At 49.7% G+C, this 57,671-nt stretch carries 48 protein-coding genes, 2 pseudogenes and 1 riboswitch (2 of these 51 running past the window's edge); of the genes and pseudogenes, 19 read left to right on the forward strand and 31 right to left on the reverse strand.

Annotated features, from left to right (window positions below):
* Positions 1–525: the 5' portion of a cysteine synthase A gene (gene cysK / locus K7X24_RS10675; protein ID WP_103861315.1), read on the reverse strand. 444 nt of this gene lie to the left of the window's left edge; 525 of the gene's 969 nt are visible here — the first part of the coding sequence; its start codon is at positions 523–525; the stop codon falls past the left edge of the window.
* A gap of 162 nt (positions 526–687) precedes the next feature.
* Positions 688–1,515, reverse strand: coding sequence for a sulfate transporter CysZ (cysZ, locus tag K7X24_RS10680; RefSeq protein ID WP_224554810.1), 828 nt, complete (start codon positions 1,513–1,515; stop codon positions 688–690).
* A gap of 224 nt (positions 1,516–1,739) precedes the next feature.
* On the opposite strand from cysZ, the gene zipA reads away from it, so the two are divergent.
* Both zipA and yjeH read left to right on the forward strand, forming a co-directional pair.
* The gene (gene zipA, locus K7X24_RS10685; RefSeq protein ID WP_224554812.1) at positions 1,740–2,756 is read left to right on the forward strand and encodes a cell division protein ZipA; all 1,017 of its coding nucleotides are present in this window, start codon (positions 1,740–1,742) and stop codon (positions 2,754–2,756) included.
* 129 nt (positions 2,757–2,885) lie between these two features.
* Positions 2,886–4,139: an L-methionine/branched-chain amino acid transporter gene (gene yjeH, locus K7X24_RS10690; RefSeq protein ID WP_224554814.1), complete on the forward strand. Its 1,254-nt coding sequence runs from the start codon at positions 2,886–2,888 to the stop codon at positions 4,137–4,139.
* A 128-nt stretch (positions 4,140–4,267) separates the two neighbouring features.
* On the opposite strand, the gene K7X24_RS10695 is transcribed toward yjeH, so the two are convergent.
* The 6 genes from K7X24_RS10695 to K7X24_RS10720 all read right to left on the reverse strand — a co-directional run bounded on the left by K7X24_RS10695 (position 4,268) and on the right by K7X24_RS10720 (position 10,070).
* Complete coding sequence (locus tag K7X24_RS10695; RefSeq protein WP_224554816.1) at positions 4,268–5,521, reverse strand: ATP-grasp domain-containing protein; 1,254 nt, start codon at positions 5,519–5,521, stop codon at positions 4,268–4,270.
* A 10-nt stretch (positions 5,522–5,531) separates the two neighbouring features.
* Positions 5,532–6,314, reverse strand: coding sequence for a flavin reductase family protein (locus tag K7X24_RS10700; RefSeq protein ID WP_224554818.1), 783 nt, complete (start codon positions 6,312–6,314; stop codon positions 5,532–5,534).
* A gap of 280 nt (positions 6,315–6,594) precedes the next feature.
* Positions 6,595–7,500, reverse strand: a complete 906-nt coding sequence (locus K7X24_RS10705) for a diiron oxygenase (RefSeq protein ID WP_224554820.1) — start codon at positions 7,498–7,500, stop codon at positions 6,595–6,597.
* A 26-nt stretch (positions 7,501–7,526) separates the two neighbouring features.
* A complete protein-coding gene (locus tag K7X24_RS10710) occupies positions 7,527–8,711 on the reverse strand; it encodes an MFS transporter (RefSeq protein ID WP_224554822.1) in 1,185 nt (394 codons plus the stop codon).
* Positions 8,712–8,713: 2 nt separating this feature from the next.
* Positions 8,714–9,277, reverse strand: coding sequence for an RBBP9/YdeN family alpha/beta hydrolase (locus tag K7X24_RS10715; RefSeq protein ID WP_224554824.1), 564 nt, complete (start codon positions 9,275–9,277; stop codon positions 8,714–8,716).
* Positions 9,278–9,284: 7 nt separating this feature from the next.
* On the reverse strand, positions 9,285–10,070 hold the full coding sequence (locus K7X24_RS10720; protein WP_224554826.1) for an arylamine N-acetyltransferase family protein: 786 nt from the start codon (positions 10,068–10,070) through the stop codon (positions 9,285–9,287).
* 342 nt (positions 10,071–10,412) lie between these two features.
* Here K7X24_RS10720 and K7X24_RS10725 point away from each other — a divergent pair.
* A pseudogene (locus tag K7X24_RS10725) lies at positions 10,413–11,061 on the forward strand (transposase); the annotation flags it as partial.
* A 151-nt stretch (positions 11,062–11,212) separates the two neighbouring features.
* On the opposite strand, the gene ubiK reads toward K7X24_RS10725, so the two are convergent.
* Positions 11,213–11,503: a ubiquinone biosynthesis accessory factor UbiK gene (gene ubiK / locus K7X24_RS10730; protein WP_039472052.1), complete on the reverse strand. Its 291-nt coding sequence runs from the start codon at positions 11,501–11,503 to the stop codon at positions 11,213–11,215.
* Positions 11,504–11,704: 201 nt separating this feature from the next.
* A riboswitch (FMN riboswitch) is annotated at positions 11,705–11,894 on the forward strand.
* Between the two features lie 127 nt (positions 11,895–12,021).
* On the opposite strand from ubiK, the gene ribB reads away from it, so the two are divergent.
* Positions 12,022–12,675: a 3,4-dihydroxy-2-butanone-4-phosphate synthase gene (gene ribB, locus K7X24_RS10735; RefSeq protein ID WP_224554828.1), complete on the forward strand. Its 654-nt coding sequence runs from the start codon at positions 12,022–12,024 to the stop codon at positions 12,673–12,675.
* A gap of 88 nt (positions 12,676–12,763) precedes the next feature.
* Here ribB and tehB read toward each other — a convergent pair whose 3' ends face one another.
* The 3 genes from tehB to norV form a co-directional block, all read right to left on the reverse strand.
* Positions 12,764–13,624, reverse strand: a complete 861-nt coding sequence (gene tehB, locus K7X24_RS10740; protein WP_224554830.1) for an SAM-dependent methyltransferase TehB — start codon at positions 13,622–13,624, stop codon at positions 12,764–12,766.
* A gap of 282 nt (positions 13,625–13,906) precedes the next feature.
* On the reverse strand, positions 13,907–15,058 hold the full coding sequence (norW, locus tag K7X24_RS10745) for an NADH:flavorubredoxin reductase NorW (protein ID WP_224554832.1): 1,152 nt from the start codon (positions 15,056–15,058) through the stop codon (positions 13,907–13,909).
* A gap of 7 nt (positions 15,059–15,065) precedes the next feature.
* Positions 15,066–16,595 (reverse strand): anaerobic nitric oxide reductase flavorubredoxin, encoded by a 1,530-nt coding sequence (norV, locus tag K7X24_RS10750; protein WP_224554835.1) that lies wholly within the window; start codon positions 16,593–16,595, stop codon positions 15,066–15,068.
* Positions 16,596–16,760: 165 nt separating this feature from the next.
* Here norV and norR point away from each other — a divergent pair, with 165 nt between their 5' ends.
* The gene (norR, locus tag K7X24_RS10755; RefSeq protein ID WP_224554837.1) at positions 16,761–18,299 is read left to right on the forward strand and encodes a nitric oxide reductase transcriptional regulator NorR; all 1,539 of its coding nucleotides are present in this window, start codon (positions 16,761–16,763) and stop codon (positions 18,297–18,299) included.
* Between the two features lie 215 nt (positions 18,300–18,514).
* Here the strand turns inward: norR and fumA are convergent, their stop codons facing one another.
* Together fumA and K7X24_RS10765 are read right to left on the reverse strand one after the other, a co-directional pair.
* The gene (fumA, locus tag K7X24_RS10760; protein WP_103861307.1) at positions 18,515–20,158 is read right to left on the reverse strand and encodes a class I fumarate hydratase FumA; all 1,644 of its coding nucleotides are present in this window, start codon (positions 20,156–20,158) and stop codon (positions 18,515–18,517) included.
* A gap of 495 nt (positions 20,159–20,653) precedes the next feature.
* Positions 20,654–21,532 (reverse strand): LysR family transcriptional regulator, encoded by an 879-nt coding sequence (locus tag K7X24_RS10765; protein WP_224554839.1) that lies wholly within the window; start codon positions 21,530–21,532, stop codon positions 20,654–20,656.
* Between the two features lie 193 nt (positions 21,533–21,725).
* Here K7X24_RS10765 and K7X24_RS10770 point away from each other — a divergent pair, with 193 nt between their 5' ends.
* Positions 21,726–22,196, forward strand: a complete 471-nt coding sequence (locus tag K7X24_RS10770) for a multidrug/biocide efflux PACE transporter (protein ID WP_224554841.1) — start codon at positions 21,726–21,728, stop codon at positions 22,194–22,196.
* A gap of 202 nt (positions 22,197–22,398) precedes the next feature.
* Here K7X24_RS10770 and K7X24_RS10775 read toward each other — a convergent pair whose 3' ends face one another.
* Positions 22,399–23,391 carry an EamA family transporter gene (locus tag K7X24_RS10775; RefSeq protein ID WP_224554843.1) on the reverse strand — a complete coding sequence of 331 codons (993 nt, stop codon included), beginning with the start codon at positions 23,389–23,391 and terminating at the stop codon, positions 22,399–22,401.
* A 69-nt stretch (positions 23,392–23,460) separates the two neighbouring features.
* Here K7X24_RS10775 and K7X24_RS10780 point away from each other — a divergent pair, with 69 nt between their 5' ends.
* Both K7X24_RS10780 and alkB read left to right on the forward strand, forming a co-directional pair.
* The gene (locus K7X24_RS10780) at positions 23,461–23,916 is read left to right on the forward strand and encodes an Lrp/AsnC family transcriptional regulator (protein WP_039484962.1); all 456 of its coding nucleotides are present in this window, start codon (positions 23,461–23,463) and stop codon (positions 23,914–23,916) included.
* A 135-nt stretch (positions 23,917–24,051) separates the two neighbouring features.
* Positions 24,052–24,708 (forward strand): DNA oxidative demethylase AlkB, encoded by a 657-nt coding sequence (alkB, locus tag K7X24_RS10785; protein WP_224554845.1) that lies wholly within the window; start codon positions 24,052–24,054, stop codon positions 24,706–24,708.
* Between the two features lie 172 nt (positions 24,709–24,880).
* Here the strand turns inward: alkB and K7X24_RS10790 are convergent, their stop codons facing one another.
* The 6 genes from K7X24_RS10790 to K7X24_RS10815 all read right to left on the reverse strand — a co-directional run bounded on the left by K7X24_RS10790 (position 24,881) and on the right by K7X24_RS10815 (position 31,403).
* Positions 24,881–26,410, reverse strand: coding sequence for an FAD-dependent oxidoreductase (locus K7X24_RS10790; protein ID WP_224554847.1), 1,530 nt, complete (start codon positions 26,408–26,410; stop codon positions 24,881–24,883).
* Positions 26,411–26,451: 41 nt separating this feature from the next.
* Positions 26,452–26,799, reverse strand: a complete 348-nt coding sequence (locus K7X24_RS10795; protein WP_224554849.1) for an FMN-binding protein — start codon at positions 26,797–26,799, stop codon at positions 26,452–26,454.
* A 65-nt stretch (positions 26,800–26,864) separates the two neighbouring features.
* Positions 26,865–28,241 (reverse strand): MFS transporter, encoded by a 1,377-nt coding sequence (locus K7X24_RS10800; RefSeq protein ID WP_224554851.1) that lies wholly within the window; start codon positions 28,239–28,241, stop codon positions 26,865–26,867.
* A complete protein-coding gene (gene nrfD, locus K7X24_RS10805; protein ID WP_224554853.1) occupies positions 28,242–29,204 on the reverse strand; it encodes a cytochrome c nitrite reductase subunit NrfD in 963 nt (320 codons plus the stop codon). It lies immediately after the preceding gene.
* Complete coding sequence (locus K7X24_RS10810; RefSeq protein ID WP_103861297.1) at positions 29,197–29,895, reverse strand: 4Fe-4S dicluster domain-containing protein; 699 nt, start codon at positions 29,893–29,895, stop codon at positions 29,197–29,199. The genes nrfD and K7X24_RS10810 overlap by 8 nt, the downstream gene beginning before the upstream one ends.
* A gap of 542 nt (positions 29,896–30,437) precedes the next feature.
* Positions 30,438–31,403, reverse strand: coding sequence for an alpha/beta hydrolase (locus K7X24_RS10815; protein WP_224554855.1), 966 nt, complete (start codon positions 31,401–31,403; stop codon positions 30,438–30,440).
* 542 nt (positions 31,404–31,945) lie between these two features.
* Between K7X24_RS10815 and K7X24_RS10820 the strand changes: the two genes are divergently transcribed.
* Positions 31,946–32,848: a LysR family transcriptional regulator gene (locus K7X24_RS10820; protein ID WP_224554856.1), complete on the forward strand. Its 903-nt coding sequence runs from the start codon at positions 31,946–31,948 to the stop codon at positions 32,846–32,848.
* Between the two features lie 157 nt (positions 32,849–33,005).
* Here the strand turns inward: K7X24_RS10820 and K7X24_RS10825 are convergent, their stop codons facing one another.
* Positions 33,006–33,266, reverse strand: a complete 261-nt coding sequence (locus K7X24_RS10825) for a bacteriocin immunity protein (protein ID WP_103160955.1) — start codon at positions 33,264–33,266, stop codon at positions 33,006–33,008.
* Positions 33,267–33,275: 9 nt separating this feature from the next.
* Entirely contained in the window at positions 33,276–34,985 is a 1,710-nt protein-coding gene (locus K7X24_RS10830; protein WP_224554858.1) for an S-type pyocin domain-containing protein, read from the reverse strand.
* Between the two features lie 317 nt (positions 34,986–35,302).
* On the opposite strand from K7X24_RS10830, the gene manD reads away from it, so the two are divergent.
* The 8 genes and pseudogenes from manD (at position 35,303) to K7X24_RS10870 (ending at position 44,608) form a co-directional block, all read left to right on the forward strand.
* Entirely contained in the window at positions 35,303–36,517 is a 1,215-nt protein-coding gene (gene manD / locus K7X24_RS10835; protein ID WP_039283781.1) for a D-mannonate dehydratase ManD, read from the forward strand.
* A 29-nt stretch (positions 36,518–36,546) separates the two neighbouring features.
* Positions 36,547–37,569, forward strand: a complete 1,023-nt coding sequence (locus K7X24_RS10840; protein WP_039507683.1) for a Zn-dependent oxidoreductase — start codon at positions 36,547–36,549, stop codon at positions 37,567–37,569.
* Positions 37,570–37,768: 199 nt separating this feature from the next.
* Complete coding sequence (locus K7X24_RS10845) at positions 37,769–39,139, forward strand: MFS transporter (protein WP_010309555.1); 1,371 nt, start codon at positions 37,769–37,771, stop codon at positions 39,137–39,139.
* 274 nt (positions 39,140–39,413) lie between these two features.
* Positions 39,414–40,880, forward strand: coding sequence for a mannitol dehydrogenase family protein (locus tag K7X24_RS10850; RefSeq protein ID WP_224554859.1), 1,467 nt, complete (start codon positions 39,414–39,416; stop codon positions 40,878–40,880).
* Positions 40,881–41,077: 197 nt separating this feature from the next.
* A complete protein-coding gene (locus tag K7X24_RS10855; RefSeq protein ID WP_010309278.1) occupies positions 41,078–41,764 on the forward strand; it encodes a GntR family transcriptional regulator in 687 nt (228 codons plus the stop codon).
* 378 nt (positions 41,765–42,142) lie between these two features.
* Entirely contained in the window at positions 42,143–42,934 is a 792-nt protein-coding gene (locus tag K7X24_RS10860; protein ID WP_224554862.1) for a hypothetical protein, read from the forward strand.
* A gap of 90 nt (positions 42,935–43,024) precedes the next feature.
* Positions 43,025–43,710 (forward strand): annotated as a pseudogene (locus K7X24_RS10865) (IS1 family transposase).
* A 97-nt stretch (positions 43,711–43,807) separates the two neighbouring features.
* Entirely contained in the window at positions 43,808–44,608 is an 801-nt protein-coding gene (locus K7X24_RS10870; RefSeq protein ID WP_224554863.1) for a hypothetical protein, read from the forward strand.
* 200 nt (positions 44,609–44,808) lie between these two features.
* Here the strand turns inward: K7X24_RS10870 and K7X24_RS10875 are convergent, their stop codons facing one another.
* From K7X24_RS10875 to K7X24_RS10900, 6 genes are all read right to left on the reverse strand, one after another.
* Entirely contained in the window at positions 44,809–46,113 is a 1,305-nt protein-coding gene (locus K7X24_RS10875) for a phospholipase D-like domain-containing protein (RefSeq protein ID WP_198997271.1), read from the reverse strand.
* A complete protein-coding gene (locus K7X24_RS10880) occupies positions 46,106–46,789 on the reverse strand; it encodes a MotA/TolQ/ExbB proton channel family protein (RefSeq protein ID WP_224554865.1) in 684 nt (227 codons plus the stop codon). The genes K7X24_RS10875 and K7X24_RS10880 overlap by 8 nt, the downstream gene beginning before the upstream one ends.
* Before the next feature lie 85 nt (positions 46,790–46,874).
* A complete protein-coding gene (locus K7X24_RS10885) occupies positions 46,875–49,115 on the reverse strand; it encodes a TonB-dependent receptor family protein (RefSeq protein ID WP_224554867.1) in 2,241 nt (746 codons plus the stop codon).
* A gap of 89 nt (positions 49,116–49,204) precedes the next feature.
* Positions 49,205–49,945 carry an energy transducer TonB gene (locus K7X24_RS10890; RefSeq protein ID WP_224554868.1) on the reverse strand — a complete coding sequence of 247 codons (741 nt, stop codon included), beginning with the start codon at positions 49,943–49,945 and terminating at the stop codon, positions 49,205–49,207.
* A 1-nt stretch (position 49,946) separates the two neighbouring features.
* Entirely contained in the window at positions 49,947–50,351 is a 405-nt protein-coding gene (locus K7X24_RS10895) for an ExbD/TolR family protein (RefSeq protein ID WP_224554871.1), read from the reverse strand.
* A gap of 309 nt (positions 50,352–50,660) precedes the next feature.
* A complete protein-coding gene (locus tag K7X24_RS10900) occupies positions 50,661–51,854 on the reverse strand; it encodes a multidrug efflux MFS transporter (RefSeq protein ID WP_103861286.1) in 1,194 nt (397 codons plus the stop codon).
* 399 nt (positions 51,855–52,253) lie between these two features.
* On the opposite strand from K7X24_RS10900, the gene azuC reads away from it, so the two are divergent.
* Positions 52,254–52,331, forward strand: a complete 78-nt coding sequence (gene azuC, locus K7X24_RS22180; RefSeq protein WP_014914323.1) for a stress response protein AzuC — start codon at positions 52,254–52,256, stop codon at positions 52,329–52,331.
* 124 nt (positions 52,332–52,455) lie between these two features.
* Here azuC and K7X24_RS10910 read toward each other — a convergent pair whose 3' ends face one another.
* A complete protein-coding gene (locus tag K7X24_RS10910) occupies positions 52,456–54,321 on the reverse strand; it encodes an Svx/AvrXca family virulence/avirulence protein (RefSeq protein ID WP_224554872.1) in 1,866 nt (621 codons plus the stop codon).
* Between the two features lie 622 nt (positions 54,322–54,943).
* On the opposite strand from K7X24_RS10910, the gene K7X24_RS10915 reads away from it, so the two are divergent.
* Positions 54,944–56,473 carry a methyl-accepting chemotaxis protein gene (locus tag K7X24_RS10915; RefSeq protein WP_198997266.1) on the forward strand — a complete coding sequence of 510 codons (1,530 nt, stop codon included), beginning with the start codon at positions 54,944–54,946 and terminating at the stop codon, positions 56,471–56,473.
* A gap of 68 nt (positions 56,474–56,541) precedes the next feature.
* On the opposite strand, the gene K7X24_RS10920 is transcribed toward K7X24_RS10915, so the two are convergent.
* Positions 56,542–57,671 carry the 3' portion of a cytosine permease gene (locus K7X24_RS10920; protein WP_224554876.1) on the reverse strand. It continues 160 nt past the right edge of the window, so the window shows 1,130 of its 1,290 coding nt (coding positions 161–1,290); the start codon falls outside the window, past its right edge — the gene reads right to left on this strand; the stop codon is at positions 56,542–56,544.

Here is a 57,671-nt window from a genome sequence, read left to right on the forward strand (position 1 = left end):
GCCAGAGATAAAGACATCAACCTGACCGTCGGTATCTTCCCAAATTTCAGGGCCGGTGGTTTTCTCGTGAATTTCTGGGTTAGCGGGGTTGCTGAACTGTTGTAGCAGCAGATAACGCTGCGGATCGCTGGCTACAATCTCTTCTGCTTTGGCGATGGCACCTTTCATGCCTTTCGCGCCTTCGGTCAGCACCAGGTTCGCACCCAGCGCTTTCAGCAGCTTGCGGCGCTCGATGCTCATGGTTTCTGGCATGGTGAGCGTGAGTTTGTAGCCGCGAGCTGCGGCGACATAGGCCAAGGCAATCCCTGTGTTTCCGCTGGTAGGTTCAACCAACTCAATGCCTGGTTTTAGAACGCCGCGTTTTTCTGCATCCCAAATCAGGTTGGAGCCGATACGGCATTTTACGCTGAAGCTGGGGTTGCGGGATTCCACTTTAGCCAGAATGCGTCCGTTGCCGATACGGTTCAGGCGAACCAGCGGCGTATGGCCGATTGTGAAAGAATTGTCTTCGTAGATCTTGCTCATAGCCTGTCCTTATAACTGTATGAAATTTTTGCGAACGTAGAGAGAATACCCGTTCACACTTTTCAGTGAAGTAAAGAATTGCTATATCGTTATGTTCTTAAGAAATATCTTTTCATTACAATAGAAAGCGCCGGCTGTTATCAGCCCGTGCTTGCGGTCTTTTTATGGCGCTTTTTTCGGCAGGGTTGCTGACAGATCGCGATAACGATCCACCCACAGCTGCGTTGCACCACATACCGCGACGGGCATGATGACCAGATTCAAAAAAGGCACCAGCGTAAACAGGCTGACCAACGCGCCAAACTGCATATTGGCGACTTTATGGCGGCGTAATGCCTGACGCATCGTGGCAAATCCCACTTTGTGGTTATCAAAAGGATAATCGCAATATTGAATCGCCAGCATCCACGCGCTGAACAGGAACCACAGTACCGGAGCGACAGTTTGTCCAATACCTGGAATGAAATAGAGAAGCAGTAGCACAATCGTGCGTGGCAGGTAATACGCCAGTTTTTGGACTTCACGTTTCATAATGCGCGGGACGTCTTTAGCGATGCCGAGTATACCGCTGTCCGGCAACGTTTGGCCGGTGAGTTTTGCTTCCAATTGCTCCGCCAACAAGCCGTTAAACGGTGCGGCGATAAAATTGGCTATCGTGCTAAATAGGTAGCTGAATACCAGCAAAATGGAGAGCACGGCAAGTGGCCAAATGAGGTAGCTGAGCCATTGCAGCCAGCTCGGAATGTGGCTCATGATCTGCGGAATCCAGTCATTCAACTGGGTAAAAAGCCACCAGAAAGCCCCGCCCATCAGTACGATGTTCATCAGTAAGGGCAGAATAACGAAACGTCGGATGCCCGGCAGTGAGATCAGGCGCCATCCAGCAAGAAAATAGTGTATGCCGCTGCGAACTTGGTCTGCGGTATTGCCGTAAGACGATTTTTCGGAAGATGATGGTTTTTCTGAAGACGATTTTTTTTCTGAAGACATAGTACCGATAGACTCAGTCATTTGTTTGTTGAGGCATCATATCGGGATGATCTTATGCTGACTAGCCCGCATTTGGATGAAAAAACAGCAAAAAAGTGCGTTATATCTATCTTTATTGTCATAAAGTACCGTGCAGGCTTGCACTTGTGTACTCAGGCAAATAGAGTTAGTAGTATAAGTATTTGCCGTGGTGGCAATGTTTTTTTGGAACAATTGGGATAGCAATGATGCAGGACTTGCGTCTGATATTAATCGTTGTTGGCGCGATCGCTATAATAGCGCTGTTACTGCACGGCTTGTGGACTAGCCGTAAAGAGCGCTCGTCCCTTTTTCGTGACCGCCCAGTTAAACGTGGAAAAAAAGCGCGTGATGAAACGCCGCTTGACGATCTGGATGAAGGCGTTGGCCAAGTTCGCGTGAAGGGCGCCCGCCCGCAGCAAAGTGAGCCTTCATTTGGCAGCGCTTCACTTGATAACTCATCATTTGATAACGCGTCATTTGATAACCCCTCATTCACTAACAACAGTGCACGTGAAGACGCTCGTTCAGAGGCGAAATCGCCGTTCGAGCACCTGTCTCCCGTGTCTTCTTACGATCCGCTACTGGATGAAGCGACGCCAGTGGATTCTCCGCGTGCGCAAGTACGTGGTGATACTTATCCGCCGGTTGTCGTCCCTAGAGAAACCGCTATTCCCGAGCCGAGCATTAACGCTCCGCGTGAGCCGTTTGCGTATGATGCACCTGTATCTGATCCACAGCAGCCTGTTGCACATTCGCTGCATGAGAAAATTCAGCCTGAGCCAGTTGAACCCGCAGCGGCAAAAGAAGCGGTTTTGGTGCTGCATGTTGTGGCGCATCAGGGCGGTGTCATTGGCGGCGAACTGCTGTTGCAAAGCCTGCTTCAGGCTGGTTTCCAGTTTGGTGAAATGAACATTTTCCATCGCCATGTGAACCCCGCTGGCGGAGGCCCGGTGTTGTTCAGTCTGGCGAATATGGTTAAACCCGGTTCATTTAATGTCGATGTGATGCCCGAGTTCTCGACGCTCGGTGTGTCCATTTTCATGATGGTGCCGTCTTATGGCGATGCCAGCCAAAACTTTAAACTGATGTTACAGTCTGCACAGCGTATTGCTGACGATGTTGGCGGTGTGGTGCAAGATGACGAACGTCGTATGATGACGCCGCAGAAGGTTGAATCCTACAAAGCCCGCATTCGCGATGTGCTGAAAGCCAACGCCTGATAGCACTATCTATGTGAAAGCATAAGTTTGCGAATACAGTGGGTGAGAGAAGCCTCCGTTAGTGGAGGCTTTTTTTATTCTTCGAGCCGGTAGTGCTGTGGTGTAAAAAGCAAGAAAAGGTGAAACGTAGTGAGTGAAGCAAAAGGATTAAAACAAGAGCTTGGGTTGATTCAGGGCGTGGGGTTGCTGTCTACTTCTCTGCTGGGAACAGGGGTGTTTGCGGTTCCCGCGCTGGTCGCACAGCTGGCACAGCAAGACAGCCTATGGGCGTGGCCGATCTTGATCCTGCTTGTTTTTCCTATCGCCATTGGCTTTGCCGCGCTGGGGCAACATTTTCCTAATGCGGGCGGGGCCGCGCACTTTGTTAACCTCGCTTTTGGGCCGCGCATGGCGCGGGTGACCGGTTGGCTATTTCTGTCCGTTATTCCGCTGGGGCTACCTGCTGCCTTGCAGATTGCCGCAGGGTTCTGGCAGGCGGCATTTGGCTGGAGCGATCTGGGGCTACTCTGCGTACAGCTGCTGACGCTGGGCGGTATCTGGCTGCTTGGCCTGCGCAGTGCGGGATCCAGCGCCAATATTCAGATCGTTATCGCGATGCTGGTGGTGGGGCTGGTTGCCGCGATCTGGTGGCAGGGCGACATCACGCCCGCGCATATTCCCTGGCCGTCGGTGAGTGAACTGTCATGGTCTAACACTTTCGGTGCGCTGGCCGTGATGTTCTGGTGCTTTGTCGGCCTTGAAGCCTTTGCCCACATGGCGACGGAGTTTCGGGTGCCGGAGCGGGATTTCCCACGGGCTTTACTTATTGGCATGCTGGTCGCGGGTGCGGTGTATTGGGGATGTACGGTAGCTGTGCTGCATTTTAAAGCTTACGGAGAAGGCATTGCCGCAACGGCCTCACTGCCGGGCATCGTTGTGCAATTGTTTGGTCAGCATGCGCTGTGGATTGCCTGCTTTGTCGGGTATCTGGCCTGCTTTGCCAGCGTGAATATCTACACGCAGGGCTTTGCCCGTTTAGTCTGGTCGCAGGCACCGAAAGGGAGTGCACTGGCGAAGCTGTCCGCAGGGCAAGCGCCGGTGAATGCGCTGTCGGTTGTGGTAGCCTGCTGTCTGGTGTGCAGCCTGTTAATTTACTGGCTCAGGTTGCCACTGGATATGCTGATTGTGTACGCGAACGGCATCTTTGTGCTGATTTATTTGCTGTGTATGCTGGCGGGGTGGCGTTTGCTGAAAGGGCGCGCCAAAGTGATGGCGGCAATCGGCGGCCTGCTCTGCTGTGCGCTGTTGCTGATGATCGGCTGGAAATCGCTGTATGCGTTAATCATGCTGGTCGTGCTGTGGCTGTTCCTGCCGCGTAAGCAGGTCGAACGGGTTTCTCACTGAGCCGTGTACAGGGTCTTTATGAGATGATGAAAATTAGCATGCCGCTACGCCATTGGTTAGAAAAGGAGGAATATTTCCTCCCTATTTCGCTTGGGATGTGGCTATCGGGTACCCACATAATCTGGTATCTAGTTTTCGAGGGTGATTAGTCTACTATTTCTCTCCATTTCAACTATAGCCGCTGCATCTTGTTCAAGAATTGCCAAATCAGTATTGAACAACACAACACGGCCATACGATGTGACAAGATCGGTAGTTTTCTCTATATGGTCGCCAGACTTAACTTTACATACAGTAAATCCGTAGCTTGATAATGGTGAACACATCTCCTTTATACGCACATCCTTTACCATTCCTGAAGCGGATGAACTGAGAAAATATTCAACTGCATACTTCTTCAATGTCGGAGCATTCATGGTTTTCTCTCTAAAATCAGAAGAAGAAATACGAGCCATCAAACCAAGATCAATGAGGGAATGTGAATTACATTCATTCACGAGACGGGGCCCAAGCCCACCATGCATTCTTGCTCCTGACTCAACCAATACGGGGCCATCTGAGGACATGATGACTTCATTGTGGGAGCTACCGTTAACAATCCCGAGTGAGATCAGGACCTTTTTGACATAGTTAACGAGAGACGAATGTTCAGTTACCGGTTCAGTAATCATCTGCCGATAAATAGGCACTCCATCTACCTGTTCTTTTATATATCTGAATATATTTACGATGAAATGCTCCCCCTCATTGCTTACTGCGTCAACAACATACTCGATCCCTTCGATTTTCTGTTCTATGAGCAGTTCACTATTGCGGTTACCGGAGTAGTCTAAAGTACCGATTAAGCTATCATAGGCCTTTTTTATTTCATCAACGCTTTTACAAAAGAAAACACCTTCTGTTCCGAATGAGCGAATAGGTTTAACCACATACTCAGTGAAAGGATTATCACTGCACCACTGTAATATGCAGTTAAAATCCCCCGATTTAAAATGTGGAATATATCTGATGCCTTCCAATTTTATCTGTTTCTGCATCAGATATTTATCACGGCGCGCTGCCGAAAGTGACAGTATATTAGGCATACGGTTCCATTGATCACACAGCAAATCAAATACAGATACACCAGGTTCAGAGCCACAGATGATAAAGTCAGGCGCTTGTGTTAAATAACTCTCAATTTCAGCCACAGTAACACTCAGTGATTTATAATAAAAAACCTGTGCATAATCTTCCTTTTTGAAGGTTGCCATAATAGCTTCGGGAAGATGACTGTTTGTTATCAGGGCAATAGTCTCATATCCATAGAGTGCTTTAATTCTATTCGCGAACACTGCGCCACTTGAAAAAGGGTCAACTACCAGAACATATTTATTCTTCACTGATGCATCCTTATTTAAAAATAATTTCTATACTAGCGATATCGCTCGATGGATAAGAACAGCATGCAAGACGAATACCGTTATCTTTTTCTGTTACGGAAAGGCAGAAATCGGGTTCGCTTTTAACCTCTCCACTATTCAGCCGGAATTTACAACTTCCACATATCCCCGATCTGCACATACTTCTAATGGGAACCTGATGTAAAATCAGGTTCTCCAGTACAGTCTGTTTTTTATTTACTCTCACCTGTCGGGACAGATTTCTACCGGATATAACCATATATGATTGTTCTTCCGTTTTTTCCTCTTCTAATTCTAAGGCCGTTGAGGAAGTAAATGATTCTGTTTCGACCTTTGCCATAGGAAAAATCAGCCGTATTGATTCTCCCATGACAGCAGCAAATTGAATACTCCCGCAAATAACAACTTTATCGGGTTCATAGGAAAAATTAATTTTCCGTAGATCTATTCTTCCATAGCGAATAAGTTCGTCAACCCTGTATAACGGACTGCGTGTGACATGAATATGCAAGTTGAACCAACTACAGCGCCTGTATAGATCAATAAGTTCATTTAAGTAAGGGATAGCGACTAGTTCGTTAAAACTCAATACGAGTGTTACCGTATGTCCTGTGTGTTTTTCTCCATAATATCTATAATATTCCCTAATCAGTGATAGAGGAAGTGTGATTCCTATTCCCCCCGCAATCATTAGCAAATGATTGCTATTTTTAATGATATCAAAAGTAATATCCCCACCAACACCGACAACTTCTATTTCCTTTCCAATCAAACAGAGTTCCGTTATCCTAGATGAAAAACTGGCAGCCCCTTTATTCTCGACTATAATATCGTAGCATTGTTCATTGCTGACTGAGACTAGTGTATAGCATCGATATTGGGATGAATTATCTACATCCGAAAGCTTGAAAACCAAATATTTACCAGGACTGAGAGCAGCATCAATTCCGGAGGTGTTCTCGACAAGGTTAAGACGAAACAGTCTAGTATTAGCTGTAAGTGAATAGGATTCGGAACAAATAAGCTTCATCAGAGATTGTCCATAAATAATATTACAAGCCAATTCTAGATATGACAGTTTCTGCTGAGTCAAGGTAGATATTTATCTCATTGCAGCTGTCTGTTTCAGCAATAATTTCTCTGGCATACGGGAATTCAACCATATTGAACACATTTTCCCATGCACCAAGTTCGTTATCTGCGAATAAATCAGCAGTTTTCAACATGGTCTCCCGCAGATATTTCCTTTCACTACGGCTGAGGTCTCTCACAATATCATAAGCAACATAGCTAAATACGCTAGCATGACTCCATTCATCTTCTGCATGAATTCTCGTTACTTCGTGACAGATTTTTTGAATACTGGAATCTTCCGCCATGACTTTAAGATAGTCAGTTATCAACGTTTCACTTGCACAAGCAATGGCAAATCGGCTAAGCCGCCTCTGCCACTCAGCTCCACAACCAGTCAAGAGTTGCTGACGCCAGCTAATCAGATTGAAATTTGTGTGGTTTAATGGAGCAATACGTCTCCTATCATAGATATAATTGCAGGCCATAATTGACATACGTGTGTGAAGCGCTTCATCCAAAAGAGCTTCAGACATAACATCTTGTAACTCTGCTCGGTTAGGAGCGTTCACTGGGGGTGACTTGATTATATCCTCACATGCTGGCGTTACGATGTCGCATTCAATGTATATTGTCTTCAGGTTATAGATACCCCATGCATACGAGAGGCATCTATTTTTTAGCTCATCAGGTGCCTCCTTCCATGCTTCATGCAAACGAAATGGTAGAAGTGACTCACTAAAGTCTTTTTTTAATACATCAAACTCAAGGTCTGAATATTCTGAATGTCTGTTATTGACCGCTGCCCTATTTTTCCATAATAAGGAAAGCTTTTTCAACATTATAGCAACGTTCTCACTATCAGGGATCACTACATTAGTATTCATAAATTATGCCTCAGCTCATGTAACTGTTAATTACTATTTTTAACTCGAATCATGGTCATAAAAAGGGAACCAGTGAGTGCAAGTACAGCTGAAATTACAAGAGCATTTTCCCAATGGCCACTATCAAGAATTTTTCCATAAATGACTGCCGATAAAGCACTCCCGAGATAGAAAGAAAGTTGGCGTATACTTGTCGATAATAGTGTTCTCTCTTTCGCGAACCCCGTAATAGCAAGCGTATCAAGAAGTGGCATCAGACAATAATTAAGTAAGAGCCTGATAAAATACAAAGCGATAAAAACCGCAACTGACATATGGAGAGACTGAGCATAGATGCATATGAATGTTAGCACTCCAGCGATAATGACTGTCGGTTTAAGGGAAAATCGTTTAACCAACAAAGGCGCAAAAATTGCTCCAACAATACTAATGACTTTGTCCCCCCCCATTATAAGAGAGATTTCACTGACATTCATTGAATACGCAAGATTGAATACAATGTTAATGAATCGAAATATCAAAGTAATAGAACCGCCAAGCAAGGAAGAGGCAACAAACAGCACAAAAAAATTAAACCATTCAGTTTCCCTACCCCTTGAAATTTTTATTCCCTCTTTGTCTGGCTCAACAATTCCATCTAAAGATCTAAACCGGAAATAAATCATCAATATGGCAGAAAAAAAAGATGCCACTAGAATAAACTGATAGTTTACTAGATTAGTCGCACGAGAATAATAAGTTATTAGGCTAACTATAACTGATCCCACCATGGCTGCCCCCAGATAGGAAATGAAGAAACAGCTAAATAGCGCAGTACGGCTACTTGCTTCAACATTTGATCCTACCAATGAATTTCCGAGCGATAGCAACGCAATCATGCCAGATAAGATCAACCCTAACGTTAGTGCACTCGCAGTTATTGTTGTCAAGAAGGGGAGTAAAATGAAAGGGAATGCATAAATGAAGGAAGAATAGATAAGAAGACTTTTCTGAGAAACTTTCTTACTCAGATAAATCAAAGGCACTACTGCTGCGGCCATCATTATCATTGCAATGGCGTAAATATGCCCTGTATCTGATTTATCAATCCCACGAATTTCCAGATAGAAATTATAAACAGCATCAAACATGCCATTACTTAGCCCCATTAAAAAAGTCGCAATCAGGAAATTCCTAACCGCAGGACTAAATCTCTCTATTTCTTTTAACATTTTTATTCTTTTCCTCCCTTTCTGATTAATTTCCTACCTGTAAACTCCTCAATTAGTTTTTCCCCAGTCAGCCATTCACCGTATCCTGCAGCTGTATGAATATGTCCAGCATCAGGAATTACTTTTATTTCACTTCCCCATGCGGAGGCCAGCTCATGGGCTCGTTGCAATGAAAGATGCTCGTCGTTATCGCTACAAATCAAAAGGGAAGTTATAGAAAGGTTCTTGGTAGGTAGCGGCCTTTGCTGACGAATATCCTCCAGAGCATCCTGAGCGTCAACGTCAGCAAGCGCAACCATAACTGCATAGATGACCTTCTCACTGGCGTAAGATTCCGCCCATTGGGCTACGCTAACAGCGCCACAACTATGCCCGATTAGCACGATGTCACCTGTAGTATTCTTTATTGCCTGATCCAGACGCTCTACCCATTTCTGGCGACAAGGATTATTCCAATCATCCTGTATGACACGGATAACATTCGTATACTTTCTTTCCATGTAAGACTGCCAATGTTCAGGAGCAGAGTTAGTGTAGCCAGGGACAATCAGATAAGTAGTTTCCATTTATTCCTCACATATGGGGTAGTTTTTCGGGTTCGATATTGATCCCAAATCGAGATGAAAGAAGTAACGATAGTTCTTCTCGGTTTGCTATTTCGTTTGAAGAAGAAGACAACCCGTCGACCTCAGTGAAAATGTTGTTGCGTATACTTATCCGCCCATTTTTCGTTGGCATACTTGCTACATTATTCGTGTTGAGGAGACTGTTTGATGAATGCAGAGTATAGAAATACGCCATATCAATATCTTCAATCGTTGTTTCAATATCATGAAAAGCATAAATAGCTTCCCACGATGCATCCGGTTTACTATTTTCTTTCACTGAGATGATCCATCCATGCTTGTGACATTTACTTACACGAGAAGAAAGAAAAGAGTGTTGGTGCTCATACCCATCAGCTAAAAGTAAAGGGGCCCTTGGGCCTTTAGCCCCATAACCAATGTCGAAGATCCAATCTTTCTCCTCTATTGAAATAACGAATATCTGGTGGGTTGCAGGGGTAAATATCGGTGTTAACAATCTGGCCAATCTGCACCTATATATAAATCCAACATGTTCTAGAAAAGGTTTAAGCAAAACAGAAAATTCAAAACAAATTCCTCCTCTTCTATTTCCTAAGATGGATTCGGCTATAGTTAAATAACTAATTCCCTTGGATGCATTTTCTTTCATGCTCATGTTTTCAAATGGAATTGAATATATGTGAGCACAATGCAATTTAAAAAGATAACTTACATCTGAAATAGTGGGGGCGGAAATATTTATACGAGAAGTGAAACGTAGCAAATCGTTCATAAAACTCTCCATGTATTTCCTACAGTTGCTAGATAACCGTAACCATAGATTCCATTGAAATGGACGAATTGAAAACGTGATAATACGGCTTAATTTGCAGTATGCAATGTTAAAAACCATGATTTATTTTGTAAAAAAACATTACTTGCTTTGTGAGGGGTAAAAACATACACATCTCATTGATTCTATATTATATAGTTAATAACTATATGAGTTTTCATTTAAACAAAATAATTACTTCATGTTATTTATAGATGTTTATTAAATGCTCCGGTGATCAAAGATAATATTACGCCCAACAACACCGCAGCGGGTAAGAGCAGCAGATTAGGCCATGTAGTGGTCATGGAACAGGTTGTCGAATGGCAGAATTGTCCACTGGATGCAACCTACCCCATTGTTTATCTTGACTGTATTGCCCTCAAGGTCCGGCAGGACAACCTAGTGATCAATAAATCGGTGTTCCTTGCACTGGGTATTAACATTGAAGGCCAGAAAGCGTTGCTGGGTATGTGGCTGGCCGAAAACGGAGGCGTAAAGTTCTGGCTTAACGTGCTGACAGAGCTGAAAAATCGCGGTCTTAACGATATCCTGATAGCCTGCATTGACGGGCTGAAAGCCATCTATCAGGCCCCCACGGAAGAAACCGGCCATCAGACTCTGGGTATGTTGGCCAGTGTGTGGGACAGCCGTTATCCACAGATAAGCAGGAACTGGCAGGCGAACTGGGATAATTTGTCCACGTTATTCGCTTACCCACCGGACATTCGTAAAGCGATCTACACGACGAATGCCATTGAGTCGCTAAACAGCGTGATCCGGCATGCCATCAAGAAACGAAAGGTGTTCCCAACAGATGACTCAGTGAAGAAGGTGGTGTGGCTGGCAATCCGGCGGCCTCACAGAAATGGACGATGCCACTGAGGGACTGGCGTATGGCGATGAGCCGCTTTATTATCGAGTTTAGTACCGCCTAGACGGTCATTTCTGAGAAAGGCATTTACACAGAATCGTGTACAGGGTCCCGTGACGTGAAATCTGTGTTTCTGAGGGTTGCCGCTGGCGCAGAGTAGGGAATCGAGCAACGCCCTGATTAGGGCGTTGTATCGCGATGATGACGAGCTGTTGTGATGAGACGAGTGTTATGACGATTGGTCGTTTTCTGGCGCTGCGGCGGGCTTTTCTTCCGTAGACAGTTTCGCTTCCAGCTCGGTCATACGCTGTTCCAGGCGAGCAATCTTCTCGCGCGTGCGGAGCAGAACCTGCGTCTGAATATCGAACTCTTCACGGTTCACCAAATCCAACCGGGTCAGCTGTGCCTGCAAGACCTGACGAATCTTTTTCTCCACATCATCACCCAATTCCCGGATACCTTTTGGCATAGATTCATGCACTTGACGGGCGATTTGCTCAATCTTCTTTGGGTCAATCATGTCGCTTTCCTGATTAGGTTATGTAAGTTATTACTATAGCAAGTGTAATGGGTATAAATAAAATCTGACATCTGCTTTGCACATATTCAGCATGGTTTTACTGTAATTCAGAATAGTTTTACTGTAATCCAGCAGACGTTTTGCCCTATTTCCTGTGGCGAATCAATTGCCCTATCGAGGTATTAGCGTTATAGTAAACCCGCTTATTCTCAGGGCGGGGTGTAATTCCCCACCGGCGGTAAACCAGTGAACGCAGTCTCTGCGCACTGGAAGCCCGCGAGCGCTCTCGCTGTGTTTTCCGGTTTTTTATTATCGGTTTCGCAACGTGGGGTCAGCAGATCCGGTGTAATTCCGGAGCCGACGGTTAAAGTCCGGATGGGAGAGAGTAACGGTATCTGTCGAGCTATATGCTCGCTCGCGTTATTTTTGTTAGCTATTACTATGCAACCAGTAGTAATGGTTACTCCTCAAGCTCGCCCTGATTCTGGTAATCCATAATAACATTGAGGTTTTTTACCATGAATCAGACATTACTTTCTGAATTTGGCAATCCTACTGAACGCGTAGAACGCGCACTTGATGCATTGCGTCATGGCCGCGGCGTGCTGGTGTTGGATGATGAAGATCGTGAAAACGAAGGTGACATGATCTTTTCTGCTGAAAATATGACCGTTGAACAAATGGCGCTGACGATTCGTCACGGTAGTGGCATCGTGTGCCTGTGCCTGACGGAAGAGCGTCGCCAGCAGTTGGAATTGCCGATGATGGTGGAGAAGAACTCCAGCCATTACCAAACGGCATTCACCGTGACGATCGAAGCCGCCGAAGGCGTGACGACGGGCGTTTCCGCTGCCGACCGCCTGACCACCATTCGTGCCGCGATTGCGGATAATGCCAAGCCGAGCGATCTGAATCGCCCTGGTCACGTATTCCCGCTGCGCGCTCAACTGGGGGGCGTGTTAACGCGCGGGGGTCACACTGAAGCGACGGTTGACCTGATGACGCTGGCGGGCCTGAAGCCGTCTGGTGTTCTGTGTGAACTGACGAACGATGACGGTTCAATGGCGCACGCGCCGGAAGTGATCACGTTTGCCAAACAGCACAACATGCCGGTGCTGACGATTGAAGATCTGGTCGCTTACCGCATCGCGACAGAGCGCAAAGCCAGCTGATGCATGCAGCGTAATAGAAATAAGAAGGGCCGATTAATCGGCCCTTTTGTATTTTATGGGGTTAGGTTTTTTAACGGCTAGCCTGTGCTTACGGCTTTCTTGCCAGCAGCGTGGCGAAGCGCAGTTTGATGCGGTTACCCTGCGCGTCGGTCTTGTGCAGTTCGCCCATATCCTCGTTGTATTTGAGGATCTCCCAATCGGCGTAATAGTTCTTCAGTTCGCCTTCCTTAAAGGTAAACGAGAAGGGCATTGGGCACGGGCAATCTTCCGTCGACATCGCGGCGATAATCAGGTTATAGCCGCCGTTAACGGTGCTGTCCTGAATGTTGCTGATGATGTGCGGAATACGATCGCGTTCCAGGAACATCAGCACGACGGTCGACAGGATAAAGTCGTACTGCTCTTTGATTTCTGCCAGATTGATGTTGTAAACGCCAGCCCAGATGTTTTCCAGCGCTTCGCTCTTGATGATGTTATTCAGCGAATCAATGCTTTGCTCGTGCTTATCACAGGCCGTGACATCAAAACCACGCAGGTTCAGATACAGCGCGTTGCGCCCGCCACCGCAGCCTAAATCCAGCGTTTTGCCCGGTTTGATGTGCTGCACGGCGTTGATCACTTCGGAATGGGTGCGCGTCAGACCGTATTTTTTATGGTAGAAATCTTCCGCCGAACAGAAAAAGCTGAGCTGACATTCCAGATCGTCAGAGAAAGAGACGATGCGGTGCCACGCCTGCGGCTCAACAAACGGCGGCTGGTTCTGCTCGGAGAACTGGAATGTCTCCAGCGTATCGCCGTCTTTGGTCAGCATGGAGAAGGTCATTTCCCCTTTCAACACGGTCAGTTTCGCCCAGGTGCCTTCCTGCGTGTTGTGCTTTTCCTGAAACGCGGCAGGCAGCGTCTGGCTGTTCCACTGCGGCATCTTCTTATAACAAATGAGATCTTGCATCGTTACCTCGGTCTGTAAATTCCAAAAGCGATATGCCCGTCATACTTCAAGTTGCATGTGCGTTGGCAATACTCGGCTCATCTCTGAGCCTCGCCCTGAAGGGCCGCCGCGTTATTCGGCCTTATGGCCTCACCCCTTCGGGGCCAGCGCAAGCGCTGTTCAAAAACGCCTTGCCGTTTTTGTCCTGAAACTCGAATTATTTAGGGTATGGCTTTATTCTATTAATCCGCACGCAGGCTGACCAGAAATATGTATTTTAAATGCATTATTTATTTTGCTGTGTCAGGCCGTGGTTGAACTCACGGTGGAAAGCTGTCGCAGCAGCGGAAATGCCTCTTTCATCCGCTCGCCACCGACCACAAAGGCGCGCAGCATTTGCTGACCATCCAGCGCTTTAGCCACCATCCCCTGTTCGTTCCATTCCTGCTGCCAGTGTAAGTCACTGCCAGTGGTATCGCCTGCCATCTGTAAGGGAAACAGTGGCGTCTTGATTTTAACCAGCATCGGCGGCAGCGTTAGCGTCTCGCTGGCACCCAGCAGGTTTTTCGCCAGCGTAATCGCGCTGAGCTGAATCGGTTGCAGGAAGGGCAGGAGCTTACCGCTAATCTCTGCGCAGTCGCCCAGCGCATAAATCTGTGGATCGGTGGTCTGTAACTGCGCATTGGCCTGAATGCCTTTCTGTACCGCTAACCCTGCCGCTTTCGCCAACTGTGTGTTGGCTTGCAAACCGATAGCGGAGAGGATTTCGTCCACTTCGACAGCGCGGCCATCGGTAAATGTAGCCTGTACGCCGGTTTCGGTTTTCTCCAACTGTTGCAAGGTCGTGTTTAGTTGCAGCGAAACGCCCTGCTGCGTTAGCGTGAATTGCAGGCGTGCGCTGACTTCGGGCGGCATCAACGCGGGCAGAATGCTGTTGGCGCAGTCCACCAGCGTGACCTGTTTTCCAGCGCGTCCCAAATCCATTGCCAGCTCGGTTCCGATGAGTCCGGCACCGAGTACCAGCACACGTTCGGCTTGCCAGAGTCGGCCTTCGTGGGTGCGGTATTCCTGCTGACTATTGAGCGTCAACATATGTTCGCGTCCCGAAATCGGCGGCACGATGGCGCTGGCCCCGGTCGCGAACACCAGTTTGTGGTAATCGTAACGAGCCGTGCCGCAGATGACCCGTTGTGCATGGCGGTCGATGGCGGTGACACGCGTATTGGCCAGCAGCGTGATACGGTTTTCTTCGGCAAACGCGGCTGCCGACATTTTGGTCAGATCGTCGGCGTGCTGTTGCAGGCTCATCACATGGCTTAAATCCGGCTTGTTGTATTCATCGCCACTGTCGGCGGTAATCAAGCGGATAGAGCAGTGAGCATCCTGTTTGCGCAGCTGTCGGATGAGCTGGCGGGCGGCAAAGCCCGCGCCAATAATCACGATATCTTTCATCATCCTCTCCCTAGCGAATCGGATTGAAAACGTCTTTACCCAGCCCACATTCTGGGCAGAGGAAGCTGTCTGGTACGTCCGACCATAGGGTGCCAGGGGTGACATCCTGCATCGGTTCGCCGAGCGCCGGATCGTAGATCCACTGGCAGACGCTGCACACCATACAACCGTTTTCTGACTGTACCGCTGGCTGTGCGGTTGACTGTGCCGCAGCGACTTCATTGCATCCGCAGGCGCTCTCGGCTGGGGCGCTCACATTCTGCGGGGCGGTGGTGGTTTGCGGTGCCGCAGCGGTCTGTTTTACGGGCGAGATGACGCGACGGGCTGGCGTATCATCCAGCGGATGTAATGCCCACTGACGAGCGATTTCACGGCCGTGATTGCGACAAATTTCCAGCGCGGAACCGTCAGGACGCCATTTGGTTTTCAGCGCCAGCGTCGTTTCAAAACCGGCATCCATCAGACGGGTTTGAACGCGGTCTACTGCACCGCCGTTCCAGCCGTAGCTACCGAACGCCGAGGCTTTCTTGTTTTGGAAACGCAGGCCGGTGATCTCTTCCAGCATGGCGGCGACCTTCGGCATCATCACGTTATTCATGGTGGATGAACCGACTAACACGCCTTTCGAGCGGAAGACCTGCGTCAGAATTTCGTTCTTGTCGTGACGGGCGACGTTATAGATTTTCACCGCGACGCCGGGATCGACATCGTTGATGCCTTGCGCAATGGCGTCGGCCATCATGCGGGTGTTATTGGACATGGTGTCGTAAAACAGCGTGATACGATCTTCCTGATAGCTGTCCGCCCACTTCAGATACAGGTGGATGATCTGGGCAGGATCGTCACGCCATACCACACCGTGTGAGGTCGCAACCATCGACAGTGGCAGGTTAAAGCCCAGCACTTCGTGGATCTTGGCGGTGACTAAGCGGCTGAATGGCGTCAGAATATTGGCGAAATAGCGTTGGCACTGTTCGAACAGTTCGGTTTGATCCACTTCGTCATTGAACAGGTGCTCATCGCAGTAGTGCTGACCGAACGCATCGTTACTGAACAGTACGGCATCCTCGGTCATGTAGGTCATCATACTGTCCGGCCAGTGCAACATCGGTGTTTCAATAAAGATCAGCTGTTTGCCGTTACCGATATCCAGCGTATCGCCAGTTTTGACCGTGTGGAAATTCCACTCGGGGTGATGGTGGTGACCGGTAATGGAATCGATCGCGTTGTAGGTACAGTAAATCGGCGTGTTGGGAATACGCGCCATCAGCTCGCTCAGCGCCCCGGCGTGATCTTCTTCGGCGTGGTTGATCACGATGTAGTCAATCGTGTTCAGATCCACTTCCGCCATCAGGTTTTGTACAAACTCACGGCTGAATTTGTGATCGACGGTATCGATCAGCACGGTTTTCTCTTCGCGGATCAGGTAGCTGTTGTAGCTGCTGCCTTGCAGCGTTTTGTATTCGGTGCCGTGAAAGTCACGGACTTCCCAGTCGCGTTGTCCAACCCAGTGGATATTGTTCTTAACGTGAATCGTCATGTTCTGAAACCTCAGTCGTCATAGTCGGGAATATGCTGTAGAGAGTGCAGGAAGTGTGCCAGTTTTTAATATATTGATTTATATGGTTTTAATAAAACATAATTGTCAAAATGACATTGTTGCTCTATTGTCCTAATGACACAGCCTCTGTCATTAGGACACACCATGACGCTCTCTATTAACGCCCTTGCTCGTATTGCTATCGAGCTGCAAATGGGGCTATCAAATCAGGACCGTTTCCAGCGCTTAATCAACAGCCTGCGCCAGCTGCTGCGCTGCGATGCCTCGGCGCTGCTGCGTTACGAGAATCAGCTGTTCCGTCCCTTGGCGATCGACGGTCTGGCGCCGGACGTGCTGGGGCGACGCTTTCGTCTGTCCGATCATCCCCGTTTGGAGGCGATTGCCCGCGCGGGTGACGTGGTGCGCTTTCCGGCGGACAGCCAGCTTCCCGATCCGTATGACGGTCTGATCCCCAGTCAGGAGGATCTTAAGGTACATGCCTGCGTTGGCTTGCCGCTGTTTGCCAATCAGAACCTGATCGGCGCGCTGACCGTGGACGGTATGGATCCGTGTCAGTTCGACCATTTTAGCGATGAAGAACTGCGGCTGGTGGGGGCGATGGCGGCGGCGGCGCTGAGTAACGCGCTGCTGATGGAACGTCTTGAGCGGCAGTTGCCCGCGTCGGTGCGGGCCGAAAGTCCGGCGGCGGAAAGCGTGGATGAAATGGTTGGGCTGTCAGAACCGATGCAGCGGCTAAAGAAAGAGGTTGATATCGTCGCGGGTTCCGACCTGAACGTGCTGATCATGGGAGAAACCGGCGTCGGTAAAGAGCTGGTGGCGCGGGCGATTCATCGCGGTTCCAGCCGGGCAAGTCATCCTTTGGTGTACCTGAACTGTGCCGCGCTGCCGGAGTCGGTAGCGGAGAGTGAGCTGTTTGGTCATGTTAAGGGCGCGTTTACCGGAGCGATCCATCATCGAACCGGCAAGTTTGAGATGGCGGATAACGGCACGCTGTTTCTGGATGAGATTGGCGAACTGTCTCTGACACTACAGGCGAAGCTGCTGCGCGTATTGCAGTATGGCGATCTCCAGCGCGTGGGTGATGACAGCAGCCTGAAAGTGAACGTGCGCGTGCTGGCGGCAACCAACCGCGATCTGCGGCAGGCGGTGCTGGATGGTGCTTTCCGTGCCGACTTGTTCCACCGTCTGAGCGTGTTCCCGCTTTCCGTACCGCCGCTGCGCGAGCGTCGTCAGGATGTGGCATTGTTGGCGGGGTTCTTCTGTGAACGCAGTCGCGTGCAGCTGGGGCTGGCGCGTCTGGCGTTGACGGCCGACGCGGGGGCACTACTGGAACAATATGACTGGCCGGGAAATGTGCGCGAGCTGGAACACGCCATTTATCGTGCCACCGTGCTGGCGAGAGCAGGGCAAGAATCGGGCGAGGTGCTGTTGGGGCGTGAGCATTTCAATCTCGAACTTTCCTCCCAACCTGCTCATTCTGCCACGGGATCGTCGAATGCTATCGAGATAGAGCCAGCGTATTTCATCAGCGGCGGGCTGCGAGAGGCAACGGACGACTATCAGCGTCGGATTATCCAACAAACGCTGGCACGTCATGAGGGCAACTGGTCATCCTGCGCCAGAGAACTGGAAATGGACAGCGGCAACCTGCACCGTCTGGCGAAGCGGTTAGGCATTAAATAAAAAAACGCCCAGACGAACGGTCAGGGCGTTGTAGGTCGTAGACAAACCTATTTACCGAACGAAAACGGGAGTAACGGAATAGAAGAGTAAAGCGTTTGCGCCAGGGATGGCGCAAGCCGAGCGCACAGGGATGTGTTTACAGCGACTTTACGATCTATCCGTTACTCTCGCTCGGTGAGCGTTGGCGGCTAATATCTAACCGCCGTAGGACTTCCTTAACCGCATTTCACGCACTTGGCGCTCTGAATCACCTGGAAGAAATCGTTGCCTTTATCATCGACCAGAATAAAGGCTGGGAAATCTTCTACTTCGATTTTCCAGATGGCTTCCATACCCAGTTCTGGGTACTCAACGCAGGTCAGGCTCTTGATGCTGTTCTGCGCCAGAATCGCTGCCGGGCCGCCGATGCTGCCGAGGTAGAAGCCACCGTGTTTATGGCACGCGTCGGTCACCTGCTGACTGCGGTTGCCTTTCGCTAGCATGATCATGCTGCCGCCGTTGGCTTGCAGTAAATCGACGTAGGAATCCATGCGGCCAGCGGTGGTCGGGCCTAACGAGCCGGACGGGTAGCCTTCTGGCGTTTTCGCCGGACCCGCATAGTAAATCGGGTGATCTTTGATGTACTGCGGCAGGCCTTCGCCGTTATCCAGACGTTCCTTCAGCTTGGCGTGAGCAATGTCACGGCCCACGATGATGGTGCCGGTCAGAGAAAGACGGGTGGATACCGGATACTGCGACAGCGTTTTCAGGATCTCGGCCATCGGACGGTTCAGGTCGATTTTAACCGCATCGCCTTCGCCCGTTTCGCGCAGGTGCTCAGGGATATATTTGCCCGGATTCTGCTCTAACTGCTCCAGCCAGACGCCTTTGCGGTTGATCTTGCCTTTGATGTTACGGTCAGCGGAACAGGACACGCCCATACCGACGGGGCAAGATGCGCCGTGGCGCGGCAGGCGGATAATTCGTACGTCGTGTGCAAAGTATTTCCCGCCAAACTGCGCGCCGAGACCCAGATCGCGCGCGGCTTCCAGAATCTCCTGCTCCAGCGCGACATCGCGGAACGCCTGACCGTGCTCGTTGCCCTCGGTCGGCAGTTCGTCGTAGTACTTGGTCGACGCCAGCTTAACGGTTTTCAGCGTGGTTTCTGCCGAGGTGCCGCCAATGACAAACGCGATGTGATACGGCGGACAGGCCGCGGTACCCAGCGAGCGCATTTTCTCGATCAGGAAGCTTTTCAGTTTACCCGGCGTCAGCAGTGCTTTGGTTTCCTGATACAGATACGTCTTGTTGGCTGAACCGCCGCCTTTGGTGACGAACAGGAATTTATAGTCTTCACCTTCGGTACTGTAGAGGTCAATCTGCGCGGGCAGGTTGGTGCCGGTGTTGACCTCTTGGTACATATCCAGCGCGGCGTTTTGCGAATAGCGCAGATTGTCTTCAATGAACGTGTTGTACACGCCTTTGGACAGCGCTTCGGCATCATTACCGCCAGTCCAGACGTTCTGGCCTTTTTTACCGACGATGATCGCCGTACCCGTGTCCTGACAGGTCGGCAGGATGCCTTTGGCGGAAATTTCTGAGTTGCGCAGGAATTGCAGGGCAACGTATTTATCGTTTTCGCTGGCTTCGGGGTCGTGAAGAATATCGGCAACTTGCTGCTGGTGAGCGGGGCGGAGCATGAAAGAAGCATCGTGGAAGGCTTGCTGTGCCAGAAGGGTCAATGCGGCTGGCTCGATCTTCAGGATGTCCTGGCCTTCAAATTGTGCGACAGAGACAAAATCGCTGCTCAACAGGCGATATTCGGTGTCATCTTTACTGAGTGGAAAAGGATCTTGGTAATAGAAGGGTTTATTCGACATTTTTTTCTCACTTGCAATTGCATTAATTAGTCAATTCTGACCTTTATAGGATCCAACGTCTTATTATTAAGGTAAGGCGTATTACCGTAGCACTACAGGGATGTCTCGAATACAAAAGTAGTAATCGCCATAATAGTATGGTTTTTTGTCGGGAAGTACCACTTTGGTACATCACAATAATAATGATGTCGTGCATTATTTTCTCTGTGACAGACGTGCGAAACCGCCGCGTGGCCTGGGTTTCCCTGTGCAGGCAACACAAGAAAATGCTCATGGTTTAGCGTGAAAATATTTCTCTTTTAATTGGCTTAATTAAGTAAAGTAAATGGCGGAATTAAAAACAATAACCATTTAATTTTTAATGTTATTCATTGGTGATATAAAGAAACCGTTATTGGTTTTTTATCACTTCATGAAAAAACAGATCGAGCACAAAAGCCACGGAGCGGTGGCCGATGTGATGACTGATGTGGTTTTACCAACGCAGCGGCGCAGTTAGGGTGGTGTACTCTCTTGCTGGGCAAGGAGATTGTCGATCATCCACAGTCCTGCCGGACCGGGTGGGTGGGGTTTGGACCAGACAACGTCCACGTCAATCCACTGCGGCCAGCCCGCAACAGGCAGCTCCACCAACTTCTGCCGATCGTATTGCGCCACCAGCCAGCGTGGCAGAATGCTCCAGCCGTGCCCCTGCTGTGCCATTTCCAATAACATAAGGTAGGACGGCGCAGACCAGACGATCCCTTCCGGTTGCAGCCGGTCGCTGCGTTTATAGGTATTGAGATAGAGCTGGCGAACCGTCGCCAACTGGCTGCGCGTCACAGTTTTTTCCGTTGTGAGCGGATGGGCTGCCGACACAAAAATGGCCATTTCGGTTTTGACTTGCAAACGCGCGGCGGCAATATCGGGCGGGTAATCCGCCTGAGTACGAACTAGCCCGACATGCGCACGGTTCGTTTGCAGCAGATCGATCACATCATCGCCTTCCGCAATCAGACATTCAAATTCAATATCGGGAAAATGATGGGCGAAACGTTGAATGACGGGCTCGTAGTGGGTCGCTTGCCAGATGTCGGACAACACAAATGTCAGACGAGGTTCAATATGATCGGCCAGACGGATCGCCAGTTCATCCAGCGCTTCGCTGGCGGATAAAATCGCCTGTACGTGGGAAAGCACTTTTCTGCCCGCTAGCGTGAGCACCGGTTGGTGACCGGATCGATCAAACAGCGTCAGCCCCAGATCGGCTTCCAGATTAGCGATAGCCGCGCTGATGGTGGACTGACTTTTGTGCAGTCGCCGTGCGGCGGCAGAAAACGAGCCTGCATCAACGGTAGTTATAAACGCTAGCAATGATTCTGGTGAATATCGCATTGTGTCTCTATCGCTTTTATCTATGGAATCTAACTTCATTCTATCATCTTACTCGATGAAAATGAGGCGGTGACACAATGCCATCCATGGTCATGGCAAAAAATCGTAGAAAGATTTTTGCGGTCGCCTTGGCAGGTGTACATCTGCCACACAAAATGACCAGTAATACGCAGTCAATAAAAGTGAATGTGCTATGCAAAATAAAACTAGCAAAACGTTACGTGAACGCCTGGGCCATGCGGTGGGCTTTGAGCTGATCGCGTTGATGATCTGTGCGCCAGCGGGCGCCTGGCTGCTGAATAAGTCGCTCTTCGATATGGGCGCACTGGCAATTATGCTGTCCAGCGTCGCGATGATCTGGAATATGATCTACAACTCGATATTTGATCGCCTATGGCCGGTAGATCGCGTTAAGCGCCGACTGCCGGTTCGTATTGCTCACGCGCTGGGGTTTGAAGGCGGCTTTATATTGATTGGTCTGCCGCTGGCGGCGTGGATGCTGAACGTTACGCTGTGGCAGGCGCTGATGGTGGAGATCGGCTTCTTCCTGTTCTTCCTGCCGTACACCGTGGTGTATAACTGGGCCTACGATACGCTGCGGGAACGCATTGTGAACCGCCGCCGCCATGTGCAGCAGGTGTCTGCCAATTCCCGCCTGCGCTAATCCCGATGTTTACCGGTGTGTCAGTTTGACGCTCTGATTCGCCGGTAGCTCAAGCAATCGCCACAAATACCATGAGGTAAGCATAGGGTAACGTTCTCGGTGTGGCGCTGTCTGATGGCGACAATCGCCGATCTTTTCGAACTGGCTGGCTCAGCGGGTATGATATACTGTTGCCATCACAATGAGTTTTTTTGTTTTTTACTCATTTATTTTGCTCCCTCTTCGATTGTGCACAAAGCGTTGTTCCCATACAGGCAGCGGTAATTGCCAGTATGCCGCTACATTGAGCAAGGCTGAGTTTTTCGCCTAATATAAAAAATCCAGACAACGCACTGACTGCGGGCGATGCGCTCATCAGAATTCCAAAGGTGTTGCTGGATAAGCGGTGCAGCGCATAAATATCCAGTAAAAACGGTAGTGCACTCGACATAATGGCAATTAAAAAACCGAGCATGAAAATATCGGGAATTAAAAGTGCAAAACCTCCCTGATAAATACCGATGGGTACGATAAACAGCGACGCAAAGACTGTGCCAGCTGCAACGCCACGACTACCAAATTCTGCCGCCTTGCCACCAACCCGGACATAAATTCCCCAGCAAAAAGCAGCGGCGATGACGTAGGCGATTCCGCGTGGATCGAGGGGGCCATTCTGACTGCCTAGCGGCAGTAGTAGAAGTCCAAGAAGAGCAAAGCCGATCCATGCCAAATCTGATTTTTGGCGTGAGGCTAGCACTGCGACGGTGAGTGGCCCCAATACTTCAATTGAAATGGCAATGCCCACGGGAATGTATTGGAATGACATATAGATGAGGATGTTCATTGCCCCCATCATCACGCCGTAGGTGGCGAGGGTACTCCATCCCTTTTTGTCAGTCCGTAATGTCCAAGGCTTAAATACAACAGCGAGCAACAGCATGGCGATACCCACTCTTAGTGCCGACATGCCAAGTGGCCCCACCACGGAAAAGGCGCTTTTGGCAAAAGCCGCGCCAGTCTGGATCGAAATAAGCGAAACAAAAACCGCCAGTAGCGGCAGGTGAGTAGATTTATTCATTATGGTGTCGCTATTTTTAGCTAAAAAAGAAATAAAGCGGCAAATATGCAAAAAAACGTCTATCGCTTTTGCCGCCATCATAGGGATCGTTGACGCGTAAATTTTACCAATGACAGGGTGAGGAATGTGTGCAAACATCTTCATAGAAACCATTAAAATTGGCGTAAAGCGGCAAATTAGATTTTTTTTTGAAGGAAACGGCCAAGCATGAAATTAGACGCTATCGACCGCCGTATCCTTGCGGCCTTGGTCAACAATGGCAGAATGACGACGGCAGAGGTGGCAGAACGCATCGGGCTTTCGCCTACGCCCTGTGGAAGGCGTATACGGCAGATGGAAATGGCTGGGGTGATTGAGGGGTATTCCGTAAAGCTGAATCCTGGCGCACTGGGTCTGGGGATTTGCGTTCTCATCTCGGTTAAATTGTCACGTCCAAATCCCGAAGCGCATCGCGAGTTTGTGAGCGCGGTATCAGGCATGAAGGAAGTAACCGAATGCATGCTTGTGACCGGAGAGAGTGATTACATGCTGAGGGTATGGGTAAAGGATATGAACACGCTGGCGGACTTTGTCCCTACCGTGCTTCAGGGGATACCCTGTGTCGCAGAAACCTCCACGACCCTAGTGATGAAACATATTGGCGGAACGCCGCTGATACCCTAGTGATATGAGCGAAAACCCAACAAGACGCACGCGGTAGGCATAAATTTATAAGGGGATACTTTCAGGTATCCTCTCCACTGTGGAGACTAACGATGCACGGCTTCAGGTTGCGTATTCACCCAAGGATTCGTTATCGTGAATTTTGATTTATTTGCCGATGAAGCGCCGCGTTGCTGGACGGAAACGCTGGCACCGGGCGCAGTTATCCTGCGCGGTCGCGCCTATGACGATGCCTCGGCGTTGCTTGCGGCACTGAACGCCGTCACTGCGCGTGCGCCGTTGCGGAATATGGTCACGCCGGGCGGCTTTGTGATGTCGGTGGCGATGAGCAACTGCGGGCCGCTTGGCTGGGTAACAGATGAACGCGGCTATCGCTACACCGCGCAGGATCCATTAAGCGGAGAGCCGTGGCCTGCCATGCCAGAGGCTTTTTCCCGACTGGCGAAGCTGGTGGCAAGCGAAGCCGATTTTGCTGATTTTGAACCGGATGCCTGCCTGATCAACCGCTATGATGTCGGCACGCGCATGTCTCTGCATCAGGATAAAAACGAGCGGGATTTCCGTCAGCCTATCGTGTCCGTCTCGCTGGGGCTTAGCGCGACGTTCCTGTTTGGCGGCATGGCGCGTAGCGATAAAACGCAGCGTGTTCCGCTGACGCATGGCGATGTGGTGGTCTGGGGCGGTGAATCGCGGCTCTATTTCCACGGCATTCTGCCGTTGAAAAGCGGCAGCGTGCCGGAAGGGATGTCCGACGAATGCCGTTTTAATCTGACATTTCGTAAAGCGGGATAAGAGGAATGACCAGCCTGTATTGAGCAATACAGGCTGTCTTAGATAATGCTGGTCATGTAAGCCCGCTGTTAGGGGAAACACAGGGGGAGGTTCCCGTAGGGAGGCCTCACCCCTGTGGCCGCCCCGTGTATCTCGATGCTCAAACGAGCGACATCAGGCTTAAGGGCGGAGCTTATTTCTTGCTGAACTTCATATAATCAAGCGCACTTTCTGCCGCGATACGACCCGAGTTGAGCGCAAAGCCAAACGTGCCGCCGCCTAACAGCAGGTCATAGGTGTCGCCATACATGCCAGCAGCATCATTACCCGTAACGTACAGACCCGGAATGACCTCGCCGGATTTATCTATCGCCTGCATTTTCTCATCAATCTTCACGCCGCCGAGTGTACCCAGCGCGGCGGGCTGCATTCTCACCGCATAGAACGGGCCGTTTTTTATCGGACGCAGGTAATCCATGTTTTTGTTGAACACCTCATCCCGCTTTTGCGTCGCAAATTTGTTATTTTCTTCCAGCGTATTCTTCAGCACGCTGGCATCAACGCCCATCTCTTTCGCCAGCCCGTCAATGGTGGCGGATTTGAAGACGAAGCCGCGATTTTTCTGACTTTCCTTGGTAAATTCGCTATCAAATTTAGTCAGCTTGGTATTGGCGATCACCCATTCGCCAATCGGTACATCAATGCCGTCTTCGACGTAATGCTTACGGGATGTTTCGTCAAAAATGGAATACATGATGCCGCCCGCTTTGGACAGTGCATTGCCGGAATGTGGCCAGATGATGACGTTGGATTCATCGGTAAAGCGGCGGCCGTGTTGGTCAACCCACAGATAGGGCTGACGCGCGGCGGCCAGCAGGTGAGAGTTGGGCGCGTAGTCTGGCAGGCCGGGGCGATAGGCTTGCAGGAGACCCAAGCCGTCCGGTTTGGCACCGGCTTTCCAGGCCATATTGATACCGTCGCCGTCTTTACCGACGTTACCTACCATAATGGTATCGGGGAAGGCGGCGTATTTTTGCAGCATCTCTTTGTTGTTGGCATAGCCACCGGTCGCGATGATGACGGCCTTGGCGTCTATCTGGACGGTGTTGCCTTCGCTATCTTGTGCGATGACGCCTGTGACTTTGCCGTCTTTCACGACCAGATCTTTACCCGCTGTCTTCACCAGCGTGGTGACATCCATCGTTTTAAACTGCTCGTGGAATGTCTTGATCAGGTGGCGTCCGTGGCCGGGGCCGTCGATCACATGCCAGGTCAGCATACCGCCAGGGCCGCCGGGGCCGATGTATTCAAACTTGATGCCTTTCGACTTCACCCATTCAATCGTATCCGCCGAGCGGTTGACGAAGGCACGCACCACGAAGGGATTGGCCATCCAGTGGCTGTACTCCATGATGGTCTTAAAGGCCATATCCGGCGTGACCACAATCCCCTGACGTTTCTGCATGCTGCTGTTGGCGGCGAAGATGCCTTCGGCAAAGTTACCCGTGCCGCCAACTATCGGTTGTTTTTCCAGTAAGACGATTTTCGCCCCTTTCTCTGCGGCGGCCATTGTTGCCGATGTGCCTGCCGCACCCGCGCCGATAATAACGATATCCACGCTTTTCGGGATTTCCGGTTTTGCCGCGTCCGCCGCCTGTGCGGTAGACCAGCTCATCATCGAGAGGCAGAGCGTCGCGAGTACACTTTTTCTGAAGCGTTTCATGATGTTTTCCTTAATGTTATTAGTATTCTTACAACACGGTATTAATTCGCCTTAGCCTGCGAGTACGCGTCTTCCGCGGCTTCTTGCACCGCGCCACTGGTCATCGTGGCACCGGACACGCCATCAACCTGGATGCTCTGCTTTTCGGTCATGGCTTTTGCGAGTTCTATTGCCGCTTCCCCACCGACTTCTGGTGTCTCTTCCGGGGCATTAATTGTCGATTTGAGGACTTTCCCCTGCGCATCGATATCAAGCGTGACGGTGACATCGCCGCCGATACCCTGTCTGGCGGCAGAATAGGTGCCAGCTTTAAAATTTCCTTCTTGTGCGACCGCGTTTCCCATTGTGAATAACAGGCAGAGTGGAAGGATTCCTAAGCAGATTTTCATATCAATAGTTCCAGTAGTTTTTGAATGAATACGGTGAATAGCCACGTTATTTCCCATAAATAAAGCTATCTCCCATGAATAAAGTGATAACCGTCGTCGTTATTGAGGTGCCTGAATATCAGGCAGCAAAGGGGTAAGCCAATGCCGAGTAATAAAAACAACAGGCTGAAATGATTAAGGTTGAAGAGGATTTCAAACTGAGAAAGAAAACGTAATATCGGAAATGTCAGCGTCATACTGAGCATGACGGAAAGTAATTGGCTAATGGTTAGCAGATTATTACCGCTGTGGTACGTGCTGTTATTTAGATTACTAAAGGCCAGCGTACTTTCTGCTGAGTATAAGGTCGAAATCAGCACGCCTAACATCATGGCGATGATGCCGATGAGCAGCATCGATTTCTCTTGCACGGCAACACTCAAGGCGAGAATACACAGCGACGTGACGCTGGTTGTCAGCATCAATAGCCGACGGTAGCCAATACGCTTGACCAATGGCTCGAACAGCAGTTTTGACAGCAGCGCACCGCTGGAAAAAAGCAGCAGAATCAGGCTGGTTTCCGCAGGTTTGCAGGCCAGCGTTGTTTGCAGCATTAACGAAAGCACGACGGGCGTTGATGCCAGTAGTGTTCGCGTCGCGATGCCGCCAATAACGCCGACAGAAAAGGTTCTGATGCCAAACAGGGCGCGAGGGAATAATGCCGTCTCTGTAATGAGATGCTGCCGATAATAAATGAATACCAAGCCCAGCGTGCTGCAAGACAGGAATAGCATGACGAACGTTGGCAAGATATTTTTCGTGGCGGTGGTTAACATGAAGGCCACGAGAAATAACATCAAAATGGGAAAAGCGACTTCATAGGCACCCGTTCGGGTTGTCTCTTTTATGGCAGCAACAGGAATATATCGAGTTGCCAGAAAAAAGCAGAGTAAAGCCAGCGGGATATTAACGAGGAAAATAGCCTGCCACGAGAGTAAGCTAACCAGAATATTGCCGAAAACGGGGCCGATTAGGGTGCCGAGTAATCCCAATAAGGTCACCCGATTCAGGAAGCGTAATTTCAGCTTCTGCGGCGTGGTTCGCAAGATGACGGTTCTGATGATGGGCAGCATGAGCGCACCGCCGATGCCTTGTATAAAGCGGAAAACGCTTAAGCTGCCGAGTGTGGTTGCCGTCATGCACAGCAGCGAGCCGAGCGTGAAAATGGCAATCGCAATCTGGTAGGTTTTCCGTTCCCCTAGCCGTTCCGCCAGCCAGCTATTGGCCGGCGTAAACGCGACGACCGTGACAATGTAGGAGATCACGATCGTTTCCATATGCAACACCGGCTGGTGTAGCGACTGCGCGATGGCAGGAATGGCGACATACACCATGGTGGTATCCAGGGATTGCATGAAAAAGGTGGCAGAAGCAATCCAGAATAAGACCCATGACGTGTTCATTCAGGCCACCGTCATTTGTCCGGCATAAAGCACGAACAGTCGTAGCAGGAACACACCGAACAGGCTCATGGCCGCTAACGTAATCAACTGGCCTTTGCCGGAATGAGTGGAAGGCTTGCGCACCTGATTGGCAATGAATGGGATCACAATACCGATGCCGATAATGCCAATCCAGAATACACCGCCCCAGAAACCCGACAGTGCGGTCTGTGCGGCGACAACCTTTTGCCCGCCGCCAAGCAGCAGCCCGATAAAGAATGCGAACAGCAGGAGCAGTTCGGCATACACCACTGGGGTTTCCACGCGGTGGATGAAATGCAGGGAGCGTGGATTCTCCGATGTATTACGGCCCCATGCACTGGCCAGCAGCATGACGGCAATGCCGGAGGTGGTGCCGGATACCAGAAACAGGACGGGCAGAACGGGGTTATTCAACAGCGGGAATGATTTCAGCGCGGACAGCAGGAAACCGGTATAGCAACCGAGCAGGACTGCCAGCACCAACAACAGGTTTTCAATCACCGCCGCCTTTTTGACGATCATCGTCGTTAACTTACGCGCTCGAGCAGCCAGTGCGGGCCGGTGCCAGACGGTCTCAAGATGCGTCAGCCACCCATCATGATAAAGCGTGATGAGCCATAACAGCATCACGACGAAATACACCTGAAAGAGCATCACACCAAGCGACATGATGGAGGGCGGGTTGTAAAAGACCATCAAATACCAAAAGGTAAAGGGTTTGGTCAGGTGTAAAATCAGAATTCCCAGCCCGAGGATCACGGCGAGCGGTGCGACGATAGCCGTGGCTTTGATGACGCGATTACTGCCGTGATATTCGGTAGGAACGTAGTGCCTGATGAGCAGAGACAGCGACACCATTCCCGCGGAAATGCCAACCAGAAGAAGATAAACGGCGATGGGCCAATCCCATACCAGCGTGTCGAATGTGAAGGCATTATGCATTGTCGATTTCTCCTCGTTTCCCCGGCATACGGTAGAGCTGGGGTTCAGTGCCCAAATAGACCTTGGAGCGGTAGGTCGCGTTGCTCGCGATCATCTTGGCAATGTTGCTTTCAGGGTCGTTGAGATCGCCAAATACCAACGCTTTAGTGGGGCAGATTTCGACGCAGGCGGGCTGCTTCCCGGCGGCCAGATTGGTTTCCCTGCAAAAATTGCATTTGTCCGCCGTTTTCGTGACGGGATTGATGAAACGCACATGGTAAGGACACGCGGCAATACAGTAGCGGCAGCCCACGCAGCGTTTATCGTTCACATCAACAATGCCGGTGAGCGCATCTTTGAAGGAGGCTCCGGTCGGGCAGACGGCAACACAGGGCGGATTCTCACAGTGCTGGCAGGACTTACGGAAAAATTGCTTGATGGCGCGCGTTTTCTCGACGGCGGGAATGTCGACGGTTTGCAGTATGTCCAGCCGGGTTACGCCATCAGGAACGCTATTCGTCTCTTTGCAGGCCTTGATACAGGCTTTGCAGCCGATACAGCGCATTTCGTTATGCAATAAGCCATATTTAATGGCTACTTTACCCAGCGTTTTTTCTGGCTCATTTTGCGCTTGTGCAAGACCGATATTTCCACTAACGGCAATCGCACTTCCCATATAGGCAATAAAACGACGGCGAGATAATTCTTCCATATCATAAATCTTCACATTGAGGTGATAGCCATGCGAATACCCTAAGATGTCATAGACATTATTAATGTCGTCATCGTGTTAATATTTCGCAGTGTGGCGCTAATAGAAAATAGCGGTCCATCATTACGATGGAAATAATAAATAAGCCACGTTGTTATTGTGGTTTTATTGGAGCATGGGAATAAAAAGCCAAATGTGCGCTTGGTCACGTTTATTTTTTTGTATATCCGTATATAACAAATACCGATTTGTTATAAATGACATTTTGTTGTGCTATTTATTTAGAAGATGATTTTTTATAAGTTTCTCCTTTTAGTGGGATGCGTTTCTGCTAGGGTTTTTTATCAGGTTATTTTTCAGAGAAAGATAAATGTGAAGAATTGATGTGTATCAGATTACGCATTTTTTTAGGCGAGGATAAAAGGGTGATGAATGGATAGGTCTCTTTTTCTGCAACAAATAAAAACGTTAGTGCTTATTTTACACTAACGTTTATGCAACATAAATAATAAGAAATCTATTCTATAGATTTTAAACTAGCATCAGGGTTTTAGGTGCTTATCAAGAAAGCGCACGGTAATTTGCATGATGTCCGGTTGCAGCCAATGCGGCCCACCGTGCTCTGCGCCTTTAACGCTGTAGTAGGTGGATTCGATATTTTTCTCCGTCAGAGCCTGATGCAGTCTCTCAGTCTGACGTGGAGAAACCGAGGTATCGTTTGTGCCGTGCATAATCAGGAACGGCGGCGTGGTGCCGCTGATAAAGTTAATCGGGTTTGCCGCAGCCGCTTTTTCGGGGGAGCGGGTAATCGCGCCGCCTTCATTAAATACTGCGGTGCCGTTGACCCAGATAGCTTCTGTCGCGGAAGGCGAGGTGTGTTTCTGAACGACATCATCAGGGAATCCTTCACCGACGAGCGTCAGATCGGATAAGCCATAGAAATCAATAACAGCCTGGACATCGCTGCTTTGGTCGAGATTATCGCCTTTATCGTAGGCTTGTGAGCCATTGGTCACCCCGGAAAATGCCGCCAGATACCCTCCCGCCGATGAACCGAAAACCGCGGCATGTTGGCCGTCAATACCGAACTTTTTCGCATTAGCGCGCAGATAGCGAATGGCGGATTTGACATCTTCCAGCGGCGAGGGGAAAAGGACGGTAGGAGCGACGCGGTATTCCATACTGGCAACGACATAACCCGCTTCGGCAAGGCTAAGGCGCTGTTGTAGATAATTATCTTTATTGGCGTTAATGAATCCGCCGCCGGTAATGAATAACACGACGGGAAGTGCTGTTTTTGCTTCAGGCTGAAGGATATCCATTTTTAATGCGACGTTAGGGTAGCCGCGCATCGATACCTGAGAATAAACGACGTCAGAGATTAACTTCACCGAGGTGGTTTCCTGCTTTACGGTGATTTCATGTTGGTTCTGTGCTGCATTGATTGCGGTAGAACTCATCATCGTGAGTGAAGCTAATACTATTTTGGCTGTTTTCGGATAGTGCATACTTTCAGTCCTTTGTTAGAAGCATGTAAATTAGTGAGGTTTGTGAAGAACGATGTCATGTTGTGAAAATAATATTAAAAAATCTTTAATGATATGAGGTGTACTGTCTTAAGGTGATGAATTATATCCTCCTTGATAATAAGTTGACTATATCTGTCATTAACGCTATTTCTCATTAATTAAATGTGCATCTAATCACATTTGATTATTTACAGGTCCCTATAATTGTTATTACAGGTGGTTATACTCGTCATACTTCAAGTTGCATGTGCGTTGGCTGCGTTTAGTCACCCGAATCACTTACTTGAGTAAGCTCATCGGGATGAAATGAGAGACGTCCTGTCTCTCACCGAAGGCCAGCCGTTGGCTGGTCAAATTCGTTCCCGACGAATTTGTCCTTCACTTGCCGCGTTATTCGGCCTTATGGCCTCACCCCTTTGGGGTCAGCGCAAGCGCTGTTCAAAAACGCCTTGCCGTTTTTGTCCTGAAACTCGAATTATTTAGAGTATATAAATGAGACAGTTGATGCGTAATATAAAACAATGTTTAGCATAAAGCGTGTGATTTATTATCAGGAGCTCATCCGGGTTGGGAGTTTCACTAAAGCGGCGAAGGCGCTGAATATCTCTCAGGCTTTTTTGTCGCAGGAGATCGCACGGCTGGAACTTGAAACGGAAAGAAAACTGATTAACCGAACCACCCGGCAGTTTTCTCTGACGCCATTCGGGGAGATCTTTGCTGACAAAATTCAGGGGATGATTAAAGAGCATTATGAGCTGGAACAGTTCGTCAGCAGCTATGAGGAAAGCACGGATGGCGCGTTACTGGTTGGCGTGATCCCGATTTTTAACCGTCTGGCTCACTACAACATGTTTAACCTGTTTCAGAAGGCCTATCCCAATATCGATATCTCTTTCATTGACGGCGTAAGCACCGATTTACTGGAAAGGGTGCGCAATGGCGAGATCCACCTGTCTTTCTCGACGCCTTTTGATGAGTACCTGACCGATCCGTTGTTTCATCACACCATTTGTCAGATCGATGACATTGTTGCGGTGATGGCAAGGTCGCACCCGCTTGCCGACAGTAAGATGCTTAGCTTGCCGCAGCTGGTAAAAGAAAAGCTGATCGTGCCGCAGAAAGGGACGGGGGAACATGCCGCTGTTTCCGAATCCTTCACTCGACAGGGCATCAACCCCAGCTACTTTCGCGAATGCAGCAATATGGACATCATTATGGATCTGGTGATCAACCTGTCCGGCGTGGTCTTCCTCTGTTCGTCTGTCGCCAAAAGCCTGACCGCTTACGACGTCGCGGTGATTCCGCTGGAAGAGCAACTGAAAAGGACTTTCGCCATTAGCTATCTGAAACGCAGCACGAACATTCCCATGGTGCGCCTGTTTCTGGATTTCCTGCAAGATTACAACAGCAAGCCCGTTCGGTAGGCATTTTCCTTGTTTGGAAGGTGCAGATCGCCTGATAGTTGGCCCCTCGATTGGCTTAGGCTGAACGTTTTTTAATCACGCAGCAAGAGGGTTGTGGTATTTTTTTATCTATACAAATCAGTCAGATTCATAATCCATGTGTAGTAGCCAGGCTACGCTACTTTGAATCTTTAAATAGCGGAAGTCCTTGGGATTTTCTCCATTCAACGATAGTGTTCAGAATGCCCTCCGGGGAATCATCTTCACCCTCATTAGGGTAATAGATAACATCTGAAACTGTTGGATATCCGGTGATGTTAATCAAATGCTCCATTAAAGAATCTTGATATTCATCCCCTCCATTGGCGTCACATATTTCAGTAATCAGGCTAAGAAATTCATCTTTCGTATATTCTGAGAATTTGTTTTTTAACTTCATAACTATCACCTACCGAATAGAGTGAATGCTGACATGATTTTTTGGGGTTGTAATTCTAATGTTATCAACATTATATACATCCCCACCTTCTGATACTAATTCCACATGATGTAATTCAAACGAACGCCGCTTTCCTGCCTGTTCTGTCGTAATCGTTCGAGGCGAAAGTCCTTTTTTCATTCTGCTTATATTATTCCTGCTGAATTGAACCATTAATTCAGGACACTCTGCCACGGCTAACCAAAATGCTTCCCTAAAATCATCAAAGCGTTCAAATTTTTGATCTCTCAGCTTATCTGCAACCTGAACAGGCACTGGCGCGCCTAATCCTGAACTGGCGGATTCCAGCCATTTACCTTCACTACTCAATACCTCACCTTTTCCTGTTACGGTGCCGGGTTTATCCCGCGCTGATTGCAGATAAACATAGATTGGTTTTATCTCTGACCCATCAGGGAATACTAAGATCCAGTCATTAAAACCATGCTCATCTATTGCAGGAAACGGTAGCGTGGTCGTTTCTATTTCATCCTCGGGGATAGGGTAGATCAGGATGGTTGGTTGACTTATGGGGTTTACCGGGTTTCCGGTATCCGTTACAGGCTCTGATCCATCAGGCTTTTTTGGTGTCCATGTGATGGTCGGGCCATCTAAGCCGGGCGCTGGTGTGAAGGTATAGCCCTGAATCTTCGCATCCCACACCATGTTGGCAACGCGAACGCCTTCATAGCGTGTTCCTTCCCCCGTATGAACACCATATACCTGCATCTTGCCATGAATATCAGGACGCCAGAAAAACCGGACGCGTGTTGTTGCCGTTTCGCCCGCCCAGCCTTTACGCCGTAGCTCATCTTCCAGCCAGTGTTCATCTCGTCCTGGAACCTTATCACTGCCTTTCCCCGCAGACGGGATATAGAGCGCGGAGGCTAATGCGCCAATATACGGCACACTTCTTGCCGCACTCAGCACGCCACCTAGAGACCATTCTCCCCAGACTTGTGTCATGACTCCCGTCGCGGCCAGTAAGCCGACATCTGCACTGGCGACAGGCTCTTGCTGTTTCTCTGTGACTACCGGGTCGATAAGCGGTTTGGCAATGGGGACTGGGGAAAGCGTTTTGTCATCAGCAGCGACCAACAAATCAAACAGGGTCTTATACCAGGGTTCTTGTGGGAGAGGTTTGGGAGGAGGTGGCTTGGGTGAAGATGTTGCGGTTTCTGATACCGCTGTTTTCTTCTTCGTAGCCTGTGCATGTTGCACAACTTCATGCGTATTACTTGCAGAATGATAATCATAGCCACAGCAATCGTCTTGTTCGGGCTGAGCAAACAGCACCATGTCCCCGAAATTTTTGACTGGCTCTTTTTCCGTCCTTGCATCAATACAACCTTTATCCTGTAAACAAGATTTGGCGTAAACAGGAGGAACGGTCAGCATTGGTGTTAATGCCAGCAACGGTGCATGGCTTAATACTGCCTGTTTAGCACAGTCCTGAACCGGAGATTGATAAGGTGTATCACCAATAATAACGTTGCCACTGCCGGAAATAATCACACCACCACAATTGATGCTATCTCCAATACGCGCAGCAGGCTTGCCGTTAATAATAACGCTGGATGAGCCTTCGGCTATTTTTCGGGAATGGAGACCATGCGGCGCATTGGGGCAGGGGCAATCATGAAGTAGAACTGCATCGCCTTTACGGGCAGCACCCGGCATCGTCATTTTCCTTTGACAGTAAAACAATCCTTTTGATAGCTGAATGTTGGGCGTTTTTTATGGGGGATTCAATACCGGAACCGCTACCAGCCTCGCATATAGTGGCGCGAGCATTGACCGCACAAGCTGCCGCCTACCTTTTATCTCTCCACGTTCTGCTCCCCCGACGCACTCCGGTTTTTCTTCCCGCTCTTCATGAATTTTAGATAAATGTTGCAGATGTGAATAAATGTGAGGCGATTCAAATTATCTCGATTAATATACTTGTATGGTAGTCAGCATAAACGAATGGCTACATGCACAGAAGGATAAGTAACGTGAAGATTGTCAGCGCTGAAGTGTTTGTCACCTGTCCGGGACGGAACTTTGTCACCCTGAAAATTACGACAGATAGCGGATTAACCGGCCTCGGCGATGCGACGCTCAACGGGCGTGAGCTGCCGGTCGCCTCTTACCTCAAAGATCATGTGTGTCCGCAGCTAATTGGCCGCGATGCGCACCAGATCGAAGATATTTGGCAGTATTTCTACAAAGGCGCGTACTGGCGTCGTGGTCCAGTGACGATGTCCGCGATCTCGGCAGTTGACACCGCGCTGTGGGATATCAAGGCCAAAGCCGCCAACATGCCGCTCTACCAACTGTTGGGCGGGGCATCGCGCACGGGCGTCATGGTCTATTGCCACACCACGGGCCACTCGATTGATGAAGTGCTGGATGATTACGCTAAGCATCGCGATGAGGGCTTCAAGGCGATTCGCGTACAGTGCGGTGTGCCGGGTATGAAAACCACCTACGGCATGGCGAAAGGCAAAGGGCTGGCGTATGAACCGGCGACGAAAGGCAACTTGCCGGAAGAGCAGCTGTGGTCGACGGAAAAATACCTCGATTTCACGCCGAAACTGTTCGAAGCGGTGCGCGACAAATTTGGCTTCAACGAGCACATGCTGCACGACATGCACCACCGCCTGACGCCGATTGAAGCGGCGCGCTTTGGCAAAAGCATTGAGGACTATCGTCTGTTCTGGATGGAAGATCCAACGCCTGCGGAAAATCAGGAGTGCTTCCGTTTAATCCGTCAGCACACGGTTACGCCGATTGCAGTTGGTGAAGTCTTTAACAGCATCTGGGATTGCAAGCAGCTGATCGAAGAACAGCTCATCGACTACATCCGTACCACGATTACCCACGCGGGCGGGATTACCGGCATGCGTCGCATCGCCGACTTTGCCTCGCTCTATCAGGTGCGTACCGGTTCGCACGGGCCGTCGGACCTGTCGCCTATCTGCATGGCGGCGGCGCTGCATTTTGACCTCTGGGTGCCAAACTTCGGCGTGCAGGAATACATGGGTTACTCGGAGCAAATGCTGGAAGTATTCCCGCATAACTGGACATTCGATAACGGCTACATGCACCCAGGCGAAAAACCGGGGTTAGGCATTGAGTTCGATGAAAAGCTGGCGGCCAAATACCCCTATGACCCCGCTTATCTCCCGGTTGCCCGTCTGGAAGACGGCACGTTGTGGAATTGGTAAGAGTGGAATAGGTAATCAGAGGTCAAAACATGAAAAGCATTGTGATACAGCAGCCGAATGAGCTGGTGATTGAAGAACGTCCTATTCCGCAGCCCGCGGCAGGTGAAGTTCGGGTGAAGGTAAAGCTGGCGGGTATCTGCGGTTCGGATAGCCACATCTATCGCGGGCATAACCCTTTTGCCAAATACCCGCGCGTGATCGGGCATGAATTTTTCGGCGTGATTGAGGCGGTGGGTGAGGGCGTGGATGCTTCCCGTCTGGGCGAACGTGTCTCGGTCGACCCGGTAGTGAGCTGCGGCCATTGCTACCCTTGCTCCATCGGCAAGCCGAACGTCTGTACCTCGCTGGTGGTGCTGGGTGTGCACCGTGACGGTGGGTTCAGCGAGTACGCTGCCGTACCGGCGAAGAACGCGCACATCATCCCGGATGAGATCCCTGATGAGTTCGCCGTGATGGTCGAGCCCTTCACGATTTCAGCCAACGTGACCGCACAGGTGAAGCCGACGGAGCAGGATATCGCCCTGATTTATGGCGCGGGACCGATGGGGTTGACCTCGGTTCAGGTGCTGAAAGGCGTGTTCAACGTGAAGGAAGTCATTGTCGTCGATCGCATTCCTGAACGTCTGGATATGGCATTACGCAGCGGAGCGGACAGGGTCATCAACAACGCATCGCTGTCATTAAAAGACGAGCTGGAAGCGCTGAATATCAAGCCTACGCTGATTGTTGATGCTGCCTGCCATCCGTCTATTTTGCAGGAAGCGATTACGATTGCGTCTCCTGCGGCACGCATCGCCATCATGGGTTTTTCCAGCGAGCCTTGTCAGGTCAGCCAACAGGGAATAACCAGCAAAGAGATCTCCATTTTCTCATCGCGCTTGAATGCCAATAAATTCCCGATCGTGATTGAGTGGCTGAAAGAGAAGCGTATCGACCCAGCAAAACTGATTACCCATCGGTTTGATTATCAGCAGGTGGTACAGGCGATTGAGGTCTTTGAAAAAGATCAAAAACGCTGCTGTAAAGTCCTGCTGACATTTAATGATGCATGACACGTTATTAACAACAGGGGATATATAAAAGGAAAAACTATATCGACTACAGAATAATATAATGATTCCTTTGAAGTAATTATTTCTCTCTTAATCACTCCAGATCGTCAATAACGGACTGGAGTGGATTGCGACACCATGATGAACGGTAATTTTACTTACTGTGCTCTACCATAATTACAAATCGTCGAGAGTATATATGAATACGCAAATAGCATCTGGACAAGATAAGCCTGTAAGAAGTACCAAGGATTTAGTCAAGGCGGCAGTATCCGGCTGGCTGGGCACCGCATTAGAATTCATGGATTTCCAACTGTATTCGCTCGGTGCGGCATTGGTTTTCCATGAAATATTCTTCCCTGAACAATCGGCGGCAATGGCGCTGATTCTGGCAATGGGAACCTACGGCGCAGGCTATGTCGCACGTATCGTTGGTGCCTTTATTTTCGGCCGTATGGGGGACTCCATCGGCAGAAAGAGAGTGCTGTTTATCACCATTACCATGATGGGGATCTGTACTACGTTAATTGGCGTGTTGCCGACCTACGCACAGATTGGTATTTTCGCGCCCATCTTGCTGGTGACCTTGCGTATCGTGCAGGGATTAGGAGCGGGAGCCGAGATTTCCGGTGCCGGTACCATGCTGGCTGAATACGCGCCGAAAGGGAAACGCGGGATTATTTCCTCTCTGGTGGCAATGGGTACCAACTGTGGCACGCTCAGCGCTACGGCTATCTGGGCCGTCATGTTTTTTGCCCTCTCAAGAGAAGAGCTACTGGCGTGGGGCTGGCGTGTACCGTTCCTGGCCAGTGTCGTCGTGATGATCTTCGCGATCTGGCTGCGTATGAACCTGAAAGAAAGCCCGGTCTTTGAAAAAGTGAGTAATGATGTCTCTGGTACTGAAGAGTCGTCACCGGCTCTGGTGGTTGAGCAAAGCGAGCAAAAATCAGTACTGTCCATGTTCAAAAGCAAGGCGTTTTGGCTGGCAACAGGATTACGCTTCGGACAGGCGGGAAATTCAGGGTTAATTCAGACTTTCCTCGCGGGGTATTTAGTCCAAACGCTCTTGTTCAATAAATCTATTCCTACTGATGCATTGATGATCAGCTCCATTATTGGTTTTATCACGATTCCATTATTAGGCTGGCTCTCGGATAAAATTGGTCGCCGCGTACCGTATATTATTCTGAATATCTCGGCGATATTGTTAGCCTACCCAATGCTCTCTCTTATCGTCGATAAAGAGAATAGCGTTAACGTGATTGTTGTCAGTATTATCATTATTCATAACTTTGCGGTGCTGGGGTTATTTGCGCTGGAAAACATCACCATGGCGGAAATATTCGGTGGGCGCAGCCGCTTTACGCAAATGGCGATTGCCAAAGAAACGGGCGGCCTGGTTGCCGTTGGTTTTGGCCCGGTGTTAGCGGGTATTTTCTGCAACATGACCGGTTCCTGGTGGCCGATTGTCGTGATGATGATTGCTTACTCGGTGATTGGTTTATTCGCGGCTATCTGTATGCCGGAAGTGAAAGACCGTGACTTGGATGCATTAGACGACGCGGTATAACAGAACACCACTGCGCTCCTGTTTGCGGAGCGAAAACGGGGATAATGGGATAGAAGAGTAAAGCGTTTGCGCCATGGACAAAAACGTCAGGAACGTTTTTGAACGTTGCTTGCGACGGCCCTGAAAGGGTGAATCTCAGGGATGAGATTCATATTCGCGCAATCCGAGCGTACAGGGATGTATTCACAGCGTCTTTACGATCTACCCATTATCCCCGTTCCTCTCAGGTTTCCAGCAGTTGACATATTTTTTGAATCACCTATCAGGGATAACGATGAGTATCAGTGAATTTTCTACTCTTAAACCGCAGGTTGTGGTGCCGCGTTACGACCGACGCCTGCTAAAAACACGTATTGCGCATATTGGCTTTGGCGCATTCCACCGGGCGCATCAGGCGGTCTGTGCCGATAAACTGGCGGCGGAGCACGGTAGCGACTGGGGCTATTGCGAAATCAACCTGATTGGCGGTGAGCAGCAGATTGAAGCCATTCGCCAGCAGGATTTGCTGTGGTCGGTGTCCGAAATGGCGGACAGCGGCTGGAATAGCCGAGTCATTGGCGTAGCAACCCGCGCGCTGCATGCGGAAGTCGAAGGTATCGAGGCTGTACTGGAAGCGCTAAGCGCGCCGGATATCGCCATTGTGTCGATTACCGTCACGGAGAAAGGCTATTGCCACCATCCGGCGACGGGGCAGTTGAATAGTGAACATCCGCTGATTTGCCACGATCTGGGGTTACCCGCAGAACCACGCTCCCTGCCCGGTGTGATTCTGGCTGCCATCAAACGCAGACGGGAACGCCAGCTACCGGCATTCAGCGTGATGTCCTGCGACAATATGCCGGAAAACGGGCACGTCACGCGCAACGTGATCGTGCAACTGGCCGAGTTGCAGGATGTCGAACTGGCGCGCTGGATTGAACAGCACGTCACCTTTCCGTCCACGATGGTGGACAGGATTGTTCCAGCTATCACCGGGGAAACGTTGGAGACAATTCAGGGACAGCTGGGTGTAGCCGACCCCGCGGGGATCGCCTGTGAACCGTTCTTCCAGTGGGTGGTTGAAGATAACTTCGTCAACGGCCGTCCTGCGTGGGAAAAAGCGGGCGCGGAGCTGGTACAGGATGTCCTGCCGTTTGAGGAAATGAAGCTGCGTATGCTGAACGGTAGCCACTCGTTTCTGGCGTATCTTGGCTACCTTGCTGGCTATCAACATATCAGCGAGTGCATGCAGGACAGCGAACTGGTCGCGGCGGCGCATCATCTGATGCTGCGTGAACAGGCTCCAACGCTGCGTACACAGGGGGTCGATCTCGCCGCCTATGCGGATGCGCTGTTGGATCGCTATCGCAACCGTGCGTTAAAACACCGTACCTGGCAGATTGCGATGGACGGTTCGCAGAAATTGCCACAGCGGATGTTGGATTCGATCCGCTGGCATCTGGCTCGCGGCAGCCGTTTTGATGCGCTGGCGCTTGGCGTGGCAGGGTGGATGCGCTATGTCGGCGGTGTGGATGAGCAAGGACAACCGATTGAAATTAGCGATCCGCTGAAAGACTTGATCGCGGAAACGGTGCAACGTAGCCCGGAAGGTGAAAGCCGAGTCGCGGCATTGCTGACGCTGACGGCGATTTTTGGTGAGGACTTACCGAAGAATCCTGTCTTTGTTGATGCGGTGACGCAGCACTACCTGTCGCTGTTAGCGAAGGGCGTGAAAGGAACATTGCAGGGTACCGACTGGTAGGACGAAAGGGCGGCGGCGACGGCCGTCGTGTGACTGTATTGATATGCCGTAATCATAAATCAACACAGGATGAGGTGAGTGCCGATGATGCCTTGCCCTGTGTCTCCCACTCTTACCACGACAGGCGTTGTAACACTGACACTCGCTGCGCTAAGCGTGTATCATAAGCGGTAAATTTCTCGGGTAAGCACAGCGGCATGGATACCTCTTTTCAGATCAACAACAACGAACCAGTCAATCAGCAAATTTATCGCGTACTGCGCAAAGACATTGTGGAATGCAATATTCCGCCGGGTAAACTGCTGTCTGAAAAAGAAATTTCCGTGCGTTTTGATGTGTCCCGCCAGCCGGTCAGAGAGGCTTTTATCAAGCTGGCAGAGGCCGGGCTGGTGCAAATTATGCCGCAGCGCGGCACGTTTGTGATGAAAATCTCCGAGCAGCGCGTGGCGGATGCCCGCTTTATCCGTCAGGCGCTGGAATGTGCGATTGTGCGCCGGGCGGCAGAAATGGTGACGGAAGAACAGCTGTTGACGCTGGAGCACAACTTACGCCGTCAGGAACTGGCCGCGCAGAATGAGCAGGTGCGGGAGTTTCTCAGCCTTGACGACAGTTTCCACCAGCTTTTGACGCAGATTGCCAACTGTCCGCTGGCGTGGGAAACCATCGAGTCGATTAAAGCGACGATGGACCGCGTGCGTTTTCTCAGCTTGAGCCAGGTTTCACCACCAACCAGCCTGATCCAGCAGCACTACCTGATTTTTAGCGCCCTGAAAGCGCGCGATCCCGATGCCGCAGAAAAAGCGATTCGTGAGCATTTGCAGGAAATGATCTATTCGATCACGCCGATTGCGCAACAGAATAGCGACTGGTTCGAGCACGCCTGAGTAGCTATTGCGTTGAATAATCTGGTGGGAAGCACTCGCTGAACCATTGTCCTCAGCGAATGGATGAGGCTGCCCTATTTTCTGGCTGCTATCACAGCATGGTGCTTACGTGCCCATACTGTGATGGTTTGCTCACTCAGCGCGATAACACCGCAATTTCACTGCTGCTCAAGACTTCATCATAGATTTTGAAATAATCATATCAGCCTTTCATATAGTGAGTGGTCGGATATGGTAAACGCCCAAGAGAAATGTTATTCAGCTCGCCCTCGCAGAGTAAGTTAAAATAGAGATATATAAATTATGGATGTTTTTTGAAAGAATGCATAACATTTTTATGTGACTATTGAACGCCTATTATTAAATAGGATATTAAAAATGTTAAATGAAGTATCAAATAGTAAAACCAATGCACCGATATTATTGTGTCAAGATAGTCAATTAGTATCAACAGAAGGGGGGCGGATTGTTAATAAACTAGATTATATCAGCAATCTACCTATTGAAATAAAAGAAAAAATCGCATTCAAACTTAATGTTACGGATTATAATAATTTACGTAATTCATCTGAGTTGATGAAGACGAGTTTGAAATCTATTAGTTTTATCTGTAATGAGTTAATGGAGAACAAATGTATTGGAGAGGTAAGAGAGCAGTATTTGTCAATTTTCCGTAAACAAATAGATGAACTCATTAAAAATGATATGTCAGATGATTTATCACTAGCTATACAAGGACTTGAAATGTCTGAAGGTGTTTATCCTTTTGAATTAAAAACACAATGCTATAAAAATAATAAGAAGTATGGTGATTTATTAATGCGTTTCAAAATGAAGGCATCCGGTAATAATTGCAATAATAAACCAGGAATGCTTTTTCTTCGTAAGAATTCAGGAGAGGTAGGTGTGGAGTTACTATCACTGGAATTTAATAGTATTGATATTAATAAGGATATTCTGGATATTATATTTAAATCGTTTGACACCATTTTCAAAGAAATTAGCACCAACGATCGGCTTTTTTTTGCAGCTAGCGCTTATACCTTAATGAAAGGACTAATTGATAAAACTCCAAATAACATTAAGGTAAGCGATATTTCTGCGTGTACATCAAAATATCCAGAGTTAATTGAAACTGGGAGAATGACACTTGATTACTTCGCGGAATGAGTCAGTGCATTAAGAACCACTTCCAAATGAAGGTCATGTATTCAATTCGTTGATGCCCCTGTAAAATGAGCGATTTCAGGTGTGGAGTTGATGGCTCAGGTTGACGTGAAATGTCCTTTTTGTGAATGTACCGACGCAGTTAAAAAGCATGGTATGGGTAATGCTGGATACCAGCGCTCTCGCTATCAGTCATGCTGCCGTACTTTCCAGCTCGACTATGCGTATTGCGCCTGCCAGCACGGCATGAAAGAACAAATTGTTGACCTTGCTATGAACAATGCCTGCATTCGTGATACTGATCGGGCGTTACATATCAGCATTAATGCTGTTGTGCGCACCTTAAAAAACTCGCGCGCGATGTGTAACCACACTTTCGCTGGACAATCTCTAGATTTAGCTTATCTGCGAAGTTGATGAAATGTGATCATTTGTTTGCAACAAAAAGCAGCAACGCTGGTTGTGGTATGCGTGGGAACCTAGCCTCAAACGAATCATTGCCCATGCTTTGGGGGGCGGAACAAAAAGACGTTGCACCAAACTACTAGGTTTGCTTTCAGGCTTCAGCGTAGCTTTCTGGTGTACAGATAACTGAAATGTTGCCGGATAAAAAATACATAACTGGCAAGCTTTACACGCAGCAGATTGAGCGCGAAAACCTGAATCTTCGCAATCGGTTAAAACGACTGAATCGCAAAACTCTTGGGTACTCAAAATCAGTGGAAATGCATGACAACATAATCGGTACATTCATCGAGCGTGAACATTATCTACAATGATCTGATATACACATTGAATACATGACCATTTTTTGAAAGAGTGTATTATATTTTTATGTAACTATTGGGTATATATTTATTAAATAGGATAAAATAAATGTTACATAACATATCAAATAGCAAAAACAATACACCAATATCATTTAATCAAGGTAGCCAACCAACATCAGTAGAAGGGCAGTCGGGTTTTGTTCATAAACTAGATCATATCAGTAACCTACCTGTCGAAATAAAAGAAAAAATTGCATTCGAACTTAATGCTACAGATTATAATAATTTTCGTAATTCATCTGAAACGATGAAGGCAGATTTGAAATCTATTGGATTTATATGTGATGAACTAGTAAAAAATAATTTTTCTGGAAAAATAATGAAAAGACATTTCCCAATGTTTAAACATGTCAAGGAATTTCTTTATGAGGATGTATCGGATAGTTTATCACAAGCTATACAACATCTTAAAGCATGTGAAAATACACCTTTTTGTAATTTCATTGAGGTAGGAACGAAATACTACGAATGTGATAGTGTTTCTGACAATGTGTTAATGCGTTGCAGAGAGGAAATCTGCAGAAACATGTGCGATAAAAAGCCATTAACATCGATGAGTTATGGGGGGAGGGACTGCATAACAGCACTGGGTATTTATAATCCTCATCTTGATAAAGATACATTGGATATTATCTTTAAATCGTTTGATACCATATTCAAAGAAACTCGTACTAATGATCGACTTCTTTTAGCGTCTACTGCTTATATTCTTATGAACTATCTAATTGTTAATACCCCAAATGACATTAAGGTAATCGATATTGCTGCATGTACATCAAAATATCCAGAGTTAATTGAAACTGGGGTTGTGGTTGTTAATTATCAGCGCCAGAAGTCAGTGAATTAATAGCCACTCCCAAAAGGAGTGTTCATTAATAAATAGTGATCACTCCTGAGGGCTAAAAATGGCAGACATTAGTTTTAGTGTATAAGCGATGAACTCAGGGAGAAAATGGTTCCTCTAAATCTCCGCAGAAATTCGGCAACCAGCAGTGCTAACAATGTGTGTTTCATGCTATTCCCCATCAAATGTCATTCGGGTTGTGGCTACGGTGCGGTGACCGTGCCGCCTGTCGTGGATGAAGTGATACCACCCGGATTGAGCTGAGGATAATCATAATCAATGCGCAAAGGATGCGCGTACTCGCTGTTCCACAGTTGTGTATAGAGCATGTCTACCCGCTGCGCCATCGCTGGGTTCTGAATCACCATCTCCAAATTGCGCGAGTTATCCAGATAGCCGCCGCTCCAGTTGCTGGTGCCTATCCAGGCTTTTTGGCCGTCGATGGTCATGATCTTACTGTGGATCACGCGGGCAAACGGGATGAAGCCGCTGCTGGCTTGCGGTATTGAGACCGTTTTTATCTGAATGTTGGGTAGCACGGCCAGACTTTTCAGGTAAGCGATATTCGGCATTTTGGTGCTCCATTCGGACACCATCAGCTCGATCTGGACGCCGCGTGCGGCGGCGGTGCGAATCGCGTTATCGATCACCGCGTAGTAGGGGCGCGTTTTATCCGGGCCGTAAGAGAGCGGGACGTAATCCATCACCTGAATGCGAACCTGCTGTTGGGCTTCGGCCAGCAAACGAGGGAGTTCTTCTTCGGAATCTATCACGCCAGCGGGGTTGAATGCTTTGGGGCTGGCAACCAGATAGTTGCCCGAACGGTCAGCGGGTTGCGTTGCTGCGGGCAGCGGCGCAACGGTTTCGCCGTGGGTCAGTCGCGCTTGCGCCAGCCAGTCTTGTTCAAAAATGGCGCTAATCTGAGTCACCACGCGGGGATCGTCGATTAATAACCCCGTTTCGTGAATGTGCTCCAGCGCCCGCCAGTCAAGATTCTGGCTGCCCATGTAGGCCTGTTTGCCATCAACCAGCAGATATTTAGCGTGCACAATACCGCCGCTCAGGCGTTCAAAGGGGATTACGCGCAGCTCCAGATTCGGAATCGTTTTGAGCTGTTCCAGCGTGTCCTGCGTGGAAATTTTTAGCCCTTTTTCTTCAAGCAGCAGGCGGATTCGCACGCCGCGTTCTCCGGCGGCACGCAGATGCTGTAAGACGTTATCGAAGCGTGTTCCAGCCTGATTAGCGACATAGAATTGGCCCAGTTCAATGGTGTGCTGTGCGTTATCAAACAGCGATATCCACACCGCGTCGCTGGGGCGTAAATCGGGGGCGGTCAGCGTGGTTTCCACCGGGGCGTCATACACTAATTCATAGCCGGGAATGCTATAGCCGCTAGTGTCGGCATGAGCTGACGCACTCACAATAAACAATACGCCTCCTGCCAGTAGTGTGTTGATGCAATGCTTCCAGCGCTGCCCCGGATGGGTGAAACCACAACGATTAAGCATAGCGCTTCTCCGCTATCGCTTTGTCTGTCATTGCATTGTCCGTAACGGCACTGTGCGTTACAGCGGAGCCCGCTTTCTGTTGACGAGTATGCGGCATTCCGGCGCGAATCAGCAGGACTTTCAGCATTTCGTTGATGTGTTCCATTCGGCTTTGCAGGAAATTGTTCCCCAGCAGGCAAACCAGCGCGATGGCGATGCCCAGCCCGGTGGCGTACAGCGCGGTTCCCATGCCGGCGGAAACCTGACTTGGGTCGGAGATTCCCGCGGCGGACAGGGCTTTGAAAGTTTCGATGATCCCCATGATGGTGCCGAGCAGCCCCAGTAACGGTGCTGCGGTGACGACGGTTTCCAGAACCCACAATCCGCGCGACAGCTGCGGCTTACTTTGCAGATATTGTGTGTCGATCAGGTCGTTAAGCGCATCGCGGTTTTCTGCCTGATGCGACTGTGCCAGAACCGGCGTGACGACAGCGATTGGCAGACTGGGGCGCTGAGTCAGTGCGTCCGGCAGATCGTGAACGTGGCGAATATCCGCCGTCAGCGCGCGTTCCAGACGCTTAGCTTGCCGATGCGTATAGGAAAAATAGAGACTGCGTTCGATGATGATCATCAGGGCGATCACCAGTGAGGCGTACATGACGTAGAAAATAATCTCGTGCAGCATATCGGCGTTCATGGCCTGATCCTTTTGTTGCCTTGTGGGGCGTTGTTGGTGATGAGCGCCAGCACGGAAAACCGTGCTGGCGTATTACGTTAACGAATTAGAACGTGGCTTCCAGTGAGGCGTTGAAGGTGCGCTCTTCCCCGACGTTGTAAAACGGTGTGCCTGCCGATACGCCGTTATACGATCGTGAGTTGAAGCTCACTGAGCGCGCGGAGTCGAGATACTCTTTGTCGAACAGGTTGTTGACGCCAAAGCGTAAGGTGGCGCTTTTCACGATCTTCTTATCCACTGGCAGATAGATACCGGCGCTAAGATCGAAAACGGTACGTCCGCCGATCTTCTCGTCATTGGTCATGTCACCGTAGAACGATCCGACGTAGCGGCTATTCACTCCGGCGTAGTAGAGGCCGTCGTCATAGCCCAGCCCGAGGTTGAGCATATTTTTCGGCGCGTTGGCGACCTGCTTGCCCGTGGTGGGGAGCTGGCTGCCACCGGTGGCAAGATTGTTTTTCTGTGTGGTATCGGTATAGGTATAAGCCGCGAAGTAGTTGAAGTTATGAGGCAGTTTGCCGCTCCACTCCAGTTCTAGCCCTTTGTTTTCCACTTTCCCAGCGTTGATCATTTCGTAATCGCCGGCGGCGTTACGGCTGGAGATCTGGCGATCGGTAAAGCGAATAAAGAACAGTGAGGCGCTCAGCAGCATGTCCTCATCCTGGAAGCGCCAGCCGAGTTCCTGATTCCAGCTCAGCTCAGGCTTGGTATTGATGGAATCGCCAACGTTATACAACACGTAGTTGGGCGGGGTACGCATGTTGCGCGTGATGTTATAGAACACCTGATTTTCGGTATTGATGCGGTAAGCCGCGTTAAAGCTAGGAAGGAACTCGTGGTATTTCTTGTTCTTTTTCTCTGCGACGTTATACAAGCTGCCGAGGTTAGTCCCGTCACGTTCTACGTGCTGATAGGCCAGACCGCCGGTGAACGTCCATTCTGGGGAGAAGAACCAGGTGTCCTGAATCCAGATTTTATGTGCTGGCGTGACGGTAAATTGGTTACGGCCTTGAACCACGTTCCCGTTCGCGTCGGTGACCTGATTCGCATCGCCGGGTTTGCCGGAGATGTTAACTGGAGTGCCGTCGCTCTTAATCGGAATGAACGGCTGTGTTTGACGCTGGCGGGCACGCTCGAACCAGTAGCCGATATCCAGACTATGCTCGTCGCTAATATCCCATTTCAGCTTGGTGGTGATACCCGGTCGCCAGGTTTCTGTCCACGACGGGCGATAATAAGTGTTGGAGGTCAGGTTGCTGAGATCGTAGTTACCTGCGCGGTCCGACGTCGCGGATAACACGCTGGCGCTTCCGCTGCTAAAACTGCCGCCGTTCGTCGAGAAATAGTAGGGCTGTAACGTCAGCGCCAGATTATCGCGCAGCTGCAACTTCTGGGTGAACGTGACATTCAGTGTTTCAAAGTTATTGCGATTGAGTTTGTAGTATTGGGATATTTGTCCACGGCTGTTGTAGATAGGCGTCGTGGCGTAATCCATCTTGCGTCCATTTTGCTCGAACTGCCGTTTGCTCAGCGTCATGTAGTTGATAGTGTCTTGCTGATTGTATTTCACAATCAGGCTACTGCTGTGGCCATTTTCATGTTCATACAGTCCGTTCCACTCGACTTTATCGGCGCGGGAATAGCCTGCGCCGCGCCATTTGTCGGAATCGGTATACGAGTAGGAGAGCCAACTGCTGAAGCCGTTGTGTTGACCGGTTTCCAGACGTGCAAAGGTCTTGCTGAGGTTGTTGCTGCCGAACGTCTGCTTAACGAAGCCGCCAAATTCTTTCGCCGGACGGTGGGAAACCAGCCCGATGTTACCGCCGCTGGCACCGATGTGCGGGCCATCCATTTCTGATGAACCTTGGGTAACGAAGATCTGCTCCAGGTTTTCCGGGTCGCCCATGCCGTTCGGGTACACGGCGTAGTCGCCGGAATCATTGACGGGAATGCCGTCTGATGACAGGCCGACCTGATCCGCACTCATGCCGCGCATGGTATAGCTGACGCCGCTTAAGCCGCTGGCGTCGTTGCTGCTGACGTTCAGGCCCGCAGTGTATTTTAGTTTATCAATGGCGTTGCCTGCGGCGGGCATTTTATCCAGCGCGTCTTTTGTCACGGTCGAGCGCGATTTGGCGCTGTCTTCCTGAACCATTAATCCTGCGCCGAGCGGTTGTCCCTGTACGTTTATTGTGCCGACATCTGTCGCCTCCTCTGCCAGCGCGGAGCCTGCCAGTAATACGCCGACGACGGACAAACATACCCCAGAAAGTTTGAACGGTTTCATTTAATATCCTAGTTTTATCATTAGGTTATCTGCCAACATGCTGTTGACGTTATTTTTGCTGATTCACTCTCTTGCTCAGGTGCGAAACGCTACTGCGCCTGATAATCGAACGTGGCTAAAAAGCGTTTTGTGCTTTGTCCTGCAAAGGCATCGGCAGGGAAGGCCCGAACCTGTTTAAGACTCTGTAAGCTGGCCTGCGCCGCGCGGTTCAGCAGCATGCTGGATGCTTTGCTGTTGATCCCTGAATTGATGACCCGCCCTGTGCGATCGACTTCCAGCCAGACTTCAACGCGGCCTTCGGGACGCTCAAGCGATGCCTGTCGCCCGGTTGGGTAGCGTTTGGTTTGTTCAAGCTGCGCGCGCAGCGCCTGCGCATAGCTGTTTTCCAGCGCGGCGACATTCACCGACGGCGCGGAAGGGGCTGCCGGTGTTGGGCGCTTGGCCGGGGCTTCCGGGCGTGGCGTAGTCGGCTTGGCGGGTGTGGGCGCCGGTTTAGGTTTGGTTTCTGCCTTGGGTTTAACTTCGGGTTTAGGCTTCGGCTTCACTTCCGGCTTAGGGGGCGTAACCGGCGGCGCTTCTATAATCGGATCGGGTTCATTAACCGGAATCGGCTCGGGTTCCGGTTGTGGCACAGGTTCCGGTTCTGGCTCAGGGAGCGGTTCGGGCTGGGGAATGGGTTCCGGTTCAGCCAGCGTGAGCGCCATGACCGTTTCGTCGTAGTGCTGCTGAACTTTCAGCGGCGGCTGTTGGCTGGCGAAGAACAGGCAGGTGGCAAACACCGGCAATGGCAACCAACTGATGGCGTGGCGTGAGCGATAGAGCTGATACATGTCACAATTTCCGGGTAGCGATAGAAATGGACGAGAACCCACCCTGACGCAGGGTATCCATGACGGCTACCAGACGCTCAACCTCGACGCTTTTATCGCTGTTGATAATGATGGTGGTTTGCTGATCTTGCTGCTGCTGTTGCAACGTCGTCACGAGATCGCTCAGGGCCATTGGCTGCCCGTCGAGCTCAAGATGATCCTGCGCGCCAAGCGTGATGATCGCTTTCTTCTGCGGCTTGAGTTGCTGTGCGCTGCCTGCGGCGGGGAGTTGCGCTTTCAGGCCTAGCGCAGGAATAACGTTCATGCTGATCAGGACAAAGAAGACCAGCAGGAACATCATCACATCGATCATGGGAACCAAATCGATGTGGGCTTTTTGCTTCTTTGGTTCGTTCCAGTTTCTCATTACTCACTTCCCTACAGGCGCGAATGTCTGCATTTCTGAACAGGGCAATCCGCGTGGCGCTGAAACAAAGCAGCCAATATAGGTAGGGTTTGTTTAATTTTTTTTACATTTATGTGATTAATTTTTCATTTAGATACGTGTTGGTGGTAATTTTTTGTCAAAAAATAAGTTTTTTGATGTTTTTACATCATTTATAACAAAGGGGGGGAATACCCTGAGAAAGGGAGAGGTACATGTGGTGGGCGCTCATCAAGAGAAATGAATAGCCAGTGGAATCACTGGCCGGAGAATTGTCTTTTAGCTGGAGCGTTATCCTTTTCCGCGCGGTTTCCTGAAGGCGAAAAAGAGTTGGATTGTGTTGCACAGCACCAGAAAGGCGGTGATGACGAATACCCAGCGGAAGCCCATCAGGGCGGAGACGCCGGAACCCACCAGCGGCCCCAGTACGTTGCCCAGATACATGAATGACTGGTTATAGCCGAAGATGCGGCCTGTTACCTGCTGACTGCTGTATTTGACCAGCAGTGCCTGCACGGTTGGCATCAGTGCGCCATCGGCAAAACCCAGCAGAAAGCGCAGTATGCCGAGCTGTGTGGGGCTTTGTACCATCGCCATGACCAGAAACAGCAGCACGCTGATCGCCAGTGCGGCGATCAGGACACGATGTGCGCCGATCCGGTCGCCTAAACGGCCAAGTCGCGGTGCGGATAACAGGGCGGACACGCCGGGAATGGCCGCAATCACGCCGCTGATAAAGGCAATGTTGTCCGTGCCGGGAGCCAAATCGCGGATGAACAGCGTCAGGATCGGGCTGATGGAGCCGTTCGCCATCTGGATCATCATCGTCGTAATGAACAGACAGATGATGAGCGCCGGATACGGCAGCGAAGCGAAGACGGCTTTTCCGCTGAGTCGATTCTCTTTGGTGACCTTAACCACGCTCTCTTTAATGGCGAAAAGCGTAATCAGGAAGCTGATAAACAACAGGCCACCGGTGATGAAAAAGACGATGCGTAGCCCGATATAGTCGGCCATAAAGCCGCCGAATAAGGGGCCGAGAATAACGCCAGCAATCTGCCCAGTCGATAGCATGCCTAGCGCCCAGCCGCTTTTTTCACGCGGAACCTGTGAAGCAATCAGCGCCATCGCGTTGGGAATGTACCCGGAGGTCAGCCCCATGAGTGACCGTAGGATGAACAGTTGCCATACGTTGGTCGCCAGCCCCTGCAATGACATCACGATCGCCATGCCAAGTGCGGCGCGTAGCAGCATGAGCTTTCGCCCTTTACGATCGGCGAGGCTTCCCCACAGTGGCGCAACGGCGGCTGAGATGAGAAAAGACGAACTGAAGATCAAACCGGACCACAGACTCAGCGACTCGTGCGAGTGAACGCCAAGCTGCTCAATGTACAGCGGCAAGAAGGGTAATATCTGGCTCATGGCCAGCCCGGTGAAAAAACATCCCAGCCAGGCAGAGAAGAGGTTAAGTTTCCAGGTTTCCATGGGGTAGGAATGGGCCTTCATCAGCGAATAACCAATGGCGAAACCGTGGTGACTGCGCGTGAAAAAGTGTGCTAACCGACAGTAAATGGCGCTCAGTTAATAACGGACAGTGACTAAAATTTCGTCTTTCATCATGAGCATAGCATAGCCAGTGGCGTATTGGTCACTGATGGTAATGATTCGCAACAAAAGAAAATAATCGTGGGTAAGGACGGAGTAGGGGAAGTATTGGTGAACTTCATTGTGTGACTTGCATCACAAAAAATGTGCTTTTTCTCAACAAGAGTGTACAATTCATCCCCATAAAGCGGGGCACTGCGCCATTAAGACAAGTCATCGCTAAACAGTCATTCCATCGCTTAGTTAAACAATACGTTAAGTAAAACCAAGGTGAAAAAAGTGCGTAACTTCTTTAAAAAAATGCTGGCGGCTTACCTGAATACCTATAAAGACGTGCCGCCCGGCGCACTGTTCTAAGAGTCTGTGCTATGTATCGTATGAAACAGGCCGCCAATAGGGCGGCCTGTTTATTTGTGGGGCCGACTTATTTTGAGAATCAACATAACGTGGTTCTGAGTCAGTTCCCCTTTCTGTCGTGATATTACTTCGTGCTATAGACCGGAACGGCCGTCACTTCTGGCACGGCATCGGTCAGGTAAGCACCGGCTGCGCTGCTTCTGACTTCCTCATCATCAATAAAGCCATAGAACACGCCTTGTGATGCAGAAGCGCCGCGAATTTCCGCATCGCCACGCATTTGCGCATTGCCTGACAGCACAATACCGCGCTCAAACGCACCCGGCCCCATGAAGACCGTATGCAGTCGCGCGTTATCGCGTACCACGGTATTACCCTGTAGCACCGTCAGGCCCCCGACAACAGCGCGACCTTCCACCGTTCCGCTCAGAATCGTTGCACGATCTTCAATTCTGGCGTTATCTCTCACCGTCCCGCCGATGACGCGAGCATAAGGCCCGACGTACGCGGAAGGGGCAACATTGGCTGAGTTCGATACCCAGCCGCCGCCGTTTGCGTGACGAGAACCGTTAGCGGTTGGATTGGGCGCACCAGGCTGGCTGCCTTCCGGCCAGACGCCGGTGAAATCAGCCATCCACGGATAGCGGTAAAGGGAATAGTAAGCCTGATCCCACTTGATCTTCTGCATTTGCGACGGTGTACCCATGACCACCATGTAAATGCCGCGATCGTCCTGACGAATAGTGAAGTTTTTCACTGTGGCAGACGCGCCGCGCTGCAATTCACTGTAGCGAGAAACGCCGTCCGACCCGATAGCGACAATACCCCAGCGCCAGTCGGAATTCGGCTGTGGCATGGTCGCCGGATCGTTCTTCAACCCAGGGAAGCGGGTAATGGCCGATTTACTCTGCACCATGCCACGGAATTTAACGGTGATTTTCGTCGCACCGCTTTCTGGGATAAGTTTGACGATGTTATAGCCTAACTGCTGCGGAGCCTGATCGAACGGTACGGAGAAGCGGCGAAGGCTGGCGCTGGCACCGACAACCGGCTCAAGTGCGGTGGTTCTCAGCAAACGGTCAGCGTTATTCTGGTTGGGTTGCACCGCACCATAGCTGCCATAGGTTGAGCGGTAAAAACGGCCACGGTCGAAACCGTCTGGATCGATGTAATCCCAGTTGACGTTGTGCATCGCCCAGTCGCCGAAGACATCGTTGAATTCAGACTGGCTCCAGCCCATGTTGGTGCGCAGAATAGACAGCGGATCGGCGGTAGACTGACCGCTTTCGCCCCATTTCGGTGCTTTTGCCCACATATCGTTGATGGCACCATAGCCAAAGCGGTTCTTCACATATTCCATAAACTGCCAGTTGCAGTAACGGTTACGTGTTGAACCCAGATAAATATGCGAATAGTTGACCTGCATTTCTGAGCAGTGTGCCGACGTACCGCGGAATTCATCCATCTGGTGCGTCATCCAGTTCGCGTGGGATTCCCAAATCCAGCCAACGTAGTTATCGCCCGCACTCTGGAAGCCGCCAGTTTGCCCTTGCAGCGCATGGGTAAATTCGTGCGCCAGCCCCCAGTTATCCTTGAGTGACGCAGGGCCGATCCACATTCCCATGCTGCCACCACCTGCAATCCCGCCGCTAAGCCCAAAGGTCGGGTCGATGTGAATATTGGCTTTATATTTCACGGTCTGTTTGCAATAAGGCTCGGGGAACTGAATTTGGTTAATGAACTTATCCCAAATTTGCTCCAGTTTCTGCCCTGCGGCAACGGCATCATTGCGGTTAACGTCGTTATTATTCCAGCGGAAGGCAAAGTGCTCAGTCTGGTATTTCACGGAAGGCATATCGGTGATGGAACTATCCACCTGCCAGTTACCCGCGACACAGGCTTCAGCGGCGTTTGCCGTATTGACCATTAATGCGCCACTTAAAACGAGTAGACAGTTTAGCGGCGTGAGACATTTTTTTATCTTTGGCATAAATCCTTTTCCTAGCATATACCCGCTATCTTTCCAGTTGCAGGCACGTTGTTCAATACGACAACGTTTGGCTCTGCCCCTCGAAAGCTATTGGGATAACCATAGCTATTTTGCCTTTTTGCATACTGATGATGTATGGAAAAAAGTCCCATCATCGCCAGTATTCAACGGCAATCCTCAGGCCATCATGGCCTATTTTTACTTAAGTAGTACTTGTATGCCCCAAATAAGGACCCATTGATTATATTACAATTTTAAGACGATGGCATATCTGAATTTCTGGCCTCTGGTGAGGCGTGCAATACTTAACGCAAACTCTGTTGTGAATCATTGGCAGGGTAAGTCAGTGATCACTAGCCATTGTTAAAAAATAAATAAAGGGATTGTCTCGTAGAGGAAGAGAAATAAATGTGACAGTGATGGTGATTAAATAAAGATAAGATAGTTTATAGCGCCACATGGTTTCTATAAAGAATAACTGTGTCTTTGCATTGATTTTATCTTGATTAAATCATGATTTTTATGTGTAATTCAGTATAAAGATATTATTTTTTGATTAATGTAAGTTTTTTATTTTACCTGTCGATATAACATTACTTTCATGTTGTTTTTTGGTGCTTTGATGAGTATAAAATTTAGGCTTATATCAGTTATGCTACTGATGGCGGTTTTATTATTAGTCGTTTCTATTATTGGTCTTTCGGGGATAAACAGTTCAAATCAATCTTTAAAAACGATGTATAACGATCGGCTTATCGCATTGGGGTATCTTGATAATGTGACTCGCCAGACGAGTAGCGTGATGTTTGAAATTGCCAGTGCAGATATTGCCAACATTGAGCGAACAAAAAAGGCACTAGAAAATATATCAAAAGCAAGAAAAGTGGCTGATGCACAATGGTTATTGTATAGCAAAACCTATTTAACGGGTGATGAGCAAACGCTGGAAAAAGAGTACGATGTATTGCGAAAAAACTATGATGAAAATGTGCTGGGTGCCGCCGTTAAATCGATTGAAAATAAAGATAAAAATACGCTTGAACGTATTATTAACGCCTCGTTAAAAGATGATTATATTCCTCTTCAAAAGTTGATGGATGATTTGATCCGGATTCAATCAGAGGTGGGTAATGAGCTTTATGTTTCCTCTCAGCATGATTTCACCAAAATATTGATAGCCGTAGTGGTTACATTTCTTGCCGGTGTCGTTGTTGTGATCCTGCTGGGATGGCGGTTAATTATGTCGATTGCTGTTCCAGTACAGAACGCCGTTGGGTTAGCACGTAAAGTTGCAGAAGGCGATCTGACCCATCCTATTGAAGTAACTTCAAAAGATGAAATGGGGCAGCTTCAACAGGCGATGAAAGATATGGTGTCGAACCTGACTAATATTGTGGATCGCGTGCACAGTAATGTGGATGTGATTGCCACGGCATCGGGCCAGATCAGCAGCGGGAATATTGATTTGTCTTCGCGTACAGAGCAGCAGGCTAGCTCGCTCGAGGAGACGGCGGCGTCGATGGAGCAGATGACCTCTTCGGTTAAGCAAAATGCGATTAATGCCAAAAATGCCAATGGACTAGCAACTACGGCGTCTAAACGTGCAGTGGATGGCGGGAAAATGATGACGAACGTCATTACCACCATGGAGGATATCGTGACATCTGCTGAAAAAATTACCAATATCATCAGCGTGATTGATGGTATCGCTTTCCAAACCAATATCCTGGCATTGAACGCGGCGGTGGAAGCCGCGCGGGCAGGGGAACAGGGTCGTGGTTTTGCCGTGGTGGCTGGCGAAGTTCGCAGTCTGGCTCAACGCAGTGCCAGCGCTGCTAAAGAGATCAACGATCTGATCGGTAACTCCGTCAATCAGGTGACGAAAGGCCGTAGCTTCGTGCGGGAAGCGGGCGATACCATGCACGTTGTGGTTGAAGATATTCAGCGTGTTGCATTACTGGTTGCTGAAATCTCAGAGGCAAGCAATGAGCAAAGTATTGGCATTGAGCAGATCAATACGGCGATCAACCAGATGGAAGTGGTAACACAGCAGAACGCGGCGCTGGTCAATGAGGCTGCTTCTGCCGCAGAATCATTATTTGAACGTACCGAAGAGCTGAGTAAAGCGGTGGCAGTGTTCCGTACTGCCTAACCATTCGTGCATAATCCTTCGTGGTAAACCAGCCCATTGGACATTCATCCCATGGGCTGACTTTCTCGCTATGCAGGTTGGCGTAGCGGGTGAGGGATGCTTTTCATTGCCCAGTACAATATGCTGGCCACGATCAGCGAATTAAACGCCGGTACGCCCCACTCAAAGGCTAATCCGACGATGGCGCCGACAATGCTGGCAATAATAGCCGGCCAGCCAATCAGCGGCGTTTGTGCGTTGTCGGGTAATTGGCCTTCGGCACGGCTGGTTTCGAGCAACGTCTTGTGGGTGCGCAAAATATAATAATCAACCAGCATTACCCCGATAATCGGTGGGAACAGCACGCCTAATAGCGTCAGGAAATCAATAAAGCGGTCCAGAATACCTGCTACCGAAAGCAGTGTGCCGATGAAGCCAATGACCAGCGTGATCGAGACATAGCGTAATTTCTTCCCCGTGACCCCTTCTATCGCATTGGCGATTCCCAAAGAGGAGGAATAAAGATTGATATCGTTCACCCTCAGTGTCGAAAATATCACGGCAATCAGCCCGATGCCGCCCGCTGCCTGAGACATGATCGTTACAACGTCTGCGGTATTGAGCGCACGGGCAATAATGATGGCGAGACCATTCACCATAAATTCCCCGACGATAATCGACAGCATCGTCATCCAGAAAACGTGTTTTCCTTTTTGGGAATAGCGCGTCATATCGGGAGTAATTAAACTCGCGACGATACAACCGCCTACGACCATCGTCGCGCCAGCGCTAATGGAAATGGCTTCACCGTTAGGTGCGGAGGCGATCAGTTCAGCAATATTGTGGCCGGAGAGCGTCATGATCGAGATATAGCCGACGACGATGACAAACATCGGCACGGCGATTTTGGCTGTAAAGCGTAACGCCCTGAAACCAAAGGCAACCAGCAACGTCAACGCAATGCCGGACAGGGTGGCAGACCAGCCAAAACCGAGCTTATCCGCCATTGCAAAGTTAAGCGCTTTGGCGAATACGGCGTTCTGGACGCCGAACCAGCCGATGAGGCTAACGGCGATCACTAGCCCAATCAGGACGGAACCAATACGGCCAAAGCCGCACCAGCGTGCGAGCAGGCTGCCCGACATCCCTTCTTTCATGCCCGCATAGCCCAGCCCCACGGTCACCACGCCAAAAATGGCGCTGCCAATAAAGATGGCGA

It is taken from the genome of Pectobacterium versatile (assembly GCF_020166435.1).
GTDB lineage: Bacteria > Pseudomonadota > Gammaproteobacteria > Enterobacterales > Enterobacteriaceae > Pectobacterium > Pectobacterium versatile.

Coding starts and splice junctions, on each gene's coding strand:
- cysZ (WP_224554810.1), bottom strand. CDS start 1,515: ATGTCTTCAGAAAAAAAATCGTCTTCAGAAAAACCATCATCTTCCGAA.
- zipA (WP_224554812.1), top strand. CDS start 1,740: ATGATGCAGGACTTGCGTCTGATATTAATCGTTGTTGGCGCGATCGCT.
- K7X24_RS10705 (WP_224554820.1), bottom strand. CDS start 7,500: ATGAATACTAATGTAGTGATCCCTGATAGTGAGAACGTTGCTATAATG.
- K7X24_RS10710 (WP_224554822.1), bottom strand. CDS start 8,711: ATGTTAAAAGAAATAGAGAGATTTAGTCCTGCGGTTAGGAATTTCCTG.
- K7X24_RS10715 (WP_224554824.1), bottom strand. CDS start 9,277: ATGGAAACTACTTATCTGATTGTCCCTGGCTACACTAACTCTGCTCCT.
- K7X24_RS10720 (WP_224554826.1), bottom strand. CDS start 10,070: ATGAACGATTTGCTACGTTTCACTTCTCGTATAAATATTTCCGCCCCC.
- ubiK (WP_039472052.1), bottom strand. CDS start 11,503: ATGATTGACCCAAAGAAGATTGAGCAAATCGCCCGTCAAGTGCATGAA.
- ribB (WP_224554828.1), top strand. CDS start 12,022: ATGAATCAGACATTACTTTCTGAATTTGGCAATCCTACTGAACGCGTA.
- tehB (WP_224554830.1), bottom strand. CDS start 13,624: ATGCAAGATCTCATTTGTTATAAGAAGATGCCGCAGTGGAACAGCCAG.
- norW (WP_224554832.1), bottom strand. CDS start 15,058: ATGATGAAAGATATCGTGATTATTGGCGCGGGCTTTGCCGCCCGCCAG.
- norV (WP_224554835.1), bottom strand. CDS start 16,595: ATGACGATTCACGTTAAGAACAATATCCACTGGGTTGGACAACGCGAC.
- norR (WP_224554837.1), top strand. CDS start 16,761: ATGACGCTCTCTATTAACGCCCTTGCTCGTATTGCTATCGAGCTGCAA.
- fumA (WP_103861307.1), bottom strand. CDS start 20,158: ATGTCGAATAAACCCTTCTATTACCAAGATCCTTTTCCACTCAGTAAA.
- K7X24_RS10765 (WP_224554839.1), bottom strand. CDS start 21,532: ATGCGATATTCACCAGAATCATTGCTAGCGTTTATAACTACCGTTGAT.
- K7X24_RS10770 (WP_224554841.1), top strand. CDS start 21,726: ATGCAAAATAAAACTAGCAAAACGTTACGTGAACGCCTGGGCCATGCG.
- K7X24_RS10775 (WP_224554843.1), bottom strand. CDS start 23,391: ATGTTTGCACACATTCCTCACCCTGTCATTGGTAAAATTTACGCGTCA.
- K7X24_RS10780 (WP_039484962.1), top strand. CDS start 23,461: ATGAAATTAGACGCTATCGACCGCCGTATCCTTGCGGCCTTGGTCAAC.
- K7X24_RS10790 (WP_224554847.1), bottom strand. CDS start 26,410: ATGAAACGCTTCAGAAAAAGTGTACTCGCGACGCTCTGCCTCTCGATG.
- K7X24_RS10795 (WP_224554849.1), bottom strand. CDS start 26,799: ATGAAAATCTGCTTAGGAATCCTTCCACTCTGCCTGTTATTCACAATG.
- K7X24_RS10800 (WP_224554851.1), bottom strand. CDS start 28,241: ATGAACACGTCATGGGTCTTATTCTGGATTGCTTCTGCCACCTTTTTC.
- nrfD (WP_224554853.1), bottom strand. CDS start 29,204: ATGCATAATGCCTTCACATTCGACACGCTGGTATGGGATTGGCCCATC.
- K7X24_RS10810 (WP_103861297.1), bottom strand. CDS start 29,895: ATGGAAGAATTATCTCGCCGTCGTTTTATTGCCTATATGGGAAGTGCG.
- K7X24_RS10815 (WP_224554855.1), bottom strand. CDS start 31,403: ATGCACTATCCGAAAACAGCCAAAATAGTATTAGCTTCACTCACGATG.
- K7X24_RS10820 (WP_224554856.1), top strand. CDS start 31,946: ATGTTTAGCATAAAGCGTGTGATTTATTATCAGGAGCTCATCCGGGTT.
- K7X24_RS10825 (WP_103160955.1), bottom strand. CDS start 33,266: ATGAAGTTAAAAAACAAATTCTCAGAATATACGAAAGATGAATTTCTT.
- K7X24_RS10830 (WP_224554858.1), bottom strand. CDS start 34,985: ATGCCGGGTGCTGCCCGTAAAGGCGATGCAGTTCTACTTCATGATTGC.
- K7X24_RS10840 (WP_039507683.1), top strand. CDS start 36,547: ATGAAAAGCATTGTGATACAGCAGCCGAATGAGCTGGTGATTGAAGAA.
- K7X24_RS10845 (WP_010309555.1), top strand. CDS start 37,769: ATGAATACGCAAATAGCATCTGGACAAGATAAGCCTGTAAGAAGTACC.
- K7X24_RS10850 (WP_224554859.1), top strand. CDS start 39,414: ATGAGTATCAGTGAATTTTCTACTCTTAAACCGCAGGTTGTGGTGCCG.
- K7X24_RS10855 (WP_010309278.1), top strand. CDS start 41,078: ATGGATACCTCTTTTCAGATCAACAACAACGAACCAGTCAATCAGCAA.
- K7X24_RS10860 (WP_224554862.1), top strand. CDS start 42,143: ATGTTAAATGAAGTATCAAATAGTAAAACCAATGCACCGATATTATTG.
- K7X24_RS10870 (WP_224554863.1), top strand. CDS start 43,808: ATGTTACATAACATATCAAATAGCAAAAACAATACACCAATATCATTT.
- K7X24_RS10875 (WP_198997271.1), bottom strand. CDS start 46,113: ATGCTTAATCGTTGTGGTTTCACCCATCCGGGGCAGCGCTGGAAGCAT.
- K7X24_RS10880 (WP_224554865.1), bottom strand. CDS start 46,789: ATGAACGCCGATATGCTGCACGAGATTATTTTCTACGTCATGTACGCC.
- K7X24_RS10885 (WP_224554867.1), bottom strand. CDS start 49,115: ATGAAACCGTTCAAACTTTCTGGGGTATGTTTGTCCGTCGTCGGCGTA.
- K7X24_RS10890 (WP_224554868.1), bottom strand. CDS start 49,945: ATGTATCAGCTCTATCGCTCACGCCACGCCATCAGTTGGTTGCCATTG.
- K7X24_RS10895 (WP_224554871.1), bottom strand. CDS start 50,351: ATGAGAAACTGGAACGAACCAAAGAAGCAAAAAGCCCACATCGATTTG.
- K7X24_RS10900 (WP_103861286.1), bottom strand. CDS start 51,854: ATGGAAACCTGGAAACTTAACCTCTTCTCTGCCTGGCTGGGATGTTTT.
- K7X24_RS10910 (WP_224554872.1), bottom strand. CDS start 54,321: ATGCCAAAGATAAAAAAATGTCTCACGCCGCTAAACTGTCTACTCGTT.
- K7X24_RS10915 (WP_198997266.1), top strand. CDS start 54,944: ATGAGTATAAAATTTAGGCTTATATCAGTTATGCTACTGATGGCGGTT.